The organism is Xanthomonas sp. LMG 12459 (genome assembly GCF_009192905.1).
GTDB lineage: Bacteria > Pseudomonadota > Gammaproteobacteria > Xanthomonadales > Xanthomonadaceae > Xanthomonas_A > Xanthomonas_A sontii.
On the sequence record NZ_NSGT01000016.1, the window covers coordinates 1 to 56,168 of the forward strand.

Annotated in this window: 54 protein-coding genes and 1 tRNA gene (1 of these 55 running past the window's edge); 36 read left to right on the plus strand and 19 right to left on the minus strand. The window is 66.0% G+C overall.

Going from position 1 to position 56,168, the window contains the following annotated elements; all coding sequences use genetic code 11:
- Nucleotides 1-196: 196 nt before the first annotated feature.
- Together CEK65_RS03565 and CEK65_RS03570 are read left to right on the plus strand one after the other, a co-directional pair.
- Nucleotides 197-823, plus strand: coding sequence for a DUF47 family protein (locus tag CEK65_RS03565; protein ID WP_017911076.1), 627 nt, complete (start codon nt 197-199; stop codon nt 821-823).
- 85 nt (nt 824-908) lie between these two features.
- Complete coding sequence (locus tag CEK65_RS03570) at nt 909-2,030, plus strand: inorganic phosphate transporter (protein ID WP_043090722.1); 1,122 nt, start codon at nt 909-911, stop codon at nt 2,028-2,030.
- Nucleotides 2,031-2,287: 257 nt separating this feature from the next.
- Here CEK65_RS03570 and CEK65_RS03575 read toward each other — a convergent pair whose 3' ends face one another.
- On the minus strand, nt 2,288-3,790 hold the full coding sequence (locus tag CEK65_RS03575; protein WP_043090723.1) for a S10 family peptidase: 1,503 nt from the start codon (nt 3,788-3,790) through the stop codon (nt 2,288-2,290).
- Nucleotides 3,791-3,947: 157 nt separating this feature from the next.
- Here CEK65_RS03575 and CEK65_RS03580 point away from each other — a divergent pair, with 157 nt between their 5' ends.
- Nucleotides 3,948-4,766: a CDP-diacylglycerol diphosphatase gene (locus CEK65_RS03580; RefSeq protein WP_226980462.1), complete on the plus strand. Its 819-nt coding sequence runs from the start codon at nt 3,948-3,950 to the stop codon at nt 4,764-4,766.
- Nucleotides 4,767-5,050: 284 nt separating this feature from the next.
- Here the strand turns inward: CEK65_RS03580 and parE are convergent, their stop codons facing one another.
- Nucleotides 5,051-6,940 carry a DNA topoisomerase IV subunit B gene (gene parE, locus CEK65_RS03585; RefSeq protein WP_017911072.1) on the minus strand — a complete coding sequence of 630 codons (1,890 nt, stop codon included), beginning with the start codon at nt 6,938-6,940 and terminating at the stop codon, nt 5,051-5,053.
- A 165-nt stretch (nt 6,941-7,105) separates the two neighbouring features.
- On the opposite strand from parE, the gene CEK65_RS03590 reads away from it, so the two are divergent.
- The 10 genes from CEK65_RS03590 to truD all read left to right on the plus strand — a co-directional run bounded on the left by CEK65_RS03590 (nt 7,106) and on the right by truD (nt 14,769).
- On the plus strand, nt 7,106-7,360 hold the full coding sequence (locus tag CEK65_RS03590; protein ID WP_010343426.1) for a hypothetical protein: 255 nt from the start codon (nt 7,106-7,108) through the stop codon (nt 7,358-7,360).
- 137 nt (nt 7,361-7,497) lie between these two features.
- A complete protein-coding gene (locus CEK65_RS03595) occupies nt 7,498-9,162 on the plus strand; it encodes a CTP synthase (protein WP_017912623.1) in 1,665 nt (554 codons plus the stop codon).
- A complete protein-coding gene (locus CEK65_RS03600; protein WP_017912624.1) occupies nt 9,159-9,446 on the plus strand; it encodes a hypothetical protein in 288 nt (95 codons plus the stop codon). The genes CEK65_RS03595 and CEK65_RS03600 overlap by 4 nt, the downstream gene beginning before the upstream one ends.
- Complete coding sequence (gene kdsA / locus CEK65_RS03605; protein ID WP_152180798.1) at nt 9,443-10,273, plus strand: 3-deoxy-8-phosphooctulonate synthase; 831 nt, start codon at nt 9,443-9,445, stop codon at nt 10,271-10,273. The genes CEK65_RS03600 and kdsA overlap by 4 nt, the downstream gene beginning before the upstream one ends.
- A gap of 85 nt (nt 10,274-10,358) precedes the next feature.
- The gene (locus CEK65_RS03610) at nt 10,359-10,703 is read left to right on the plus strand and encodes a hypothetical protein (RefSeq protein WP_026143441.1); all 345 of its coding nucleotides are present in this window, start codon (nt 10,359-10,361) and stop codon (nt 10,701-10,703) included.
- 87 nt (nt 10,704-10,790) lie between these two features.
- Complete coding sequence (eno, locus tag CEK65_RS03615) at nt 10,791-12,083, plus strand: phosphopyruvate hydratase (RefSeq protein WP_017915389.1); 1,293 nt, start codon at nt 10,791-10,793, stop codon at nt 12,081-12,083.
- Nucleotides 12,084-12,086: 3 nt separating this feature from the next.
- Nucleotides 12,087-12,449, plus strand: a complete 363-nt coding sequence (gene ftsB / locus CEK65_RS03620; protein WP_043095785.1) for a cell division protein FtsB — start codon at nt 12,087-12,089, stop codon at nt 12,447-12,449.
- Nucleotides 12,446-13,150 (plus strand): 2-C-methyl-D-erythritol 4-phosphate cytidylyltransferase, encoded by a 705-nt coding sequence (gene ispD / locus CEK65_RS03625; protein WP_193314685.1) that lies wholly within the window; start codon nt 12,446-12,448, stop codon nt 13,148-13,150. Before ftsB ends, ispD begins: the two co-directional genes overlap by 4 nt.
- An 81-nt stretch (nt 13,151-13,231) precedes the next feature.
- The gene (gene ispF / locus CEK65_RS03630) at nt 13,232-13,723 is read left to right on the plus strand and encodes a 2-C-methyl-D-erythritol 2,4-cyclodiphosphate synthase (RefSeq protein WP_017911063.1); all 492 of its coding nucleotides are present in this window, start codon (nt 13,232-13,234) and stop codon (nt 13,721-13,723) included.
- Complete coding sequence (gene truD, locus CEK65_RS03635; RefSeq protein ID WP_152180800.1) at nt 13,720-14,769, plus strand: tRNA pseudouridine(13) synthase TruD; 1,050 nt, start codon at nt 13,720-13,722, stop codon at nt 14,767-14,769. Before ispF ends, truD begins: the two co-directional genes overlap by 4 nt.
- A gap of 40 nt (nt 14,770-14,809) precedes the next feature.
- Here the strand turns inward: truD and CEK65_RS03640 are convergent, their stop codons facing one another.
- The 5 genes from CEK65_RS03640 to CEK65_RS03660 form a co-directional block, all read right to left on the minus strand.
- Nucleotides 14,810-17,122 (minus strand): TonB-dependent receptor, encoded by a 2,313-nt coding sequence (locus CEK65_RS03640; protein ID WP_152180801.1) that lies wholly within the window; start codon nt 17,120-17,122, stop codon nt 14,810-14,812.
- 176 nt (nt 17,123-17,298) lie between these two features.
- Nucleotides 17,299-18,267 (minus strand): FecR domain-containing protein, encoded by a 969-nt coding sequence (locus CEK65_RS03645; protein ID WP_152180802.1) that lies wholly within the window; start codon nt 18,265-18,267, stop codon nt 17,299-17,301.
- Nucleotides 18,267-18,815, minus strand: a complete 549-nt coding sequence (locus CEK65_RS03650; RefSeq protein ID WP_152180803.1) for an RNA polymerase sigma factor — start codon at nt 18,813-18,815, stop codon at nt 18,267-18,269. Before CEK65_RS03650 ends, CEK65_RS03645 begins: the two co-directional genes overlap by 1 nt.
- A 48-nt stretch (nt 18,816-18,863) precedes the next feature.
- On the minus strand, nt 18,864-19,931 hold the full coding sequence (locus CEK65_RS03655) for a DUF535 family protein (protein WP_152180804.1): 1,068 nt from the start codon (nt 19,929-19,931) through the stop codon (nt 18,864-18,866).
- A 316-nt stretch (nt 19,932-20,247) separates the two neighbouring features.
- Entirely contained in the window at nt 20,248-20,781 is a 534-nt protein-coding gene (locus CEK65_RS03660) for a Smr/MutS family protein (protein WP_017911056.1), read from the minus strand.
- A 204-nt stretch (nt 20,782-20,985) separates the two neighbouring features.
- Between CEK65_RS03660 and surE the strand changes: the two genes are divergently transcribed.
- The 4 genes from surE to CEK65_RS03680 are packed head-to-tail and all read left to right on the plus strand — an operon-like array spanning nt 20,986 to nt 23,867.
- A complete protein-coding gene (gene surE / locus CEK65_RS03665) occupies nt 20,986-21,765 on the plus strand; it encodes a 5'/3'-nucleotidase SurE (RefSeq protein ID WP_043091456.1) in 780 nt (259 codons plus the stop codon).
- Nucleotides 21,762-22,439, plus strand: coding sequence for a protein-L-isoaspartate(D-aspartate) O-methyltransferase (locus CEK65_RS03670; RefSeq protein ID WP_026143980.1), 678 nt, complete (start codon nt 21,762-21,764; stop codon nt 22,437-22,439). The genes surE and CEK65_RS03670 overlap by 4 nt, the downstream gene beginning before the upstream one ends.
- Before the next feature lie 19 nt (nt 22,440-22,458).
- Nucleotides 22,459-23,073, plus strand: coding sequence for a YqaA family protein (locus tag CEK65_RS03675; RefSeq protein ID WP_152180805.1), 615 nt, complete (start codon nt 22,459-22,461; stop codon nt 23,071-23,073).
- Complete coding sequence (locus CEK65_RS03680) at nt 23,070-23,867, plus strand: peptidoglycan DD-metalloendopeptidase family protein (RefSeq protein WP_152180806.1); 798 nt, start codon at nt 23,070-23,072, stop codon at nt 23,865-23,867. The genes CEK65_RS03675 and CEK65_RS03680 overlap by 4 nt, the downstream gene beginning before the upstream one ends.
- A 324-nt stretch (nt 23,868-24,191) precedes the next feature.
- On the opposite strand, the gene CEK65_RS03685 is transcribed toward CEK65_RS03680, so the two are convergent.
- Entirely contained in the window at nt 24,192-24,566 is a 375-nt protein-coding gene (locus CEK65_RS03685) for an Mth938-like domain-containing protein (RefSeq protein ID WP_017910617.1), read from the minus strand.
- Between the two features lie 19 nt (nt 24,567-24,585).
- The gene (yhbY, locus tag CEK65_RS03690) at nt 24,586-24,891 is read right to left on the minus strand and encodes a ribosome assembly RNA-binding protein YhbY (RefSeq protein ID WP_010341321.1); all 306 of its coding nucleotides are present in this window, start codon (nt 24,889-24,891) and stop codon (nt 24,586-24,588) included.
- Nucleotides 24,892-24,957: 66 nt separating this feature from the next.
- On the opposite strand from yhbY, the gene rlmE reads away from it, so the two are divergent.
- The 15 genes from rlmE (at nt 24,958) to CEK65_RS03765 (ending at nt 41,470) form a co-directional block, all read left to right on the plus strand.
- Entirely contained in the window at nt 24,958-25,590 is a 633-nt protein-coding gene (rlmE, locus tag CEK65_RS03695) for a 23S rRNA (uridine(2552)-2'-O)-methyltransferase RlmE (protein ID WP_017910618.1), read from the plus strand.
- Between the two features lie 71 nt (nt 25,591-25,661).
- On the plus strand, nt 25,662-27,599 hold the full coding sequence (ftsH, locus tag CEK65_RS03700; RefSeq protein WP_193314682.1) for an ATP-dependent zinc metalloprotease FtsH: 1,938 nt from the start codon (nt 25,662-25,664) through the stop codon (nt 27,597-27,599).
- 278 nt (nt 27,600-27,877) lie between these two features.
- On the plus strand, nt 27,878-28,783 hold the full coding sequence (gene folP / locus CEK65_RS03705) for a dihydropteroate synthase (protein ID WP_152180808.1): 906 nt from the start codon (nt 27,878-27,880) through the stop codon (nt 28,781-28,783).
- Nucleotides 28,783-29,733 (plus strand): tRNA (adenosine(37)-N6)-dimethylallyltransferase MiaA, encoded by a 951-nt coding sequence (gene miaA, locus CEK65_RS03710; RefSeq protein ID WP_152180809.1) that lies wholly within the window; start codon nt 28,783-28,785, stop codon nt 29,731-29,733. Before folP ends, miaA begins: the two co-directional genes overlap by 1 nt.
- Nucleotides 29,734-29,852: 119 nt before the next feature.
- The gene (gene hfq / locus CEK65_RS03715) at nt 29,853-30,128 is read left to right on the plus strand and encodes an RNA chaperone Hfq (protein WP_010341316.1); all 276 of its coding nucleotides are present in this window, start codon (nt 29,853-29,855) and stop codon (nt 30,126-30,128) included.
- A gap of 26 nt (nt 30,129-30,154) precedes the next feature.
- A complete protein-coding gene (gene hflX, locus CEK65_RS03720) occupies nt 30,155-31,480 on the plus strand; it encodes a ribosome rescue GTPase HflX (RefSeq protein WP_152180810.1) in 1,326 nt (441 codons plus the stop codon).
- Nucleotides 31,481-31,646: 166 nt separating this feature from the next.
- A complete protein-coding gene (locus CEK65_RS03725) occupies nt 31,647-32,141 on the plus strand; it encodes a CinA family protein (RefSeq protein ID WP_152180811.1) in 495 nt (164 codons plus the stop codon).
- 34 nt (nt 32,142-32,175) lie between these two features.
- Nucleotides 32,176-33,852 (plus strand): 2-polyprenylphenol 6-hydroxylase, encoded by a 1,677-nt coding sequence (ubiB, locus tag CEK65_RS03730; protein WP_152180812.1) that lies wholly within the window; start codon nt 32,176-32,178, stop codon nt 33,850-33,852.
- A 332-nt stretch (nt 33,853-34,184) separates the two neighbouring features.
- A complete protein-coding gene (gene lexA, locus CEK65_RS03735) occupies nt 34,185-34,820 on the plus strand; it encodes a transcriptional repressor LexA (protein WP_017910626.1) in 636 nt (211 codons plus the stop codon).
- Between the two features lie 196 nt (nt 34,821-35,016).
- Entirely contained in the window at nt 35,017-36,054 is a 1,038-nt protein-coding gene (gene recA / locus CEK65_RS03740) for a recombinase RecA (RefSeq protein WP_017910627.1), read from the plus strand.
- A 116-nt stretch (nt 36,055-36,170) separates the two neighbouring features.
- The gene (recX, locus tag CEK65_RS03745) at nt 36,171-36,665 is read left to right on the plus strand and encodes a recombination regulator RecX (RefSeq protein WP_017914259.1); all 495 of its coding nucleotides are present in this window, start codon (nt 36,171-36,173) and stop codon (nt 36,663-36,665) included.
- Between the two features lie 106 nt (nt 36,666-36,771).
- The gene (alaS, locus tag CEK65_RS03750; protein WP_152180813.1) at nt 36,772-39,423 is read left to right on the plus strand and encodes an alanine--tRNA ligase; all 2,652 of its coding nucleotides are present in this window, start codon (nt 36,772-36,774) and stop codon (nt 39,421-39,423) included.
- Between the two features lie 136 nt (nt 39,424-39,559).
- Nucleotides 39,560-39,772: a carbon storage regulator CsrA gene (gene csrA / locus CEK65_RS03755; RefSeq protein WP_010341308.1), complete on the plus strand. Its 213-nt coding sequence runs from the start codon at nt 39,560-39,562 to the stop codon at nt 39,770-39,772.
- 81 nt (nt 39,773-39,853) lie between these two features.
- Nucleotides 39,854-39,946: transfer RNA gene (locus CEK65_RS03760), tRNA-Ser, on the plus strand.
- Nucleotides 39,947-40,015: 69 nt separating this feature from the next.
- A complete protein-coding gene (locus tag CEK65_RS03765) occupies nt 40,016-41,470 on the plus strand; it encodes a site-specific integrase (RefSeq protein ID WP_226980463.1) in 1,455 nt (484 codons plus the stop codon).
- A 385-nt stretch (nt 41,471-41,855) separates the two neighbouring features.
- Here the strand turns inward: CEK65_RS03765 and CEK65_RS03770 are convergent, their stop codons facing one another.
- Both CEK65_RS03770 and CEK65_RS03775 read right to left on the minus strand, forming a co-directional pair.
- Nucleotides 41,856-43,346: a hypothetical protein gene (locus tag CEK65_RS03770; protein ID WP_226980464.1), complete on the minus strand. Its 1,491-nt coding sequence runs from the start codon at nt 43,344-43,346 to the stop codon at nt 41,856-41,858.
- A 106-nt stretch (nt 43,347-43,452) separates the two neighbouring features.
- Entirely contained in the window at nt 43,453-45,138 is a 1,686-nt protein-coding gene (locus CEK65_RS03775) for a retron Ec67 family RNA-directed DNA polymerase/endonuclease (RefSeq protein WP_152180814.1), read from the minus strand.
- 338 nt (nt 45,139-45,476) lie between these two features.
- On the opposite strand from CEK65_RS03775, the gene CEK65_RS03785 reads away from it, so the two are divergent.
- Complete coding sequence (locus CEK65_RS03785) at nt 45,477-45,881, plus strand: H-NS family nucleoid-associated regulatory protein (RefSeq protein WP_152180816.1); 405 nt, start codon at nt 45,477-45,479, stop codon at nt 45,879-45,881.
- Between the two features lie 26 nt (nt 45,882-45,907).
- Here CEK65_RS03785 and CEK65_RS03790 read toward each other — a convergent pair whose 3' ends face one another.
- Nucleotides 45,908-48,682: a UvrD-helicase domain-containing protein gene (locus tag CEK65_RS03790; RefSeq protein WP_152180817.1), complete on the minus strand. Its 2,775-nt coding sequence runs from the start codon at nt 48,680-48,682 to the stop codon at nt 45,908-45,910.
- 537 nt (nt 48,683-49,219) lie between these two features.
- Between CEK65_RS03790 and CEK65_RS21125 the strand changes: the two genes are divergently transcribed.
- Nucleotides 49,220-49,555 (plus strand): hypothetical protein, encoded by a 336-nt coding sequence (locus CEK65_RS21125; protein WP_226980465.1) that lies wholly within the window; start codon nt 49,220-49,222, stop codon nt 49,553-49,555.
- Nucleotides 49,556-49,670: 115 nt separating this feature from the next.
- Here CEK65_RS21125 and CEK65_RS03800 read toward each other — a convergent pair whose 3' ends face one another.
- The 4 genes from CEK65_RS03800 to CEK65_RS03815 form a co-directional block, all read right to left on the minus strand.
- Entirely contained in the window at nt 49,671-50,411 is a 741-nt protein-coding gene (locus CEK65_RS03800; protein WP_152180818.1) for a DNA/RNA non-specific endonuclease, read from the minus strand.
- A 356-nt stretch (nt 50,412-50,767) separates the two neighbouring features.
- Complete coding sequence (locus CEK65_RS03805) at nt 50,768-51,142, minus strand: hypothetical protein (RefSeq protein ID WP_193314683.1); 375 nt, start codon at nt 51,140-51,142, stop codon at nt 50,768-50,770.
- Complete coding sequence (locus tag CEK65_RS03810) at nt 51,139-51,453, minus strand: hypothetical protein (RefSeq protein WP_152180819.1); 315 nt, start codon at nt 51,451-51,453, stop codon at nt 51,139-51,141. The genes CEK65_RS03805 and CEK65_RS03810 overlap by 4 nt, the downstream gene beginning before the upstream one ends.
- Nucleotides 51,454-51,507: 54 nt before the next feature.
- Nucleotides 51,508-52,275: a hypothetical protein gene (locus CEK65_RS03815; protein WP_152180820.1), complete on the minus strand. Its 768-nt coding sequence runs from the start codon at nt 52,273-52,275 to the stop codon at nt 51,508-51,510.
- Nucleotides 52,276-52,375: 100 nt separating this feature from the next.
- On the opposite strand from CEK65_RS03815, the gene CEK65_RS03820 reads away from it, so the two are divergent.
- On the plus strand, nt 52,376-52,717 hold the full coding sequence (locus CEK65_RS03820; RefSeq protein WP_152180821.1) for a helix-turn-helix transcriptional regulator: 342 nt from the start codon (nt 52,376-52,378) through the stop codon (nt 52,715-52,717).
- Nucleotides 52,718-52,750: 33 nt separating this feature from the next.
- Here CEK65_RS03820 and CEK65_RS03825 read toward each other — a convergent pair whose 3' ends face one another.
- Both CEK65_RS03825 and CEK65_RS03830 read right to left on the minus strand, forming a co-directional pair.
- On the minus strand, nt 52,751-53,161 hold the full coding sequence (locus CEK65_RS03825) for a hypothetical protein (protein WP_152180822.1): 411 nt from the start codon (nt 53,159-53,161) through the stop codon (nt 52,751-52,753).
- Nucleotides 53,162-53,812: 651 nt separating this feature from the next.
- A complete protein-coding gene (locus CEK65_RS03830; protein ID WP_152180823.1) occupies nt 53,813-55,204 on the minus strand; it encodes a tyrosine-type recombinase/integrase in 1,392 nt (463 codons plus the stop codon).
- A gap of 426 nt (nt 55,205-55,630) precedes the next feature.
- Here CEK65_RS03830 and CEK65_RS03835 point away from each other — a divergent pair, with 426 nt between their 5' ends.
- Nucleotides 55,631-56,092, plus strand: a complete 462-nt coding sequence (locus CEK65_RS03835; protein WP_193314684.1) for a hypothetical protein — start codon at nt 55,631-55,633, stop codon at nt 56,090-56,092.
- A 21-nt stretch (nt 56,093-56,113) separates the two neighbouring features.
- Here the strand turns inward: CEK65_RS03835 and CEK65_RS03840 are convergent, their stop codons facing one another.
- Nucleotides 56,114-56,168, minus strand: the final stretch of a protein-coding gene (locus CEK65_RS03840) for a hypothetical protein (RefSeq protein WP_152180824.1). It continues 359 nt past the right edge of the window; only the last 55 of its 414 coding nucleotides appear in the window; its start codon lies off the right edge, out of view — the gene reads right to left on this strand; it ends in the stop codon at nt 56,114-56,116.

Genomic DNA, 56,168 nt, shown 5'->3' on the forward strand with positions numbered 1-56,168 from the left:
GGTGTGGGGTGGTCGTCCATAGGGTGCGCCCGCGAAGGGCGCGGCGGCGATGGTAACAAACCCGGGCGGGGGCCGCGTCCACGCCGCGCCGACGTCGCCAGGGCCGGCCCGGGGCCGCGACTACCCGCAGGTGTCAGCAAACAGTCATAATTCCGCCCCAGTGCCGTCCTCCCCGCGACGGCGGGAAGCGCGTTGCATGTTTTCGTTGCAGACCATCTTCGGTTCCGGCAAGCAGTTCTACACCCTGCTCGACGAGGCGGCACAGGCCGCCTACGACAGCACCAAGGCCCTGCACGCGATGATGCGCGAGTCCGACCGGCAGCCGGCGCTGGACGGCTTCAAGCTGGCGCGCCTGCGCGAGCGCGCCGCGTCCGACAAGATCGGCCAGGCGCTGGTGGACAGCTTCATGACCCCGATCGAGCGCGAGGACATCGAGGCCCTGGGCTCGGCCCTGTACAAGATCCCCAAGCAGGTGGAGAAGTTCGCCGATCGCTATTCGCTGGCGATCCAGCACCTGGAGCACATCGATTTCGCGCCGCGCTCGGCGATGCTGGAGCAGGCTGCGGCGGTGGTCGTGGAGATGGTCCACGACCTGCGCCACATGAACCTGGACCGGATGAGTGCGCTCAACGACAAGCTGCGCTCGCTGGAGAACGAGGCCGACCGGCTGATGCTGGAGCTGTACCGCGACATCTACTCCGGGCGCCTGGACAACCTGCAGATGTTCCTGCTCAAGGAGTTCTTCGAAATCCTGGAGAAGGCCATCGACCGTTGCCGCGAGGCCGGCGTGGTGGTCTACCAGATCGTGCTGAAGAACTCCTGATGGACGCGCTGCGGAGTTGCTGCCTGCGCGGCCATGGCGCCCTGCGCGCGCCGGCCGCCGCCGCCGCGTGCGTGGAGGCGCGCCGATGCTGACCCTGGTCCTGATCGTGATCCTGGCGGCGCTGGTGTTCGAGTTCATCAACGGCTTCCACGACACCGCCAACTCGATCGCCACGGTGGTCGCCACCAAGGTGCTCAGCCCCGGCTGGGCGGTGATGCTGGCCGCGGCGATGAACCTGGTCGGCGCGCTGACCGGCACCGCCGTGGCGATGACCATCGCTTCCGGCCTGCTCAACACCGACGTGATCGCGGTGACCCCGCAGGTGGTGCTGTGCGCGCTGCTCGGCGGCATCGTCTGGAACTTGATCACCTGGTGGAAGGGCCTGCCGTCCTCGTCCTCGCATGCGTTGATCGGCGGCCTGTGCGGCGCCGGCCTGGCCGCCGCGCACAACGACTGGGGCGCGCTGATCTGGTCGCAGAACCTCGGCGACTGGGCCAAGAACAAGGGCCTGCTGTGGAAGGTGTTCGTGCCGATGGTCACCTCGCCGATCGCCGGCTTCCTGCTCGGCATCGCGGTGATGCTGTTGCTGTGGGCGGCGATCGCCGGCCTGGCCAAGCTGGGCGGCCCGCTCGGGCGGCTGGCGCGGCCGCGCTGGGTCAATGCCTTCTTCGGCAAGGCGCAGATCGCCTCGGCCGCGTACATGGGCTACGCGCACGGCCACAACGACGCGCAGAAGACCATGGGCATCATCGCCATGACCCTGATCGGCGCGCAGAGCACCGGCGCCCTGGACGACCTGCCGTCGTGGCTGGCGTTCCTGCATCCCGACGCCAGCCAGGGGCAGGGCATCGCCACCTGGATCGTACTGACCTGCGCGGTGGTGATGGCCGCCGGCACCGCCTCCGGCGGCTGGAAGATCATCAAGACCCTGGGCCACAAGATGGTCAAGCTGCATCCGATCCACGGCTTCGCCGCGGAGACCAGCTCGGCCACGATCCTGACCCTGGCCGCGCATTTCGGCATGCCGGTGTCCACCACCCACAGCATCTCCACCGCGATCATGGGCGTGGGCTTCGCCAAGAACCCGCGCTCGCTGCGCTTCGGCGTCATCGAACGCATCGTCTGGGCCTGGATCCTGACGATCCCGGCCGCTGCCGGCGTGGCGTATCTGATTTTCCGCGGATTCGCCTTGGCTGGGTGGGTGTGAGGGAGCCGGGAATCGGGAGTGGGGAAACGGGAATCGTAAAAGCATAGATTTCCCGCGAACGGTGACGATGTCGCCCTCCGAAAGGAATCTGGATACGTCTTACGTCCTCTTGTCGCAACGAGTGTTGCCTGCGTGGCGACGTCGCGTAGCCAAGTAACTCCATCGCGATAGCACTCCCGAACCACGCAGGTCGGGGTATTGTCTCGACGAGTGGGGAACCGCTTTTACGATTCCCCATTCCCAATTCCCCATTCCCATCAATTCGCCCGATACATCGCCATCACATCCTGCCGCAGTGCCCGCTGGCTGTCGGCGCGGTTGTAGAACATGTGGCCGCCGGGGTAGTTCTTGACCTGCACGCGGGTGGGGTCGTTGCCCATCACCGGCATCTGGTCCACGGTCAGCACCGAGCCCATGAACGGGCACGACAGGTCGTTCCAGCCGTGCACGATCAGCACGCGCAGCTTCGGGTCGATCGCCACCGACTGGCGCAACTGCGTCACCGAACCCTTGCGCAGTTCGTCGTCCCAGTCCCACAGCCGGTTCACGTCGTAGTTCAGCGCCTCGTAGCGGGCGTCGACCTTCCAGCCGACCACGCGGGTCACGAAATCGACCATCGCGGTGGTGGTGGGGGCGATGATGCTGTCCAGCAGCGGGTCGTTGGCGCGCTGCTCGGGGGCGTTGGGGAATGGGTCGAAGGCGGTGACGTTGGAGTCGTAGCGGCTGCCCAGTTCGCCCTTGTCGCGGAACACCTCGCGCAGGTAGGCCTGGGTCTCCAGGCGGCCGCCGGCGCGGCGCACGAAGGCCGGGTCCAGGCCGGTCATCGCGGTCACCTGCTGGATCATGCGGGTGGTGCCGGCCGGGTCGGAGCGGCCGCGCAGCAGCGCGGTGACGTAGTCGCCGCGGGTGTAGTCGATCACCTGGCGCATCGCTTCCGGGGTCAGCTTGCCCTCGCGTTCCAGGCGTGCGGCGGTGATCGACGGCAGGGTCAGCATCCACGGCAGCGGCGAGACGTCGCCGTTGTCGTCCAGGGTCGGGTTCAGATACGGCGAGACCAGGACCACGCCGTTCATCGCCACGCCGAGCTTGGTCTGCAGGTAGTGGGTGATGCGCGGGCCGCGGAAGCCGCCGTAGCTCTCGCCGACCAGGTACTTGCGCGACTGCAGGCGCTGGTTCTTCAGCAGCCAGTCGTAGATGGTGCGCGAGAGGTATTCGATGTCGGCCTGCGGGTTGTAGAACTGCTTCTTGGCCTGCTCGTCGGGGATACGCGAGCGGCTGAAGCCGGTACCGACCGGGTCGATGAACACCAGGTCGGTGAAGTCCAGCCAGGTGCCGGGGTTGTCGCGCAGCTGCGCCGGCGCCGAGGCGCTGTCGCCCTCGCTGCCGAACGCCACCACCTTCGGCCCGATCGCGCCCAGGTTGAGGTACACCGAGGCCGCGCCGGGGCCGCCGTTGAGCGCGAAGGTGACCGGACGGTCCTTGCCGTCCATGGTGTAGGCGGTATAGACCACGTCGGCGACGACCTTGCCCTGCTTGTCCTTCACCGGCAGCGTGCCGACCTTGACCGTGTAGCGCAGGGTGCGGCCGTCGAGCTGGGTGGATTGGCTGGTCTGCGCGTCGGCCGGCAGCGGCGCCGGTTCGGCGGCGGCGGGCTTGTCGCCCTTGTCGGCATTGCCCGCATCGGCATCGGCGGCCAGCGCCGCGGTCATCGGCATCGCCGCCAGCAGCACGGCCAGCAGCACGGAAGGGAAGGTCGGCACGGGCGGTCGCTCGCAGGAAGGGAGCCGGCATGCTAGGCCGCGGCGTCGGCACGGCGGATGTGCACAAAGCCATGGTCCGCAGTCCCGCGGCCGCGCCATGCCGGTTCATCGGCGCTGGCTACAATCGCCGGTCCGTCCCGTGTCCGGTCCGCTGCGCATGCTTGTCCTTCGTTTCCGCCTGCCGCTAAGCCTGTTCCTGGCGGCGTTGCTGGCCGGCTGCGCCAGCGTGCCATTGCCGCCGCCCGTGGCCGAGTCGCCGGCGGCGCACGATCCGCATGCCCACGATCGCCAGCGCCTGTGGCGGCTGCTGAGCACGCGCTGCCTGCCGCAGGCGCGCGCCGGCGCCGATCCGGCCCCTTGCAGCGAAGTGCATGCCGAGCCCGGCCAACGCTATGCCTTGATGAAGGACTTGCGCGGCGACTACCAGTACCTGCTGATTCCGACGGTGCCGGTGAGCGGGATCGAAGATCCGCGCGCCCGCGCCGCCGGCGCGCCGAACTGGCTGGGCCTGGCCTGGCAGGCGCGCACCCGGGTCGAGCGGTTGCTGAACCGGCCGCTGCCGCGCGAACTGACCAGCCTGACGATCAACCCGCCCTCGGCGCGGTCGCAGGACCAGTTGCATGTCCATATCGATTGCCTGGCGCCGCAGGTGCGCGACCAGTTGCAGGCGATGCAGGCGTCGATCGGCCCTACCTGGGCGCCGTTGCCGCAGCCGCTGCACGGTCACGCCTATCGGGCCATGCGCGTGGAGGGCGAAGAACTGGATGCGAATCCGCTGACGCTGCTGGCGCGCAGCCTGCCGCCGCAGCAGAGCATGGTGCACCAGACCCTGGCGGTGGTCGGCGCGGAGTTCGATGGTCGCCCGGGCTTCGTGCTGCTGGCCGCCACGGCGCTTCCCGGCGATGGGGTCGGTGCGGAGGAACTGCAGGATCACGACTGCACCGGCGTAGTACCGGCGGCGCCTGCGCGTGGCTGAGGGCCCAGGCGGCATCAATGCCGCGCAGGCAACTGACGGCATCCGCCGGTCGTGCGGCGCGCAGGCAGGGATGTTGTGGGAGGGACTTCAGTCCCGACGGCATGATGCCCGGGCATCTGCCTGCTTCGCGCGTCGCGACGGAAGTCGCTTCCACACGATGCTTTCGGGAGCAGTCACAACCCGCTAGTGCAAACCCGACACGGCTCTCGCCGAGCCGGCCGGGGAAGCGGCATCTGCACGACCGCGCACGCGCTGACTGAAAGCGCCAGCGCGCGCACCCAGCCTCAGACCTCCAGCGACGCCAGGTCGCCCTTGGTCTCCAGCCACTGCTTGCGGTCGCCGGCGCGCTTCTTGGCCAGCAGCATGTCCATCAGCGAGCGGGTCTGGTCGCCGTCGTCCACGGTCAGCTGCACCAGGCGCCGGGTGTCCGGGTGGATGGTGGATTCGCGCAACTGCTGGGGATTCATCTCGCCCAGGCCCTTGAAGCGGGTGACGCTGACCTGGCCCTTGATCTTCTCGCGTTCGATCTTGTCCAGCAGCGAGCGCTTCTCTTCCTCGTCCAGCGCATAGAACACCTGCTTGCCCACGTCCACGCGGAACAGCGGCGGCATCGCCACGAACACGTGGCCGGCGCGCACCAGGGCGGGGAAGTGGCGCAGGAACAGCGCGGTCAGCAGGGTCGCGATGTGCAGGCCGTCGGAGTCGGCGTCGGCCAGGATCACCACCTTGCCGTAGCGCAGGCCGTCGATCTCTTCCTTGCCCGGGTCGCAGCCGATCGCGATCGCCAGGTTGTGCACTTCCTCCGAGGCCAGCACGCTGCCGGAGGCCACTTCCCAGGTGTTGAGGATCTTGCCGCGCAGCGGCAGGATCGCCTGGAAATCCTTGTCGCGGGCCTGCTTGGCGCTGCCGCCCGCCGAGTCGCCCTCGACCAGGAACAGTTCGGTGCGCGAGAGGTCCTGGCTGATGCAGTCGGCCAGCTTGCCCGGCAGCGCCGGGCCCTGGGTGACCTTCTTGCGCACGATCTGCTTCTCGGTCTTCAGCCGCGCGCTGGCGCGGTCGATGGCGATCTGCGCGATGCGCGTGCCGGTCTCCACGTTCTGGTTCAGCCACAGACTGAAGGCATCGTGCGCGGCGCCTTCGATGAAGCCGGCGGCCTGGCGCGAGGACAGGCGTTCCTTGGTCTGGCCGCTGAACTGCGGGTCGGTCATCTTCAGCGACAGCACGAACGCCACGCGGTCCCACACGTCTTCCGGCGCCAGCTTCACGCCGCGCGGCAGCAGGTTGCGGAAATCGCAGAACTCGCGCAGCGCGTCGGTGAGGCCGCTGCGCAGGCCGTTGACGTGGGTGCCGTGCTGCGCGGTGGGGATCAGGTTGACGTAGCTTTCCTGCACCAGCTCGCCTTCCACCACCCAGGCCACCGCCCAGTCGACGATCTCGCGGTCCTTCTTCAGGCTGCCGACGAACAGCTCCGCCGGCAGCAGCTCGCGTTCGGCCAGTTCGCCGCGCAGGTAGTCGCGCAGGCCGTCCTCGAAGTACCAGGTGTCCTGCTCGCCGGTGGCCTCGTCGTGCAGCTTGACGGTCAGGCCGGGGCACAGCACCGCCTTGGCGCGCAGCAGGTGGCGCAGTGCGCGCACCGCGAACTTCGGCGTGTCGAAATATTTCGGGTCCGGCCAGAAACGCAGGCGCGTGCCGGTGTTCTTCTTGCCGACGCTGCCGACGATCTCCAGCTTGGAGGCGGCGTGGCCGTCGGCGAAGGCCATGCGGTACTCGTTGCCTTCGCGCTTGATGAACAGTTCCACCCGATTGGACAGCGCATTGACCACGCTGACGCCGACGCCGTGCAGGCCGCCGCTGAAGGTGTAGTTGCGGTCGCTGAACTTGCCGCCGGCATGCAGCCGGGTGAGGATCAGTTCGACGCCGGAGATCTTCTCTTCCGGGTGGATGTCCACCGGCATGCCGCGGCCGTCGTCGGACACCTCGCAGCTGCCGTCCTTGTACAGCGTCACCTCGATGTGTCGGGCATGGCCGGCCAGCGCCTCGTCCACGGCGTTGTCGATGACTTCCTGTGCCAGATGGTTCGGCCGTGCGGTGTCGGTGTACATGCCGGGCCGGCGCTTGACCGGGTCCAGGCCAGAGAGAACTTCGATGTCGGCGGCGTTGTAGCGGGTATTCATGCGTCTCAGCAGGTGGCGCGAAGCAGATCCAGAAGTGTGCGGTCTGCGGCGGTTTTTTGCACGTCGCCGGTGTTCAGGGCAGGTGCGGCGGCGTCGCGCTACGCTTGCCCTGGAAAAACCGCGACGTCGCCCACATCTTCGTCGCACGTCCCAAAGGAGTCCGCCATGAACGTTCGCAAGCTGTTGACCCTGGCCGCCCTGGTCGCCGCCGCGGTGGCCGTGCCGGTCGCGATGGCCCAGGCGCAGAGCGCCGATCCGGCCGCCTCCGGTGCCGCCGCCTACGAGGCGCAGGTCGCCAAGGAAAAGGCCGAGGCCGACGCCAAGGCCAAGCGCCGCGCCGCCGCGGCCGCCGAGCACAAGGCCGGCAAGGATGCGGCCGCGCCGAAGAAGGAAGAGGAAGAGGAAGCGCGCAAGCCCTGAGCCTGCGCACGGTTTCCTGCACACGACGCCCCGGTCGCCCGGGGCGTCGCTTTTTTGTGGGGCGGCTGTTGCGCAAAAGCGCTTGGGCAAATCCGCTTCACCCGTTAAACTATGGCTTTCCGGGAGGCCTTTGAGCCATGACCCCCCTGATCTTCGTTACCGGCGGCGTAGTGTCCTCGCTTGGCAAGGGCATCGCGGCCGCTTCGCTTGCGTCCATTCTCGAAGCACGTGGCCTGTCGGTCACGATGATGAAGCTGGACCCCTACATCAACGTCGACCCGGGCACGATGAGCCCGTTCCAGCACGGCGAGGTGTACGTCACCGACGACGGCGCCGAGACCGACCTGGACCTGGGGCACTACGAGCGCTTCGTGCGCACGCGCCTGTCGCGCAAGAATTCGGTCACCACCGGGCGCATCTACGAGAACGTGATCCGCAAGGAGCGCCGCGGCGACTACCTCGGCGCCACCGTGCAGGTGATTCCGCACATCACCGACGAGATCCGTCGCTGCGTGGATGAAGCCACCGCCGGCTACGACGTGGCCCTGGTCGAGATCGGCGGCACCGTCGGCGACATCGAGTCGCTGCCGTTCCTGGAGGCGATCCGCCAGGTGCGCACCGAGCGCGGCGCCGAGAAGGCCATGTTCATGCACCTCACCCTGGTGCCGTACATCGCCGCAGCCGGCGAACTGAAGACCAAGCCGACCCAGCATTCGGTCAAGGAACTGCGCTCGATCGGCATCCAGCCGGACGTGCTGCTGTGCCGCTCGGAGCAGGCGATCCCGGATTCGGAACGGCGCAAGATCGCGCTGTTCACCAACGTCTCCGAGCGCGCGGTGATCAGCGCCGCCGACATCGACGTGCTCTATGGCATGCCGCTGGAGTTGCACCGGCAGGGCCTGGACGAGATCGTCATCGACCAGTTCAAGCTGCGCGACAAGGTCGGCGCGGCCAACCTGTCGGAGTGGGAAGCCGTGGTCGACGCGATCAAGCATCCGCTCGACGAGGTCACCATCGCCGTGGTCGGCAAGTACGTGGACCATCAGGACGCATACAAGTCGGTGGGCGAGGCGCTCAAGCACGGCGGTCTGCGCCAGCGCACCAAGGTCAACCTGAAGTGGCTGGAAGCGCAGGACCTGGAAGGCAGCGACATGGCGGCCCTGGCCGACGTGGACGGCATCCTGGTGCCGGGCGGCTTCGGCGACCGCGGTTTCGAAGGCAAGGTGCTGACCTCGCGCTACGCCCGCCAGCACGGCGTGCCGTACTTCGGCATCTGCTACGGCATGCAGGCTGCGGTGGTCGACTATGCGCGGCATGTCGCCGGGCTGGACGCGGCCAACAGCACCGAGAACGACCGGCAGTCGCCGTACCCGGTGATCGGCCTGATCACCGAATGGCGCACCGCCACTGGCGATGTCGAGAAGCGCGACGAGAAGTCCGACCTCGGCGGCACCATGCGCCTGGGTCTGCAGGAGCAGCGGCTCAAGCCGGGCACGCTGGCGCGCGAGCTGTACGGCAAGGATGTGGTGGCAGAGCGCCATCGCCACCGCTACGAGTTCAACAACCGCTACCGCACCCAGCTCGAGGACGCCGGCCTGGTGATTGCCGCCAAGTCGATGGACGACACCCTGGTGGAGATGGTGGAGTTGCCGCGCGAGACGCATCCGTGGTTCCTGGCCTGCCAGGCGCACCCGGAATTCCTGTCCACGCCGCGCGACGGCCACCCGTTGTTCATCGGCTTCGTGCGCGCTGCGCGCGAGCGCAAGGCCGGCGGCAAGCTGCTCAAGGAAGCCAGGGCGTGACTGCGACCGGGCGCAGCAGCGAGAGCAGGGTCGCGCGCTGGTTCTTTGCGGCGGCGGTGCTGGTGTTTCCTGCGGCCTTGCTGGTCTATTTCTCCTGGCGCAGCAGCACCGGCTTGGCCGATAGCTATGGGATGGGGCTGATGTATTGCCTGATCGCGGCGGTGGGGCTAGCTGCGCCGCTGGCGCTGATCGGCGCACTCATCTGGGCTGCCGGCAGGTTCGGCGGCGGCTCCGTCCCTGCGCCCCTCCCGCGCCCCTCTGAACCTCCGGAAGGTAATCAATGAAGCTCTGTGGATTCGACGTCGGCCTGGACCGGCCGCTGTTCCTGATCGCCGGCCCGTGCGTGATCGAGTCGATGCAGCTGCAGCTCGACGTGGCCGGCAGGCTCAAGGAGATCACCGGCCGGCTGGGCATCAACTTCATCTTCAAGTCCAGCTTCGACAAGGCCAACCGCACCTCCGGCACCAGCTTCCGTGGCCCCGGCCTGGAGGAAGGGCTGAAGGTGCTGGAGGCAGTGAAGACCCAGATCGGCGTGCCGGTGCTGACCGACGTGCACGAGTACACGCCGATGCACGAGGTGGCGGCGGTGGTGGACGTGCTGCAGACGCCGGCGTTCCTGGTGCGGCAGACCGATTTCATCAAGAACGTGTGCGCCGCCGGCAAGCCGGTCAACATCAAGAAGGGCCAGTTCCTGTCGCCGTGGGACATGAAGCCGGTGGTGGAGAAGGCCAAGTCCACCGGCAACGAGCAGATCATGGTCTGCGAGCGCGGCGCCAGCTTCGGCTACAACAACCTGGTCAGCGACATGCGCTCGCTGAGCGTGATGCGCGAGACCGGCTGCCCGGTGGTGTTCGATGCCACCCATTCGGTGCAGTTGCCGGGCGGGCAGGGCGGCAGTTCCGGCGGCCAGCGCGAGTTCGTGCCGGTGCTGGCGCGCGCGGCGGTGGCCGTGGGCGTGGCCGGCGTGTTCGCCGAGACCCATCCGGACCCGTCCAAGGCGCTGTCCGACGGCCCCAATGCGTGGCCGCTGCATCAGATGGAAGCGCTGCTGGAAACGCTGATGGAACTGGACGCGGTGACCAAGAAACACGGGTTCTCGCGCTTCGCGTGAGGCGCGCGCCGCCGCCGCTGCGGCTGTGCCGATCCTGGCCGGGTGCGGGCTGCCGGGTGTGCGTCGCCTTCTCGGAGCCGCGGCGATGACCGCACCCGAGCGGGCCGGCGCCTGGCCTTGGGGGCTGTGTGCCTTGTTGTTGTCGTTGCTGGCGTGGGCGGCGCTGGTCGTGGCGCTGTTCGCCTTCTCCAGTGGGATTGGCACGCCCAGCCACGGCGATCATTTCCTGGCCATGCTGTTCTGGATGGTGATCGCCCTGCTGGTAGTGGCAGTGGCTGCGGTGGGCGCGACGATCGCCGCCGCGCTGAGTTGGACGCAGCGCCGCGGCCGCCTCCTGGCCGGCATCGCCGGCGGCCTGCTGCTGGCGATGCTGGTCTTGATCCTGCTCTTCCTCAGCGGAATCCCGCTGGGCCTGATGGGCGCCGGCTGAGGCGGGATTTGGCAAGGAACCGGCGGCCGGGGATAATCAGCCGGCATTCGTTTCCGCCCCCTCTTCCTACAGGTAACCGGCCCGCCCATGAGTACGATCCGCAGCATCCACGCCCGTGAAATCCTCGACAGCCGCGGCAATCCCACGCTGGAAGCCGATGTCATCCTGGAGGACGGTTCGTTCGGTCGTGCCGCGGTGCCTTCGGGCGCGTCTACCGGCACCAAGGAAGCGGTCGAGCTGCGCGACGGCGACAAGACCCGCTACCTGGGCAAGGGCGTGCGCAAGGCGGTGGAGAACGTCAACACCACCATCGCCGGCGCGCTGAAGGGCTTCGACGCCGCCGACCAGCAGGGCCTGGACCGCCGCCTGATCGACCTGGACGGCACCGAGAACAAGGGCCGCCTGGGTGCCAACGCGCTGCTCGGCGTCTCGCTGGCCAACGCCCATGCCATTGCCGCCTCGCGCAAGCAGCCGCTGTGGCAGTCGCTGGCCGCGGGCAACACCGCCAACCTGGCGCTGCCGGTGCCGATGATGAACATCATCAACGGCGGCGCGCATGCCGACAACAACGTCGATTTCCAGGAATTCATGGTGCTGCCGGTCGGCGCCGCCTCGTTCTCCGAGGCGCTGCGCGCCGGCACCGAGATCTTCCACGCGCTGAAGTCGGTGTTGAAGGGCCACGGCCTGTCCACCGCGGTCGGCGACGAGGGCGGCTTCGCCCCGGACTTCCGCAGCAACGTGGAAGCGCTGGACACCATCCTGGAAGCGATCGGCAAGGCCGGCTACACCGCTGGCGAGGACGTGCTGCTGGGCCTGGACGTGGCCTCCAGCGAGTTCTACGACAACGGCAAGTACCACCTGGTGGGCGAGGGCAAGCGCCTGACCAGCGAGCAGTTCGTCGACTTCCTCGCCGACTGGGCCGCGCAGTATCCGATCGTCAGCATCGAGGACGGCCTGGCCGAGGACGACTGGGCCGGCTGGAAGCTGCTCACCGACCGCGTCGGCAGCAAGGTGCAACTGGTCGGCGACGACCTGTTCGTGACCAACCCGAAGATCTTCAAGCAGGGCATCGAGTCCGGCACCGCCAACGCGATCCTGATCAAGGTCAACCAGATCGGCACCCTGACCGAGACCCTGGAAGCCATCGCCATGGCCGACAAGGCCGGCTATGCGGCGATCGTCTCGCACCGTTCCGGCGAGACCGAGGACACCACCATCGCCGACATCGCCGTGGCCACCACCGCCACCCAGATCAAGACCGGGTCGCTGTGCCGCAGCGATCGCGTGGCCAAGTACAACCAGCTGCTGCGCATCGAGGAAGCGCTCGGCAGCGCCGCGCGCTACGCCGGGCGCGACGCGTTCGTCTCGCTCAAGCGATAAGCCGTGCGCAACTGGCGCTGGCTGCTGCTGGTGCTGGCGGGACTGCTGGCGTGGCTGCAGTACCGTTTCTGGCTCGGCCCGGGCAATTCCGGCGAAGTGCTGGTGCTCGAAAGTCAGGTCGAGCACCAGAAGCGCGACAACGAAGGACTGCAGCAACGCAACGCCGCGCTGGCCGCCGAGGTCAAGGACCTCAAGGACGGCGAGGCGGCGATCGAGGAGCGCGCGCGTAGCGAACTGGGCATGATCAAACCGGGCGAAAAGTTCTACCGCGTGGTCGAGAACGCGCCGGTGTCGACCGCGCCGGCCGGTACGGCAGCCGGCGCGCAGCCGGCGCCTGTGACGCCGGCGCCGGGCGAGCAGCCCTGATGGCCACCGTCTGGGCCGTGGTCCCGGCGGCTGGCCGCGGCACCCGTTTCGGCGGCGCCACGCCCAAGCAGTACCTGCAGGCGGGCGGGCGCCCGTTGCTGGCGCATGCCTTGGAAGCGCTGCTGGCGCATCCGGCGGTGGCCGGGGCGATGGTGGCGCTGGGCGTGGACGATGCACAGTGGCCGGGTTGGACCGAACTGGCTGGCAAGCCGGTCCTGACCTGCCTGGGCGCCGGCAGCCGTGCCGGCTCGGTGCTGGCCGCGTTGCATGCCTTGCCGGAGTCGGTGAAGGCGGACGACTTCGTGCTGGTGCACGATGCGGCGCGGCCGAACCTGGCGCTGGCCGACCTGGACCGGCTGCTGGAGGCGGGGCGCGGCGATCCGGTCGGCGCGATCCTGGCCGCGCCGGTGCGCGACACGCTCAAGCGCGCCGGCGACGACGGCGGCATCGACGGCACCGAACCGCGCGAGCGCCTGTGGCGCGCGCTGACCCCGCAACTGTTCCGGCGCATGCAACTGAGCCGGGCCCTGGAGCAGGCCGCCGCGGCCGGCGTCGAGGTCACCGACGACGCGATGGCGATGGAGTTGCTGGGGCTGCGGCCGCTGTTGATCGAGGGCGCCGAAGACAATTTCAAGGTCACCACACCGGCCGACCTGGCGCGTTTCGAGTTCGAACTGTTCCAGCGCGCGCGGCAGTCGTGATGCGCCTGGCGTCGGATGCGGCCGCCGTGGCGCGGCGCGTGCTCCGTCCTTTTTCATTTTTCGTGGGATGTCTCCATGCCAATGTCTGAACTTCCCCGCATCCGCATCGGCCAGGGCTACGACGTCCACGCCTTCGGCGAGGGCGACCACATCATGCTCGGCGGCGTGCGCGTGGCGCACGAGCGCGGCGTGCTTGCCCACAGCGACGGCGACGTGGTGATCCACGCCCTGTGCGACGCCTTGCTCGGCGCGCTGGCGCTGGGCGACATCGGCCAGCATTTTCCCCCGTCCGATCCGCGCTGGAAGGGCGCCGACAGTGCGCAGTTTCTCGATCACTGCGTCGGCCTGCTGCACGCGCGCGGCTGGCGCCTCGGCAATGCCGACATCACCGTGATCTGCGAACGGCCCAAGGTCGGCCCGCATGCGCAGGCAATGCGCGAGCGCCTGGCGGCGCTGCTGCAGGTCGAACTGGACTGCGTGAGCGTCAAGGCCACCACCAGCGAGAAGCTCGGCTTCACCGGCCGTGGCGAAGGCATTGCGGCGCAGGCCGTGGCCCTGCTGGTGGCGCTGTGAGCGAGTTGCCGCGTGCGTTCGGCGCCGCGCCGTTGCAGGCGCGCATGCGCAGCACCGCCGAGGATTTCCAGGTCGACGAACTGCCCGCGTTCGCGCCCAGCGGCGAGGGCGAGCACCTGCTGCTGACCGTGCGCAAGCGCGGCATGAACACCGCTTTCGCCGCGCGCCGCCTGGCGCAGTGGGCGGGGGTGGCGGAACTGGCGATCGGCTACGCCGGCATGAAGGACCGCCATGCGGTCACCACCCAGCGCTTCTCGGTGCATCTGCCCAAGCGCGTGGCGCCGGCGCTGGACAGCCTGCAGGACGCGGATCTGCAGGTGCTGGAAGCGCACTGGCACAACCGCAAGTTGCCGCGTGGCGCGCTGGCCGGCAACGGCTTCGTGCTGGTGTTGCGCGAGGTGCGCGGCGAGCGCAGCGCGATCGAGGCGCGGCTGGCGCAGATCGCCGCGCGCGGCATTCCCAACTGGTTCGGCGAGCAACGGTTCGGCCGCGATGGCGGCAACGTCGGCGCCGCGCTGGCGATGTTCGGCGGCCGCCGCGTGCGCCGCGAGCAGCGCTCGCTGCTGCTGTCGGCGGCCCGTTCGGAGCTGTTCAACCGGGTGCTGGCCGCCCGCGTGGCTGCCGGCAACTGGGACAGCGCGCTGGACGGCGAAGTGTGGATGCTCGACGGCAGCCGCAGCGTGTTCGGTCCGGAGCCGTGGTCGGAGGCGCTGGCCGAACGCTTGCAGCGCTTCGACATCCATCCGTCCGCGCCGCTGTGGGGCGCCGGCGAGCTGCGCAGCGCCGAGGCGGCGCGTGCGCTGGAACTGGCGGTGCTGGACGAGGCGGTCGCGCAGCGTCTGCGCGACGGCCTGGAGCGCGAGGGCCTGAAGCAGGAGCGGCGAGCGACCCGCCTGCGCGTGGCCGACCTGCAATGGCGCTGGCTGGACGGGCAGGACGACGCGCTGGAACTGCGCTTCGCATTGCCGCCGGGCAGCTACGCCACGGCACTGCTGCACGAACTCGGCCAGGTCGAAGAGGCGCCGCAGGCCTCCACCGAGGCCTGAGCGCGGCCGACGCCTGCCGCGTCGGTCGCGACAACGCGCGCTAGAACCGATAGGTGCCGGTCAGCAACAGGCTGCGGCCGTCCGGCAGCGGCACGAAGGTCTCGTCGAACTCGTCGGCGTACAGTCGCCGATCGAAGACGTTGCGCATGCCCACGGTCACGCCCCAGGTCTCGGTGCGATAGGACACGTTCGCGTCCACGCTGGCCTGCCCGGGAATCTTGAAATAGCCGCCGGCGAGGCGGCGGCCGACGGTGTGATCGCGCGCCAGGATGCCGCCGGCCATGCCCCAGCCGCTCCAGCGGCTGTCCTGGAACTGGTAGCTGCTCCACAGGGTGAAGCGGGTGCGCGGCACGCCGAGGGTCGGCGTACCGTCGCGCCGGCCGATGCGGGCCAGCGCCAGGCTGCTGCTCAGTTCCAGGCCGGGGGCGAGGGCGCCGACGAAGTCGAGATCCAGCCCGTGGTTGCTCTGGCTGTCGATCGGTCTGGCGAAGTACGACGGATGCGCCAGCACCAGGTCGAAGCTGCGGTCAACGGTGATCTGGTAATAGGCGGCGCTGAGCCGCGCCCGGTGCTCGAACAGATCGATCTTCGCCCCCACCTCCACTTGCCGCGACAACGCGGGCGGCAACGGCCGGCCGTTCTTGCCGAGCACGGCGCTCGGCGCAAAGCCGTTCATGGTGCTGGCGTACAGCGACGCCTCCGGGGTCAGCTTGTAGACCACGCCGACGTTGGGCACCCAGCGGCGCCGGCGCAACTGGCGCAGTTTGCCCTTGGCGTCGTAGCTGGAAATCTCGTACGCCGAGCGGCGCAGCGCCAGCAGCACGTCCCAGCGTTCGCCCATGCTGATCTGGTCCTGCAGCAGGATGCCGCTCCGGCTCGACCACGGGCTGCCGGGGTAATGCAGAATCCCGCGCCGCGAATGCGGCCAGTGCACCGGACCCAGCCGCTCGTCGCCGAACACGTCGTAGCGGTTGCGGTGCATGCGGATGAAGTAATCGCTGCTGCCCAGCCGCGCGCGCGTGTAATCCAGGCCCAGGGTCACAGTCTGCCGCAGCGGTCCGTCGCCGAAGCTGCCGACCAGGTCGTTCTGGATGGTGTAGTACGCCGTCGTATTGCGGTACGCCTCGGCATAGGCGCGCACGGCGCCCTTCGGCGAAGGCGACAGCATGCCCCAGTTGCGCGCGTCGATCGCCTGGGTCACGTACTGGCCGCGGCTGCGCAGTTGCCAGCGGTCGCTGAGCCGCTGATCGAACAGGTAATAGGCGCGCTGGGTGCGGTAGGCGGTGTGGTCCTGTGCGTTGCCCAGCCGCAAGCTCCTGGGCGTCATCGCCGACACCCGGTTGCGCAGCAGCAGGGCATGGTCGGCGGCCGGCTGACGATCGGTCACGCGCTGCACGCCGAGCACCAGGCGGTTGTCCTCGCCCTGCCAGGCGATGGACGGCGCCAGGTAGGCGGCATTGCGCGGGCCGTAGCCTTGCGCCGTGGAATCGGCATGCTGGCCGGAGACGACGAGCCGATAGCTCAGCGGCGTGGCGCCGATCGGTCCGGTCGTATCGAGCCCGGCCTGCACGTCGCCGCGCTCGCCGAGGACGTAGCTCAGTTCGCGCTTCGGTGTGCGCAGCGGTTGCTTGGTGACGACGTTGATCAGTCCGCTCATGTCGCCGCCGTTGCTGTCGCCGAGGATCGATTCCGGGCCCTTGAGCACTTCGACCCGCTCCACGCCGATCATCGGCGGGTAGCCGCCGAGGCCGACGAAGCTGTTCGGCATCCCGTCGGTCATGCCGTTGCCGGTGTAGATGCCGCGGATCTTGAACAGCGGCGCGCGCAACGGATTTTCGATCTGCTGCACGCTGGCCACGTTGCGCAGGGCGTCGGCGACGGTACGCACCTGTTGCGAGGCCAGCAGATGCGGAGCGACCACGTTCACCGACTGCGGCACGGCGATGGAATCGGCGGCGTAACGCAGCGCGTCGCTGGCATAGGCTGGTACGTCGCCCATGGCGTGATCGGTCAGCGCCGCGGCGTCGACCTGTTCCAGCAGCTTGGCTGGCGCGCCGGCGCGGTGCGCATCTGCGGCATCCGCAGGATCGACCGGCGCCGTGGCGGCGGGGGTGACCGCCACCGTGTTCGCATCGAGCATGCGGTACGCGAGCCCACTCGATTGCAGCAGGCGCTGCAGCGCCGCGTTCGGGGTGAACATGCCTTGCAGCCCGTCGCTGCGCATCCCGGCCAGGGTCGGGCTGGCGGTCAGCACCTGCACGTTGGCCTGCTTGCCGTACGCGATCAGCGCCGTGGACAGCGCCTGCGGCGGGATCGAGAACCCGATCTGCCGTGCGTCGGGCGCGAGTGGCACGGCGAGGGCAGGGGGGCAGGGTGCGAGCTGCAATGCCAGGCTGCCGCAGATGATCAGTCGCCTCAGCCCACGCACTGCCCGTCGCCCCCCAGCGGAAGCGCGAATTATGCCACGCGCGGCGACGTCGACGCGGGGGGCGCCCGCCGCCCCTAAGCCCGGGCGGCGCGCGGTATCGCCTAACGGCGGCTCAGCACGATCTCGTCCTTGCCCTGGCGCACCCGCAGCGGGAACACCTGCGGCAAGGCCTCGATCCACTGCGCGGTCGCTTGGGTGTCGACGGTACCGGTGAAGCTCAGCCGCGCAAGCTCGGGGTCGGCCAGGCGCAGCGGCCGGTCGCTGTAGCGGTTGACCCGCGCGATCACCGTGTCCAGCGGCGTATCGACGAACTCCAGCCGGTGATCGCGCCAGGCGGTGGCCTGCGCCACGTCGATCTGGCTGACCTGCAGCGCGGGCTTGGCCGGATCGTAGGACACGCGCTGTCCGGCCACCGCTTCCAGCCCGCCGCTGCCGTCGGCCGGCACCTGGCCGGCGCCGTAGATGCGGACCCGGCCTTCGGTGACCGCGACTTCGACGCGTTCGCCGTCGCGGCTGACGTCGAAGGCGGTGCCCACGTCCAGGATCGACACGCCGCCGGCGTCGACCACGAACGGGCGCCCGGCGTGATGCGCCACGTCGAAGAAGGCCTCGCCGGCGATCAGCTCCACGTGGCGCTGCGCGGCGCTGAAGCGGGTGCTCAACTTCGATGCGCCGCCGAGCGCGATTTTCGAGCCGTCCGCCAGCACGATGTCCTGGTGGCGGCTGGTCGCGCTGCTGTAGACCTGGGTGAGCGGCGGCGGGTGCAGCTGCCGCCAGGCCAGAGCGCCGCCGAGCGCCAGCACGCCCACGCAGGCCGCGACCTGCAGCGGCCGCCAGCGCGAACGCGGCGGCGCGAACCTGCGCACCACCTCGTCCCGCGTTGCCGCATCGAGCGTCGCCAGGTCGCCGCCGAGCGCATTGATGCGTTCGAATGCCTGCAGATGCCGCGGGTCGGCCTCCGTCCAGTCCAGCCAGCGCGCCACGGTGTCCTCGTTGCTGTCGGGTTCGCGCAGCAGGGCCCACCAGCGCGCGGCGTCGTCGAGGATGTGTTGGTCGATGCCGCTGTCCATTACGGGATCTCCGCTTCGTCGAAGCGTTTGCGGCAATGCGCGAGCGCGTTGGCCACATGGTAGCGGACCATCCGTTCGCTCACGTTCATCGCCTTGGCGATCATGCCGAAGTCCTTGCCTTCGATCACGTGCAGCACGAAGGCGCGGCTGGTCTTGGCGGGAAGTTCTTGCAGCGCCCGGGTCAGCGCGCGCAGTTGCTCGCTGGCCGTGGCGTGCCGCTCGGGAACCGGCGGTAGCGGCAGGTCGTGTTCCGGCAGCTCCACTGCGGCGTTTTCGCGGACCTTGCGCATGCGCAGCCGGTCCACCGCCAGGTTCGAGGCGACATGGAACAGGTAGGCGCGCGGCGATGCCAGCGCGTCGGGACGCTCAAGCGTCACGATGCGCATGTACGCCTCCTGCGCCACGTCCTGCGCGTCCGCTATCGAGCCGAGCTTGCAGTGCAGGAACGCGAGCAGGGCGCGGTGATGTTCCTTGAACAGCGCGTCGACCTGGTGCGCAGGCGCCTGCTCCGGCGACGGCGCGCCCTCGGTGTGCTCGGCCCGGCTCACGACTGCTGATGCTCCTGGAGGGAAGCGGCCGCGGCAGTATAGCCAGGCTCACTGGCCGCCACGCGACGCAGCACCGCAAGCGGCCGGCAGCGCCGCGGCCAGCAAGCCTTCCGCATGCGTCCGCAACGCCTCGCGGCGGCGAAACGCCGCGCGGTGCTGGCTGGGTACGTCCGCCACGCTCTTGCGTGCCGGGGTCAGCGGCAGCGCGAACCAGCCATCGATGATGGGTGTACCGCCCTGCTCGATCCAGAACGCGTCGTAGTCGGACAGGAACACGTCTCGCTTGCGCTGCAGCGGATGCGCGCCATTGCAGACGGCGCGGATCGCGTGCGCGCCGAGGCGCTCGGCGAAGGTGCAGGCCAGGGACAGCATCAGTTGCTTGGGCCGCAGCCCGTGCATCTGCTTGGTCAGCGCGCGCACCACGTCGCGGGCGTCGGCACCCTTGGGGCCCTGCAGGCAACCGATCAGTACCGTCGGATGGGCGTCGTCGCCGGTCACGGTCAGCACCAGGCGATACAGTTCGCGTCCCGCCGCGTCGCTGAGCTGCAACCAGAGCTCGCCTTCGCAGCTCATCGGCGCCGGCGGCAGCAGCGACAGCGTCAGCAGGCTGCCATCGTGCAGCGGCAGCGTCCCCAGGTCCGCCTGGCCTTGTCGGTAGATGGCGTCGAACAACGCGGCCGGCAGGCGCTCGAGCATCAGGCGATAGTGCTGCCGGAGGTGACGCAGCCGCGCCTTGCTACTCCAGCGGGTGTTCACGAAACGGTGCAGGTGGCGCTCGAGCAGGCGCGGATCGCGCTCGGCGTAGCCGCGCATCCGCGGGTCGCGGCACAGTTCGTCGAGGAAACGCAGATGCGCGGCAGGCAAGCGCAGCGAACGCAGCAGGTACTTGGCCGCCTTGATCCCGCGCTGCAGGCGGTTGCCGTGCCAGTCGGTACGCCCCTGGAACGAGCCCAGGAACAGCGGCCACCACCGTGACGGTGCGGCATCGGCGCTCGGTCGGGGCGGCAGCGCAGGCCGGGCCAGGCGGGTCGGCGCCGACTCGAACGCTGCGGCGCTCGCGGAAACGTCCACCAGATCAGTGGGTTGCAGGAAGAATTCGGTGGTCGCTTCGGTCACGTTCGGCTCGCAGAGGGACGGTGCTCTCTGACAAGACGTTTCAAGGGGCGAAAATTGAAATGGGTCCGTACGCGCGGTGCTCGGCCGCGTCCGCGGCGTCCCGGCCTGGCCGGATCTGCGTCGGGCAGGCGACGGGGGGCGTGCGACGGGCGTTCCCGTTCACGCCGGTCGCGGTGACGCCGCTCTTGCACGCGAATGACAGATCAGTGGGCGATGCCGGATTCGGCGGCGCCCCGATCCGGCGCCCTCCACCTCGGCCAGTGCACAGGTTCCCGATCGGGCCAGCGAGCCGCGGTGCCCGCGGCTGCGGCGCCGCTCAGCGCCGCGCCAGCAGCACCAGCATCGCGCCGGTGCCGCCTTGCGCGGTCGGCGCCGAATGGAAGGCCAGCACGTCGTTGCGCTGGCGCAGCAGGCGGTCCACCAGGTTCTTCAGCAGCGGCACGCCGCCCGATTGCAGGCCCTTGCCGTGCACGATCCGCACGCAGCCGAACTCGTGCGCGTGCGCCTCGGCCAGGAACTGGCGCAGCAGCGTCTCGGCCTGCGCCGCAGTGGCACCGTGCAGGTCCAGTTCGTCCTGGGCCGAGAACTGGCCTTTGCGCAGGCGCTGGAACACCCGCGCCGGCAGATGCTCGCGGCGGTAGCTGGCCACGTCGCCGGCTTCCAGTGGCGTGCTCTGCCGCAGCAATTGCTGGAACTCGCCCTGCGCCTCGGCGTCGTCGCGTTCGGCCATGCGCGCGCGCGGCTTGGGGCGCGGCTTGGCATTGGCCGGCGGCGTCGCGTTGAGCGGGGCCACCTTGCCGATGGCCGCGCGGAACAGCGCGGCGGGATCTTCGTCGTCGGAATGCGCCATGCGCACAGCTTAGAGCGTGCGGCGCGGTTTGAGGTGAGCGCGGCGTTGCCGGCAGCGTCTGGCGTGTGGACCACTGCGCTGCGGTCGAACGGCGCCACGCCGCTCCAGTGCGCGGCGCGATGGCCGTCACCGCGGTCGTCGTCGCGCTGTCAGCGACCTGGCAGGGCGCATCCGGTATCATGCCCCCGGTTTTCGAGGAGCACCATGCGCGTATTAGTGAGCAACGACGACGGCGTCGACGCCCCCGGCATCCGCATGCTGGCCGAGCAGTTGCGCGGCGCCGGCCACGAGGTGACGGTGGTCGCACCCGACCGCGACCGGTCCGGCGCCAGCAATTCGCTGACCCTGGATCTGCCGATCCGGCTCAAGCGCATCGACCACTACACCTGCAGCGTCGCCGGCACGCCCACCGACTGCGTGCATCTGGCGCTCACCGGCATGCTGGAGTTCGACCCGGACATCGTGGTCTCCGGCATCAACAATTCCGCCAATCTCGGCGACGACGTGATCTATTCCGGTACCGTCTCGGCGGCGATGGAAGGCCGCTTCCTCGGCCTGCCCGCGGTGGCGGTGTCGCTGGTCAGCCACAACCACGACCCCAGGCATTTCCAGACCGCCGCACGCGCCGCGGTGGAGATCGTGGCCCAGCTCAAGGCCGATCCGCTGCCGGCCGACACCATCCTCAACGTCAACGTGCCCGACCTGCCGTGGCAGGAGATCAAGGGCTTCGAGGTCACCCGGCTCGGCAACCGCCACCGCTCCGAGCCGTGCCTGCCGCAGACCGACCCGCGCGGCGGCACCGTGTACTGGATCGGCCCGGCCGGGCGCGAGCAGGATGCCGGTCCCGGTACCGACTTCCACGCGGTACGCACCGGCTTCATCTCGATCACCCCGATCCAGGTCGATCTGACCCGCTATCAGGCATTGGAAAAGGTCGCCAGCTGGGTCGGCGGCCTGACCGCCGCGCTGGGCCGCCCGGCATGACCCCGCGGTTGCGCCTGCAGCCGGAAGCGATCGGCATCGGCATGACCTCGCAGCGCGTGCGCGACCGCCTGGTCGAGCGCCTGCGCGAGGCCGGCATCCGCGACGAGAGCGTGCTCAACGCGGTGCGCACCGTGCCGCGGCATCTGTTCATCGACGAGGCGCTGGCCTCGCGCGCCTACGAGGACACCGCGCTGCCGATCGGCCACGGCCAGACCATCTCGCAACCGTGGGTGGTGGCGCGCATGACCGAGACGGTGCTGGAAGCGGCGCCGAAGAAGGTGCTGGAAGTCGGTACCGGCTCCGGCTACCAGGCGGCCATCCTGGCCGCGCTGGGTCTGGAAGTGCACACCGTCGAGCGCATCGGCGATCTGCTGCGGCAGGCGCGCAAGCGCTTCCGCCAGCTCGGCATGAACGTGCGCAGCAAGCACGACGACGGCCGCATCGGCTGGCCGGAGCATGGCCCGTTCGACGCAATCGTGGTCACGGCGGCGGCGCCGGCGCTGGTCGATGCGCTGATCGAACAGCTGGCCCCGGGCGGCTGCCTGGTGGCGCCGGTCGGCGGCCCGTCCGCGCAATCGCTGATCCGCCTGCGCCGCGCCGCCGACGGCCAGATCGAACAAGACGTCCTGGCGCCGGTGACCTTCGTCCCGTTGCTGTCGGGCATGCTGGATTGACTTCCCGGAGCCGCACTGGATGAAGATTTTCGGGCCGTTGTACGAACGCGCCATCGGCTGGTCGCGGCATCGCCGCGCGCCGGCCCTGCTGACCGGTCTCAGTTTCGCCGAGGCCATCGTGTTCCCGGTGCCGCCGGAAGTGATGCTGGCGCCGATGTCGCTGGCGCAGCCGCGGCGCGCGCTGTGGTTCGCCACGCTGAGCCTGATCGGCTCCCTGGCTGGCGCGCTGATCGGCTACCTGCTCGGGCATTTCGCCTTTGCCGCGGTGCAGCCGCTGATCGAATGGCTCGGTTGGACGCAGAAGATCGACGCCCAGGTCAGCCATCTGCGCGAGGTCATCGCCGAGTCGCCGTGGCGCGCGTTCTGGCTGTTGGTGCTGGCCGGTTTCACCCCGATCCCGCTGAAGATATTCACCTGGGCCTCAGGCATCGTCGGGGTGCCGCTGCTACCGTTCCTGGCGAGCATGCTGGTGGGGCGCGGCAAACGCGTGTACCTGGTGGCCGGGGCGATCCGCCTCGGCGGGCCGCGTGCGGAAGCCGCGTTGCGCCGCTGGATCGAGCCGCTCGGCTGGGTCGCCTCGGCGATCCTGGCGCTGCTGGTGGTGTGGGTCATATGGAGAGCGAAGGTCGGATGAGCGTGGATCGGGTGGTGCGGAACGGCCTGCGTTGCGGCCTGGGGGTGCTGGTGGCGGTGGCGCTCGGCGCCTGCAGCAGTGCCACGGTGGTGCGCACGCCGGGCGGCGCGCCGGTGCGCGGCACCGCTGCTGCCTCGGCGCCTCGCGTGTCCGTGCCCAAGCCCGGAGTCAGCGCCACCGTTCGGCGCGGCGACACGCTGTATGCGATCGCCCGCGCCAACAACATCACCCCGCAGGACCTGGCCGGCTGGAACGGCCTGCAGCCGCCGTACACCATCTATCCGGGGCAGTCGCTGAAGCTGTATCCGCCGGGTGGGGCAGTCGCCGCGCGGCCCGGTAGCGGCCCGGTGACGCCGCCGGCCTCCGGTGCCGGCGCCGCCGCGCGGCCGCCGTCCGTTCCGGCGCCGGCGCCGGTCAGCAGCGGTTTCCCCTGGCGCTGGCCGGCCGATGGCGTGGTGGTCAGCCGCTTCGTCGGCGGCGAGGCGACCAAGCAGGGCATCGACATCGGCGGCAGCAACGGCGAGGCCGTGCGCGCCGCGGCGGACGGCGTGGTGGTCTACTCCGGCGCCGGCCTGGTCGGCTACGGCGAACTGATCATCGTCAAGCACAACGAACAGTGGCTGTCGGCCTACGGCCACAACCGCAAGCGCCTGGTCAACGAAGGCCAGAACGTCAAGGCCGGCCAGCAGATCGCCGAAATGGGCCACAGCGGCGCGGCGCGCGACATGCTGCACTTCGAGATTCGCTACAACGGCAAGCCGGTCGACCCACTGCTGTATCTGCCGCCGAAGTAACCGGTTGCGTCCTTACGCGGGCGGATCCCCGGCCCGGCGTAACGCGCCGGGCGTTCGCCAACGGCGCGGCCAGTGGGCCGCAAGCGCCGCCGGCTCATACGGGGGGCCACCGTGCATGCATTCTTTTGTGGGAGGGGCTTCAGCCCCGACGCGCTGTGCTCGCATCGCGCGGCAGACGCCGCGCGGCGATCTGCAAGAGACGAAAGAAACGACAGGCGTCCTCTCTGCCTCGATCGCATGTTGTCCGCGGCGCGGCCAGGCCGTGGTTGAGGCCGCTCAGGTCAACGATCAGGAGGTCGCAGTGCCCGGCCCGCGACGCCTGGCTCAGCCTTCGAGCAGGAACCCCACCGCCACGCGCCGGCCTTCGGCGGCCAGCACGTTGTAGGTGCGCGCCGCAGCGGCATTGTTCATCACCTCGATGCCGATGCCGCGGGTCAGGAACAGCGCCATCACCGCCGCGGCGGGAAACACCTGGCGTTCGCCGGTGCCGAGGATCACCAGGGCCGGGTTGAGCTCCAGCAATGGCTGCAGATGCTGCGGCTGCAGATCGCCGGCCGGCGGGGCCTGCCAGTCCTCGACCAGGGTGTCCGGCGCGAGGACAAAGCTGCGGGTCAACAGCCGGTCGTTCACCTTGGCCTGGCGGCCGTCGGCCATGCGCAGGGCATAGGCGTAGTCGGGCAGGTCCTGGGTCAGTTGCATGGGGTCACCGAGGGCGCGCTCAGGCGCGCGGCAGCACGATCTGCCGGTCTTCCTTGGCCGGGCGATACAGGATCGCGGTATGGCCGATGCGCTGCACCAGCACGCTGTGCGACTGCTCCACCAGGCTGCCGATGGCGGCGTCGCGGGCCTCGCGGTCGTCGCCGCCGACCTTCACCTTGACCAGTTCGTGGCGCTCCAGCACCTCGTCCAGTTCGGCCAGGAAGGCCGGGGTGACGCCCTTGCTGCCGATCTGCAGCAGGGGTTTGAGGTCGTGGGCCAGGCCGCGCAGGAAGCGGTTCTGGGCCGAGGTCAGGCTGATCGACATGCAGGTGGGAGCAGGGTTGGCAAGGGCGATCAGGGTATCATGGCCGCCCCTCCCGACCGTGCGTCCATGGCCACCCGCAGCAAAAGCAGCCAACGCTGGCTCCGCGAACATTTCGCCGACCCCTTCGTGAAGAAGGCCCAGGCCGAAGGCATGCGCTCGCGCGCGGCTTACAAGCTCGAGGAACTGCTGCAGCGCGACAGGCTGCTCAAGCCGGACATGGTGGTGGTCGATCTCGGCGCCGCGCCGGGCGGCTGGTCGCAGCAGGTGCGCAAGTCGATGGGCGACCGCGGTCGCGTGCTGGCCCTGGACATTCTGGAGATGCCGCCGCTGGCCGGCGTGGAGTTCCTTCACGGTGACTTCAGGGAGGACGCGGTGCTATCGCAATTCGAGGCCATGCTGGGCGATACCCCGGTGGACCTTGTGCTGTCGGATATGGCCCCCAATAAGAGCGGAATGGATGCGGTCGACCAGCCGCGGATGATGCATCTGGCGGAATTGGCGATGGCGTTCGCCGACAGCCACCTGAAGCCGAACGGCGCGTTCCTGATCAAGCTGTTCCAGGGCGTGGGGTTCGACGACTACATCCGCGACATGCGCCGCCGCTATGAGAAGGTGACCATCCGCAAGCCGGCCGCGTCGCGCAAGCGCTCGCCGGAGGTCTACGCCCTCGGACAGGGCAAGCGCGCCCAGATCAAGTAAGCTGAACGCAAGGCTGAATCCGCAATGCCACGCATCGAGACAGAGTTGAAGGGACACCGGAGCCAATGAGGATGAACGACTTGACCAAGAATCTGCTGTTGTGGGTAGTCGTTGCCGTCGTGCTGATGGTGGTGTTCCAGAGCTTCTCGCCGCGGCTCGCCGGCGGCGCGGGCACCGACAACGTGACCTACTCCCAGTTCCTGAAGGACGTGGACGCCGGGCGGGTGAAGTCGGTCGATTTCACCGATGCCACCAACCTGTCGGTCAACGCGATCCGCTTCAAGCGCGCCGACGGCAGCGAAGGCTCGGTGTACGGCCCGAGCGACGGCAAGCTGATCGACGTGCTGTACAGCAAGAACGTGGACATCACCCGGCAGAAGCCCGACAACGGTCCGGGCTTCTGGTCGCTGGTGCTGAACTTCCTGCCGGTCATCCTGATCATCGGCTTCTGGCTGTTCATCATGCGCCAGATGCAGGGTGGCGGCGGTGGCGCCAAGGGCGCGATGTCCTTCGGCAAGTCGCGCGCCAAGCTGCAGGGCGAGGACCAGATCAAGATCACCTTCGCCGACGTCGCCGGCTGCGACGAGGCCAAGGAAGAGGTCGGCGAACTGGTCGACTTCCTGCGCGATCCGACCAAGTTCACCAAGCTCGGCGGCAAGATCCCGCGCGGCGTGCTGATGGTCGGACCGCCGGGCACCGGCAAGACCCTGCTGGCCAAGGCCATCGCCGGCGAGGCCAAGGTGCCGTTCTTCAGCATCTCCGGTTCGGACTTCGTGGAAATGTTCGTCGGCGTCGGCGCCAGCCGCGTGCGCGACATGTTCGAGCAGGCCAAGAAGCATGCGCCGTGCATCATCTTCATCGACGAAATCGATGCGGTCGGCCGCCATCGCGGCGCCGGCCTGGGCGGCGGTCACGACGAGCGCGAGCAGACCCTCAACCAGTTGCTGGTGGAGATGGACGGCTTCGAGGGCGGCGAGGGCGTGATCGTGATCGCCGCGACCAACCGTCCGGACGTGCTGGATCCGGCGCTGCTGCGCCCGGGCCGCTTCGATCGCCAGGTGGTGGTGGGCCTGCCGGACGTGCGCGGCCGCGAGCAGATCCTCAAGGTGCACATGCGCAAGCTGCCGCTGGCCGACGACATCGAGCCGATGGTGATCGCGCGCGGCACGCCGGGCTTCTCCGGCGCCGACCTGGCCAATCTGTGCAACGAGGCCGCCCTGTTCGCCGCGCGCGAGTCGGTCAAGGAAGTGCGCATGGACCACTTCGACCGTGCCCGCGACAAGATCCTGATGGGTGCCGAGCGTCGTTCGATGGCCATGAGCGAGGACGAGAAGACGCTCACCGCCTACCACGAGGCCGGCCACGCCATCGTCGGCCGCCTGGTGCCCGAGCACGACCCGGTCTACAAGGTCACGATCATCCCGCGCGGCCGCGCGCTGGGCGTGACCATGTATCTGCCGGAAGGCGACAAGTACTCGATGAACCGTGTGGCGATCGAGTCGCAGTTGTGCTCGCTGTACGGCGGCCGCGTGGCGGAGGAACTGATCTTCGGTACCGACAAGGTCACCACCGGCGCGTCCAACGACATCGAGCGCGCGACCAAGATGGCGCGCAACATGGTGACCAAGTGGGGCCTGTCCGACGAGCTGGGGCCGATCGCCTACGGCGAGGAGGACGACGAAGTGTTCCTGGGCCGTTCGGTGACCCAGCACAAGAGCGTCTCCGACGACACCGCGCGGCGCATCGACGAAGTGGTGCGGTCGATCCTCGACAAGGCGTATGCGAAGACCACGCAGATCCTCACCGAGAATCTGGACAAGCTGCACACCATGTCGCAGCTGCTGCTGCAGTACGAGACCATCGACGCGCCGCAGATCGAGGCGATCATGGAAGGCCGCGATCCGCCGCCGCCGATGGGCTGGAACAAGTCCGGCAAGGACGGCGGCAACAACGACAAGGGCAATTCGCGTCCGCTGCCGCCGATCGCCGGGCCTGCCGAGCAGATGTAAGCGCAGGAGCGCCCTTCAAGCGCCGAAAAGCCAGGGAGCGATCCCTGGCTTTTTTGTTGGCGGCGATGCGGGGTCGGTCGCATCGGCTTACGCCGACTCGCCGCCTGGGTGCGCGTGGGCGACAATGGCACTGCGCTGGCCGCAGGTTGCCGCGTCGATGCGGTGTGCGGCGGAAACGTCGCGCACGCCGCTGCCGCCATGCGGGTGTCGCGGATGCCGCATGGCGCTGCGCAGCGCCATTCCGCCGCCCGCCACGGCCACTACCAGGAGACTCACCGATGTTCGACACCTCGCCCAGCCTGCAGTGCGGCGCCCACCGGCTGCTGCTCGATCGCCCGCGGGTGATGGGCATCGTCAATGTCACCCCGGATTCGTTCTCCGACGGGGGCGCCCACGCCAGCGTGGACGCGGCGGTGGCGCACGGCCTGCGCCTGGCCGGAGAGGGCGCCGACGTGCTGGACATCGGCGGCGAGTCGACCCGTCCGGGCGCGACGCCGGTGCCGGTGGAAGAAGAACTGCGGCGGGTGATTCCGGTGATCGAGCGGCTGGCCGCGCAGACCGCGCTGCCGTTGAGCGTGGACACCTTCAAGCCGGAGGTGATGCGCGCCGCGGTCGCGGCGGGCGCCGGCATGATCAACGACGTGCAGGCCCTGCGCCAGCCCGGCGCGCTGGACGCTGCCGCGGAACTGGGGGTGCCGGTGGTGCTGATGCACATGCCCGCCGACGCCTATGCCGCCGGCAGCGCGCCCGGCTACGACGACGTGGTCGGCGAGGTGCACCGGTTCCTGGCCGAGCGCATCTTCGCCGCGGAGATGGCCGGCATCGACAAGCGACGCATCCTGGTCGACCCGGGCTTTGGCTTCGGCAAGAGCACCGCCGACAACCTGCAGTTGCTGGCCCAGTTGGCGCGGCTGGTCGAGCTGGGCGTGCCGGTGCTGGCCGGCTTGTCGCGCAAGCGCAGCATCGGCGAGCTGACCGGGCGCGAGGCGCCGGAGCAGCGGGTGTCCGGCTCGGTCGCCGCGCATCTGCTGGCTGCACAGCGCGGTGCCGCGCTGCTGCGTGTGCACGACGTCGCTGCCACCGTCGACGCGCTGAAGGTCTGGCAGGCGCTGCAGGCCGTGCCGTTGCCGCGCGCCGCCACAGCGTCGGCCGCGGCGACGATCCGCTGGCCGGACGAGGACTGATGGCGGCCGACCGGCGCCCGCGCGCAATCGCGCTGATGGGCCCGACCGCCTCGGGCAAGACCGCCGCGGCGATCGCCCTGGCCGAACACTGCGGCGGCGAAATCGTCAGCGTCGATTCGGCGCTGGTCTACCGTGGCCTGGACATCGGCGCGGCCAAGCCCGATGCGGCCGAGCGCGCGCGGGTGCCGCATCATCTGTTGGACCTGCGCGATCCCTGGCAGACGTATTCGGCGGCCGAATTCGCCGCCGACGCGCGCGCCGCGCTGGAGGCGATCGTGGCCCGTGGCCGCCTGCCGATCCTGGCCGGCGGCACCGGCCTGTACTTCCAGGCGCTGCTGGAAGGGTTGGCGCCGATGCCGGCGGCCGACCCGCAACTGCGCGCGGCGCTGACCGCGCAGGCGCATGCCCAGGGTTGGGCGGCATTGCACGCGGAACTGCAGCGGATCGATCCGTTGGCCGCGCAGCGCATCCGCCCCGGCGACGCGCAGCGCATCCAGCGTGCGCTGGAGGTGTACCGGCTCAGCGGCCGGCCGATCAGTGCCTGGCAGGCGGATCCGGGTCCGCCGCGGCTGCCGCTGCGGGTGCTGAAGCTGGTACTGGCGCCGACCGAGCGCAGCGTGCTGTACGGGCGCATCGAGGCCCGCTTCGACGCGATGCTGGGGCAGGGCTTCCTCGACGAAGTGCGCGCCTTGCGTGCGCTGCCCGGGATGCAGGCGGTGGCGCAGCCGCTGGCGCTGCCGGCGGTGCGCGCGGTCGGCTACCGCCAGGCCTGGGAGTACCTGGACGGCGTCGGCGATGCGGCGGACTTCCGCGTCCGCGCCATCGCCGCCACCCGGCAGTTGGCCAAGCGCCAGCTCACCTGGCTGCGCGGCGAGCAGGATGCCCGCTGGTTCGACCCGGCGCGCGACGCCGGGCGCCTGCAGGCGGCCCTGGACGCCTTCCTCGGCTGATCGGGCGCGCCGCCGCGCTGTGCTGGCGCCCGCGGTTGTGTAACATCGACGTTCCGGACCACGGCAGGGGAGCTGCAGTGCCGTCCCGGACAATAAAAACAATAATTTGGGAGTGAAGCATGTCCAAGGGGCAATCCTTGCAGGATCCTTTCCTCAACGCGTTGCGTCGCGAACGGGTCCCTGTCTCGGTGTATCTGGTCAACGGCATCAAGCTGCAGGGCACGATCGAGTCGTTCGATCAGTTCGTGGTCCTGCTGCGCAATACCGTCAGCCAGATGGTCTACAAACACGCCATTTCCACCGTGGTGCCGGCGCGCAACGTGCGCGTGGGACCGGGCGGCGGCTATGTGCAGCAGAACGAAGGTGGCAGTGCGGGTGATGATGAAGTCGAGTAGTACCGTAACGAAGTGCGGAGCCGCGGGTGTTTGATCGGTCCCGCCGCGGCGAACATGCACTGCTGATCCAGCCCTACGCGGGCGGTCCGTTGGAAGACGATGTGCTGGAGGAGTTCGCCGACCTGGCGCGCTCGGCCGGTGCCAGCATCGCCGCCACCGTGACTGCGCGCATCGACAAGCCGAGTCCGGCGACGCTGATCGGCAGCGGCAAGCTGGAAGAGGTCAAGGCCGCCGCCGACGCCAGCGGTGCCGACCTGGTTCTGGTCAACCACGCGCTCAGCCCCGGCCAGGAGCGCAACCTGGAGAAATACCTGGAGCGGCGCGTGATCGACCGCACCGGGCTGATCCTGGACATCTTCGCCCAGCGCGCGCGCAGCCACGAAGGCAAGCTGCAGGTCGAACTGGCCCAGTTGCGGCACATGGCCACCCGGCTGGTGCGCGGCTGGACCCACCTGGAGCGCCAGCGCGGCGGTTCGATCGGCCTGCGCGGCCCCGGCGAAACCCAGCTGGAAACCGATCGCCGCCTGCTGCAGAAGCGGGTGGAGCAGTTGCAGAAGCGGCTGGAGAAGGTCGAGGTGCAGCACACCCAGATGCGCCGTGCGCGGGTGCGCAGCGAGCTGCCGCGGATCGCGGTGGTGGGCTACACCAACGCCGGCAAGTCGACCCTGTTCAACGCGCTGACCGGCGCCGAAGCCTACGCCGCCGACCAGTTGTTCGCGACCCTGGACCCGACCGTGCGGCGCATCGCGCTGCCCGGCGGCAACGCGATGCTGGCCGATACCGTCGGCTTCGTGCGCAACCTGCCGCATGAGCTGGTGGCGGCGTTCCGCTCGACCCTGTCCGAGGCGCGCGAGGCCGATCTGCTGCTGCACGTGGTCGACGCCGCCGATCCGCTGCGCGAGGAGCGCATCGCCCAGGTCGACGAGGTGCTGCACGCGGTCGGCGCCGGCGAACTGCCGCAGTTGCTGGTGTTCAACAAGATCGACCGCATCGAGGGCGCCGAAGTGCGTCACGATGCGCAGGACGGCGTGCCGGACACCGCGCGGCGCGAGCGGGTGTGGATCTCCGCGCGCGACGGGCGCGGCCTGGACCTGCTGCAGCACGTGCTCGGCCAGCGCCTGGGCCTGCGCCACGTGCAGGGCAGCCTGCGCCTGCCGCCGAGCGCCGGACGCCTGCGCTCGCAATTGCACCAGTTGCAGGTGATCCTCAGCGAGCAGGCCGACGAGGACGGCTGGCTGCTGCAGGTGGACATCCCGATCACCGAGGCCGAGCGCCTGGCCGCCGCGGCCGACGGCGCGCCGATCCGCGCGCTGCTGCCGCCGCGCGAGCAGGAGGAGTGGCAGCAGCGCTGAGTGCCGCGTCGACGCCGGCGTCGGCACGCTCGACGCCGATGGGCGGGCCGGCGTGGTCGCGGCCCATGCGCCGCGTTGGCTGACGGCCGGCCATCCGCCGGCACGCGCAGGCGCGACAGCCACGGCGAATTGGGCTACAAAGCGCACTGGTTTCCCGAGCTGTGCCATGACGCTTCCCGCCGATTCGGATCTGCTGCAACAGGCCACCGCGCTCAGCGATCGCTTGCGCACCGCGCGCGAGCGCCTGGTCACCGCCGAAAGCTGCAGCGGCGGCTGGATCGCCAAGGTGATGACCGACGTCGCCGGGTCTTCGGCCTGGTTCGACTGCGGCATCGTCGCCTACAGCTACGAGGCCAAGCAGGCCTTGCTGGGCGTGCGTCCGCAGACGCTGGAGCATCATGGCGCGGTCAGCCGGGAGACGGTGATCGAGATGGTGTCCGGGGCGCTGGTCAATTCCGGCGCCAGCGTCGCGGTCGCGGTGACCGGCATCGCCGGTCCGGGCGGCGGCTCGGCGGACAAGCCGGTCGGCAGCGTCTGGCTGGGCTGGAAGCGTCGCGGCGGCTACGCCAGCGCGCAGTTGTTCCATTTCCCGGGCGACCGTGACGCGGTGCGCCGGCAGACCGTGGCGGCGGCCCTGCGCGGCCTGGACGCGTTGCTGTGATCGTGGCCGCGCGCCTTCCCCGAGGATGAGCGCAATGTGGGAGGCGTTGAGCACCGTCCGCGACCTGGGACGCCTGCAGGAAATCGCCTCGGTGCTGATCCGCTACGGGTTCGGCGACGTGGTCCGGCGCATCGGCATGGCCGACGTGCTGGAGCGCGCCGGGCGCCTGCTGCACTGGCACAACGCCGAGGAGATGCTGCGCATGTCGGCCCCGCAGCGGGTGCGGCGCGCCCTGCAGGATCTCGGCCCGACCTTCGTCAAGCTGGGCCAGGTGCTGGCCACGCGCGTGGACCTGCTGCCGCCGGAGTGGATCGACGAACTGGGCGAACTGCAGAACGCCGCGCCGGCGCTGGACTATCCGCAGATCCTGCCGCAGCTGATCGAGGCGCTCGGCGAAGAGCCGACGGCGATCTTCGCCGAGGTCGAGGAAACCCCGCTGGCCGCCGCTTCGCTGGCGCAGACCCATCGCGCCCGGCTGCACGACGGCACCGCCGTGGTGATCAAGGTGCGCCGCCCCGGCATCCGCGAGGTGATCGAGGCCGACCTGCGATTGCTGGCGCGGCTGGCGGAGATCGTCGAAGCGCGCGCGCCGGACCTGAAGCGCTATCACCCGGCCGCGGTGGTGCACCAGTTCACCCTGTCGCTGCGCCGCGAGCTGGATTTCGCCGGCGAATGCCGCAATGCCGAGCGCATCGCCGCCAACTTCCAGGGACACGACGAGATCGTGATCCCGCGGGTGCACTGGCAGTGGACCTGCGAGACCTTGAACGTGCAGGACTTCGTCGACGGCATCGGCGGCCGCGACCTGGCCGCGGTCGACGCCGCCGGCCTGGACCGTCGCCAATTGGCGCGTACCGGGGCCGACATCGTGCTGAAGATGGTGCTGGAGGACGGCTGTTTCCACGCCGATCCGCATCCGGGCAACATCTTCTACCTGCCCGGTGAGCGCATCGCGGTGATCGACTTCGGCATGGTCGGGCGCATTTCCGAGCAGCGCCGTTACCAGGTGGTGCAATTGCTGCACGGGTTGGTCACTCAGGACGCCGAGGCGGTCGCCGACATCCTGCTGGAGTGGACCGACGGCGAGGTCGAGGTCGACGAGGCGCGCCTGCACCTGGAGATCGCCGCCTTCGTCGACCAGTACCGCGGCGTGCCGCTGAAGGACCTGCGGGTCGGCGCGATGCTCGGCGACGTCACCGCGCTGCTGCGCCAGCACGCGCTGGCCTTGCCGGCCGACCTGGCGCTGATGATCAAGACCTTCCTGACCCTGGAAGGGGTCGGGCGCCAGCTCGATCCGGATTTCGACATGGCCGGCGCCGCCGCGCCGTACCTGGAGCGGGTGATGCTGCAGCGGTTCGCGCCGCGGGCGATGGCCAGGCGCGGCCGCCGCACCGTGCTGGGCGCGCTGGAACTGCTCGGCGACCTGCCGCGCGACACGCGCCGGCTGCTGCAGGCGGCGCGGCGCGGGCGCCTGCAGTTGAACGTGGAGACCGGCTCGCTGAAGGGCTTCGGCGACCAGGTCAACCGCGCCGCCAACCGCCTGACCATGGGCATCGTCACCGCCGCGCTGATCATCGGCTCGTCGATCGTGATGAACAGCGTCGGCGGCATCTCCAGCCGCTGGCTGCTGGCGATCGGCGTCTGCGGCTTCGTCGGCGCGGCACTGTCGGGGGTGTGGATCCTGTTCTCGATCTGGCGCAGCGGGCGCTGAGCGCGGCGCATGCTCTCGAGCACGGTTCGCCGGAAGCTGAGGCGGCTGGTCCGCAGGCATCGCCCCGCTTCACAGGAGTGTCGGCACGCACGCGATCCCTTGTGGGAGGGGCTTCCGCCCCGACGCGATGCGCTCGGATCCCCCGGTACACATCGCACTGACGCTATGCGGGGTCCCAAAAGGCCGCCAGGATCAGAAGCCGTGCGCCTGCCGACGACGGCATTGCGGGCGGTCGCGCGGAGCATCCATCACTGGCGGCAGCGAAGCGCGCCGGCACTCCAGGTCCACACGCCAGTTGCTCGCCAGCTGATTTAGTAGTATTACTACTAACCATGGACCTGACCGAAACCCAGCAGGCGATCCTCGACCTGATCGCCGAGCGCATCGAACACGACGGCGTGCCGCCGTCGCAGACCGAGATAGCCCGTGCCTTCGGCTTCAAAGGCGTGCGCGCGGCCCAGTACCACCTGGAAGCGCTCGAACAGGCCGGCGCGATCCGCCGGGTGCCCGGGCAGGCGCGCGGCATCCGCCTGCTGGGTGGGGCAGCCGCCCCGGCCCCCGCGCCGCAGGTGGACAGCGCCGACGTGCTGCGCCTGCCAGTACTCGGACGTGTCGCCGCCGGCCTGCCGATCGGCGCGGACATCGGCTCCGACGACTTCGTGGTGCTGGATCGGGTGTTCTTTTCGCCGGCACCCGATTACCTGCTGAAGGTGCAGGGCGACTCCATGCGCGACGAGGGCATCTTCGACGGCGACCTGATCGGCGTGCACCGCACCCGCGATGCCCGCTCCGGGCAGATCGTGGTGGCGCGCATCGACGAGGAGATCACGGTCAAGCTGCTCAAGATCGGCAAGGACCGCATCCGCCTGCTCCCGCGCAACCCGGACTACGCACCGATCGAGGTGCTGCCGGACCAGGAGTTCGCCATCGAAGGCCTGTACTGCGGCCTGCTGCGCCCCAACCGCTGATGCCGCGCGTGGAGCAGGGCATCCACTACAGCGCCGGCCGGACTTTTCCGACCCCGGATATCGCCATTCGCCGCTGCCGTCGTCCGGTCCGGACGAATTATTTTCATCTCGCCACGCACTGTCTCAGTCCGTGCGATACCAGGCCCTTACATTGACCTCACTCCGCAAATCCTCATCACCTTCCAAGGACACCACAATGGACGAGAACAAGAAGCGCGCGCTTGCTGCCGCCCTGAGCCAGATCGAGAAGCAGTTCGGCAAGGGCTCGGTGATGCGGATGGGCGATCGCGTCATCGAAGCGGTGGAAGTGATTCCGACCGGCTCGCTGATGCTGGACATCGCACTGGGCATCGGCGGCCTGCCGAAGGGCCGCGTGGTCGAGATCTACGGTCCGGAATCCTCGGGCAAGACCACCCTGACCCTGCAGGCCATCGCGCAGTGCCAGAAGAACGGCGGCACCGCCGCGTTCATCGACGCCGAGCACGCGCTGGACCCGATCTACGCCGCCAAGCTGGGCGTCAACGTCGACGAGCTGCTGCTGTCGCAGCCGGACACCGGCGAGCAGGCGCTGGAAATCGCCGACATGCTGGTGCGCTCGGGCTCGGTGGACATCGTGGTGGTCGACTCGGTCGCCGCGCTGACCCCCAAGGCCGAAATCGAAGGCGAGATGGGCGACCAGTTGCCGGGCCTGCAGGCGCGCCTGATGAGCCAGGCGCTGCGCAAGCTCACCGGCAACATCAAGCGCTCCAACACCCTGGTGGTGTTCATCAACCAGTTGCGCATGAAGATCGGCGTGATGATGCCTGGCCAGAGCCCGGAAACCACCACCGGCGGCAACGCGCTGAAGTTCTATGCCTCCGTGCGCCTGGACATCCGCCGCATCGGCGCGATCAAGAAGGGCGACGAGATCATCGGCAACCAGACCAAGATCAAGGTCGTCAAGAACAAGCTGGCGCCGCCGTTCAAGCAGGTCGTCACCGAAATCCTCTACGGCGAGGGCATCAGCCGCGAGGGCGAACTGATCGACATGGGCGTGGAAGCCAAGTTGGTCGAGAAGGCCGGTGCCTGGTACAGCTACGGCAGCGAGCGCATCGGCCAGGGCAAGGACAACGCCCGCGGTTACCTGCGCGACAACCCGCAGGTCGCGGCCAAGCTGGAAAGCGAGCTGCGCGAGAAGTTCCAGCCCACGGAAATCGCCCCGAGCGAGGCCGAGGCGGAAGACGACGACGCGTAATGGTTTTCTGCCGGGGGAGCGGTGGAGTCAGTGCCGCTCGTCTCCCTCGGCAGTCTTGAGCAAGCCAGGAGGGCGCGCGCCAGGGACGGCGCATTTTGAATGGGGTGGCATCGCCCATGAGCGACGAACAGGCACAAGAAGCACCACGTCGGCGTCGCCGGCAACCGGAACAGACGCCGCTGCAGAAGGCGCTGGGTCTGCTGGTGCGGCGCGAGCATTCGCGCAAGGAGCTGACCCGCAAGCTGCGTGCGCGTGGCGTGGAAGCCGACGCCGCCGCGGAGGCAGTGGAACGCCTGAGCGGCGAGGGCTGGCAGGACGACGGGCGCTTTGCCGAGCTGCTGGTGCGCAGCCGCGCCGGGGCAGGGTATGGCCCGCTGCATATCCGTGCCGAGCTTGGGACCCACGGCCTGGACAGTGAGGCCATCGCCACCGCGATGGGGGCCTTCGAGGGCGACTGGACCGAAAACGCGCGCGATCTGGTCCGGCGCCGCTTCGGTACTGCCGGGGCGATGGACCTGCCGCAGCAGCGCAAGGCCGCCGATCTGCTGGCGCGGCGCGGTTTCGATGGGGACAGCATCCGCGCCGCGGTGCGCGACGCTGCGGAGGACTGAGCGGGCCGGGCCTGCTACCCTTGGCGAGTTGTCTTGTCCGGTTTCCGTGGCGCCCTCATCTACGAGGGAGCGCCAGGACGCCCGTCCGCTCGTCTATAGCCAGCCCATGAACGCACCCGCCAAATTCTCCACCTCCCAGATCCGCAGCGACTTCCTCGACTTCTTCAAGGGCAAGGGCCATACCATCGTGCCGTCCGCACCGCTGGTGCCAGGCAACGATCCGACGCTGCTGTTCACCAATTCCGGCATGGTGCAGTTCAAGGACGTGTTCCTGGGCGCCGAGAAGCGCAGCTACGTGCGCGCGGCGGACGTGCAGCGCTGCCTGCGCGCCGGCGGCAAGCACAACGACCTGGATTCGGTCGGCTACACCGCGCGCCATCACACCTTCTTCGAGATGCTCGGCAACTGGTCGTTCGGCGACTATTTCAAGAAGGACGCCATCGCCTGGGCCTGGGAGCTGCTGACCCAGGTCTGGAAGCTGCCGGCCGAGCGCCTGCTGGTCACCGTCTACCACACCGACGACGAGGCTTACGGCCTGTGGCGCGACATGATCGGCGTGCCCGCCGAGCGCATCGTGCGCATCGGCGACAACAAGGGCGCGCCCTACGCCTCGGACAACTTCTGGCAGATGGCCGATACCGGCCCCTGCGGCCCATGCACCGAGATCTTCTACGACCACGGCGCGCACATCGCCGGCGGTCCGCCGGGGTCGCCCGACGAGGATGGCGACCGCTTCATCGAGATCTGGAACCTGGTGTTCATGCAGTTCGACCGCCAGCCCGACGGCACCCTGGTGCCGCTGCCGGCCCCCTGCGTGGACACCGGCATGGGCCTGGAGCGCTTGGCCGCGATCCTGCAGCACGTGCACACCAACTACGAGATCGACCTGTTCCAGACGCTGATCCGCAAGGCCTCCGAGCTGACCGGCACCGCCGACCTGGAGAACAAGTCGCTGCGCGTGATCGCCGACCACATCCGCGCCTGCGCGTTCCTGATCGTCGACGGCGTGCTGCCGTCCAACGAAGGCCGCGGCTACGTGCTGCGCCGGATCATTCGCCGCGCCCTGCGCCATGGCTGGATGCTCGGCGTGCGCCAGCCGTTCTTCAGCAAGCTGGTGCCGACCCTGGTGGAACTGATGGGCGAGGCCTATCCGGAGCTGGCCGCCGCCCAGGACACCGTGCTGCGCGCCCTGCAGGCCGAGGAAGAGCGCTTCGCCGAAACCCTCGATGCCGGCATGAAGATCTTCGAGGACGTCGCCGCCAAGGCGCAGGGCGGGATGATCGCCGGCGAGGACGCCTTCCGCCTGTACGACACCTACGGCTTCCCGCTGGACCTGACCCAGGACATCGCCCGCGAGCGCGATCTGCGCGTGGACGAGCAGGGCTTCGAGACGGCGATGGACGAGCAGCGCCGGCGCGCGCGCGAAGCCGGCAAGTTCGGCGGCGGTGTGCAGCTGCCGGCGGATCTGGTGGCGACGCTGGCCCCGACCGTGTTCCTGGGGTACGACAGCCTGCAGGCCGACGGCCTGCGCGTGGTCGCCCTGCTCAAGGACGGTCGTCCGGTCCAGTCGGCCCAGGCCGGCGATGCGGTGATCGTGCTGACCGACAAGACGCCGTTCTATGCCGAATCCGGCGGCCAGGTCGGCGATCTCGGCACACTGACTGCCGCCGGCACCCAGGTGACGGTCACCGACACGCAGAAGTTCGCCGGCCAGTTCCATGGCCACGTCGGCACCCTGGAAGAAGGCAGCCTGAAGCTCGGCGACGTGCTCGCCGGTGAGGTCGATGCCGAGCGCCGCGGCGCCACCATCCTCAATCACTCGGCGACGCACCTGCTGCATGCGGCCCTGCGCGAAGTGCTGGGAACGCATGTCCAGCAGAAGGGCTCGCTGGTGGCGCCGGATCGGCTGCGCTTCGACTTCTCGCACTTCCAGCCGATCGGGGCCGAGGAACTGGCGCTGATCGAGCGCAAGGTCAACCAGCAGGTCCGCGCCAACAACGCCGCCGAAGTGCACCAGATGGGCATGCAGGAAGCGCTGGACTTCGGCGCGATGGCGCTGTTCGGCGAAAAGTATGGCGAGCGCGTGCGCGTGCTGAAGATGGGCGACTACTCCACCGAACTGTGCGGTGGCACGCACGTCGGCCGGACCGGCGACATCGGCCTGTTCAAGATCACCAGCGAAGGCGGCGTCTCTGCCGGCGTCCGCCGCATCGAGGCGGTGACCGGGCAGGGCGCGCTGGACTACGTGGCGGCCGAGGAGGCCCGGCTGCGCGAGGCGGCCGACCTGGTCGGCGGCAACAGCCATGACGTGGTCGACAAGATCCGTCAGCTCGGCGACCGCTACAAGCGCCTGGAGCGGGAGCTGGAGGCGCTGAAGGCCAAGCTGGCGTCCGGCGCCACCGCCGACCTGGCCGGCTCGGCGATCGACGTGGCCGGTGTGAAGGTCCTCGCCGTGCGACTGGAAGGCTTCGATGCCAAGGCCCTGCGCGAGGCGATGGACCGTTTGAAGCAGCAGCTGGGCGATAGCGTGATCGTCCTGGCCGGCGCCAGCGAGGGCAAGGTCGCCCTGGTCGCTGGCGTGAACGGCAGCCCAATGGGACGGGTCAAGGCCGGGGAACTGTTGAGCCATATCGCCGGTCAGATTTCGGGCAAGGGCGGCGGCCGCCCGGACCTCGCCCAGGGTGGTGGCGAGGACGGGCCCGCCCTTGCCCCTGCACTCGCCGGCGTCCCCGCCTGGGTCAAGCAACATCTCCCCTGAACATCCGAACGCCGCGCCTTGCTGGCAGGGCGCGGCTTCCCGTAACATCACTCCTCTTTTCACTTTCATTATGGGGCGTGCCGCAGCGCGGGCGCCGTACCGGTGAGACCCACCGGTTCCCTGGAGAATTCTAAAAATGTTGATCCTGACTCGCCGGGTAGGCGAAACCTTGATGATCGGCGATTCGGTCACCGTGACGGTGCTTGGGGTCAAGGGCAATCAAGTGCGTATCGGCATCACCGCGCCGAAGGACGTTGCGGTGCATCGCGAAGAGATCTACCAGCGCATCCAGCGCGGCGACGAGCCGAACTCCCACGGCGGCGGTCACGGCGATCAATCTGCCGATTGATGCGTCGAAAGGGTTTACCTGAGACCCCACAACCCGGTATTCTTCGCGCCCGGTCGCGGAATATCCGCAGCGCAGAAATCCGGAGTGATGCCCGAGTGGCTGAAGGGGCTCCCCTGCTAAGGGAGTATAGGGTCAAAAGCTCTATCGAGGGTTCGAATCCCTCTCACTCCGCCAGTGTCAAGGAAACGCCCGCAAATCAACGATTTGTGGGCGTTTTTCTTTTTCCCGACCTTGGACACTCGCTTGGACACTTCCATGCGAGTAGCGCACTACCTCACGCGCGGCGAGACCGGCCGCTACTACGTTCGTTTGCGCGTTCCTGCTGACCTGCAGGCACGCTTCGGGCGCAAGGTCATCAAGCGCAGTGCCGGCACGACGTGCGATCGCGCCGCGCTTGGCTACGCGCTCCTGTTGCAGCAACGCTATGCTCAAGCCTTCGCAGCCATCAGGAACGGCAGCATGGGGAAGGAGCTGGAAGAGCTCTTGAATAGCCTGGAGGGCAAGTCGTCGCTTGAGCTGATCCTCAAGGACGTGAAGCTGCCGGGCGGCGCTTCGTTCGGCCAGGTGGAGATCAACGACCAGAACGACTTGTCGTTGTTCCAGAAGCTCGCGGCGCAGCACGCGGTGCCGGTGCCGTCGTCGACACCGTTCCCGCCGCGCCGAGTCGTCAAGCCCATCAGCGAACCGCGTCCGGTGGGGCTGACCCTCGCGGCTGCGCGCGACAAGTATTTGGTCAGCATCCAGGGCAAGAACACCGCCAAGACCATCGTCCAGAAGACCCGTGCGTTGAAAGACCTGGAAGCCTTCGTGGCGAGCCAGCGCAAGGGCAAGCAGTCGGTGATGTTGAAGGAGCTGACGCGGACCGACTTCTCAGAGTGGTTCTTGCACGAGACCGCACAGAAGCGCGTCATCACCTACATCACCAACCGGTTCTCGGCCTGCGCGGATTTCATCAAGTGGGCGCAGACGGCAGGGCACTACCCACAAGGCGACAACCCGGCGTCGGGGCATGCTTCTGTGCCCAAGCAGTTGAAGAAGCAGCGGGCGAAGAGCCACGGCTCGCAGGCATTCACCCCCGACCAGGTCAAGCGCATCTTCGACCCGGAGAACTTCAAGCAGTTGAAGGGCGACGCGGCACGGTGGCTCCCGCTCATCCTGCTCTACACCGGCGCACGCTCCAACGAAGTGGCGAGGTTGGAGCTGGAGGATTGCCGGGAGGAAGACGGCATCCCCATCTTCCACTTCACGTGGATGGGCGAGGACAAGAGCCTCAAAACCGACGCCAGCGATCGGAAGACCCCCGTGCATCCGGACCTCATCAAGCTGGGCTTGTGGGAGCGCGTGGCGCGGCTGAAGGCCGCCGGCGAGACGAAGCTCTTCCCGGAGCTCAGCTTCGACGCCAAGAACGGTCCAGCCGGCCGGACCCAGCACGCGTTCTCACGCTATCTGGTCAAGCTGGGCATCAAGGCGCGCGGCGGCGGCAGGGTGGGGCACCACAGCTTCCGGGATACCGTCATCGGCGCGCTGAAGGCGGCCGGGGTCCACCGGGAGATGCGGGAGGAATACACGGGGCACGAGCTGTCCGACCGGCAGGAGCACGCCCATGCGTATGAGACGGAGTTCAGTCCGAGGGCGTTGGCTGAGGCATGCCATCCGGCAATGGCTTGGACTACCGCTGTCGCACTACAGAAGATCTGACCGAGATGGTCGTTAAGAGCGATGGAGAGAGTGGATCGGATCGGCCCGAACCTAATCTCTTGACCGTGCGGTAGATAGAGAGCACTCCATAAGTGGGCTCTCGGGCTCTCGGTCGACGGGGTAAAATTCCAAGGCTCCGATTGGTGAAACCAGCTTTCTCTTAGCAACGCGGGCATCGGCAGGAACCCAGCCGCGCTCCGACTTGCGCGTCGGGTCACGCGCGGCTAAAAAAGGCGTTCGAAGGTTTGAGCATGGCAAATGCTCCTAGTTCGATTATGTGGCGTTGCTTCCATTACGGATTGTGAGCGTGGATGGAAGCTAGTTTGGCGCAGTCTTTCACAACTCATATCGGCGCGCTGGATGGTCTTCCACAAGGGTAGGGCCGCTACTTATTGGATGCCGCCGGGAATCGAGTCCTAAGCCGTCCCATCAGATCCTTGCATTCGCCCTCAAACATCGCCGTCGCCTGCCCCTTGCTGGACAGATTCGCTTCGCTCAAAAACTGTGGGAAAAGATAGCCGTTAAAGCGCTGAGAGGCTTTGTCCGTGAAGATGCGCAATCCATGCGCACTGATGGAGTCGACCAATTTTGGTAACGCTGCGCAGCCGACAATGGCAAATGGGTAACGTTGGGGGATGCTGGCATCCATTCCGCGCTCGCCAAGCTCCTGCCCCACGAGGTTGGTAAGGGCGTCTACTGCCTTCTGGCCAAACAGAATCCAGTCTTCAAGGGTAACAATGAGGGAGTAGACAGGCCCGTCAGGCAGTTTGATCCCCGTGTGGCCTGAAGTTGCGTCAAGGATGTTTCGGTAATTTTGGACTACCGCTCGCGCCAGCCGCTTTAGGCCGAGCTCCAAATCCCCAGGGTTAGCCGCTAGCTGTGCAGCAATGGGCATCCTCATCGTCTTGCATTCCACAAAGACGGTGGCGGCCGTATCTTGGAGAATCCAATCGCTCCCGTGTCGCTGGCAACCCGCCACGGTGTAGGGGGCAGAGCGCTCAGCGGTTGCTGTGCCTGTGAGATGACCAAAGCAGTCGCCCACCAAATCCTCGAACGCATCTCCGTAGGCTTGGGCAAAACCGTTCGCGTTCGCGATGTCATAAAAGAGGCCTGCGAGGAGCCGCTTTCCTAGAAGGGAAGGGCGAGGACAGGACAGCTTAGTCGGGGCGTCAGAGCGCAGTAGGATTAGCGGTTTAACCGCTACTGGATTTGGGGTGTAGTCCCATGACGAGTCATGCCGGGCATCCAGGAGGCAGCGGTTACGCAGTAGCTTGGGAGTGGCACTTATCGCAGCGATCCTTGCTTTCACTGCTCCGACATCCAAGCCGAGAGCGGCCAGCTGTGACAGCAGCGGGACCTCATAGTTGCGCATGAAGAGCGCTTGGGTGGCTCCGGCTAGGAGAAAATAATCTTCAGACGTTAGACCTAATGCGTTGTAAACGACATCGGAGAGGCGACCGCGCTTGTAGAGAGACCAGTAGCGGCCAAAGTAAGCGGGTCCGAAGCGATCAAAGTGAGGCAGCTGTTGATGGCCGATACGGTGCATCGTGGTCCAAATGTCCAAGTCGCACTTTGCTTTGAAATCGCTGTAGGCGCGAATGGCATTGTGGAGGTGCCCAAGATCTTCCCATCTCTGAAAAGACCGGTGCGCCCCTTTTGAAGGGCCTGCATGAAGCAACACTTCTCTTAGGTAGAGGTCCAGGTAAAACTCGTGGACGTGCGGCTTTATCTGATCAGGAAGGCCTTGCCGAGAGTGTGCATACTCCACCGGTAGATTGTATCCGTAACCGATATGTAAACTGTATGCCCATATATGGATGATGGAATCTCGCAGCCCAAAGGAGGCGGCAATCTTGGCAAGCTTATCGTAGGTCACGCTTCGCCTCCTCTGCAATGATAGAAACTACTGCCTCCCGCTCAGGTGCCAGCCGTGAGCGACTAAACAACGATCGCCGCAAGTTTGTCGGGGATTCGATGTGTACTTAAGGGGAATGGCTCTGAATAATCTCGCAAATCGGATCTAGCAGGGCCGCGAAACCAGAGAAGTCGATTTCCTTGTAGTATGGCTTCACGATCTTCTCTGCGAACCATGCTTTGCCATACTCGTCGTCATTTAACTTTTTGTTGGATAGGCTGAGCTTTTTCCCTGAAAGCTTCTTGGCTCTCGTTGCTTCGCTGAAGTAGTGCTCAATACAGTGTTTTTCGGAGCCTTTTTTAGAGGTTAGAAGGATGTATAGGTTGTCGTAAACACGTATATATTGATCGCCATCTTGCATGTCCAGCTTATAGTGTTTTTTTATTGCTGAAATGATGCCGTTGGAGCCTCGGTCATTGTCGAAAATTACAATGACTGGATTCGTTCCCTTTGGTGCCTTAATTCGGCGGTAGTTTTCCCGGTAGGAGATGATGAAATTGGTCAAGGGGCTGTCGCCGCCGGTTAGGCTAAAAATTCGCTCTCTTGTCCTCGTATGGGGGAGGAGTTTAACGAGAAGGTCCCTTGATCCTGGTGCCATGAGAAGAGGATAAGATGCTCTGAGTCGCCTGATCGCGGAGCTTATGTATATATTATCGGTTTTTCCTTCGAAAAGTATGGTTGGCTTGTCGTTGTCTGCGAATGTTGTGAAAAATAGAAAGCGATGCAGCAGTCGTTCTGTGGCGCTAAGCTCTAGTGGAGTAAGATGGTCCGAGCGCCGGTAGCGCTCCACTTGCAACAAAAAATTCAGCATTCCCTCAAGTTGAGGTCGACTCCCCTCGACTAGAGTCATATTGGTGTTATCGACGCCCAAGACGGGATTTTCTCTGTAATACGTGCCGGTTGAGCATAAGTTGTTGACCATCGCTCGAACCGCTCTACGGTAGTCAGTATTCACATTGACGTGCTTGTTAACGACAATACCTGTAACATCTTGGCGTGAGCGGGCGTGAAGAAGCCGAGTTTTTGCGTGATTGATTTTAAAGCCGCTGGCGCCAACTGCGGTTTCTAATTCCTTAGAGATCTGCCATTTGAATGGGGTTCCTATTTGGTGGGCGATTGCGCCGGGGAACTGAGGATGCGAGGTGGACATTGTGATGTCGTCCGCATAGCGCGAATACGAACACCCGTGGGCGCGGGCTATCTTGGACAATCTAATGTCCATGATATTTCCAATCAGGTTGGATATAACCGGTGAGGTGGGCGCCCCTTGAGGGAGCTTATCTTCGTGGCATGCTATTTGAGCGATCAGGGTCGCAACATCAGGGTGCAGCTGAAAGTTTCGATTTGTGATCAGGAAGCCACGAACTCGGCCAAAGTTGATCGTTCCAAAAAAATCGGCAAGGTCGAAGTTGAGCACATAACGGCGGCGCTTATGAACCTCCGCGTTGGTGAGGATAGATCGCCCTGATTTAAATCCGTGAGAAACGGTATGTTTGACGCCCAAAGCATCTTCGATTTCCTTCTCACACGCCTGCAGTAGTCTGGAAAGCTTCTCTTGCGCGAGCTTCAGCTGTGGAGACGGCGCGTGAATTGTTCGCTTGCCGCCCGATCGTTTAGGGATATTGAAGACGCTATATTTCATCGCTGGCGAGAGTCCCCAGGCAATGAAGCTTAGCGTCTTTGTTTGAAATCCTAATAACTGCGCAGCTTCCGCTATCGTCGTGCAGGCTCTAAGCTTTGCCAGCTCGCTCATCTGACTTCCTTGTGAGAAAGAGGGGTTGCAGGAACTCCTTCGCACGCGTCGCGAGCGCGTAGCTGCCCTCGCGCCATTCGGCAAATCCACCTTGCAATTTTTTCTGAAGCCGCGAAACTACGGCAACCAAATCTTCCTGCAACCCCATCCCTAACATAGCCCAAATCGAGCGCAAATGCGAGAGCCCTCATCGATAGAGTGGCCCCGGTGCGGTAATCCCCCAATGCTGAAACCATTGATGGGTTGCTCAGCGTAAAGACAGGTATGGCTTTGTAGCGGGAACAGGAATCAGCCTAGAGATGCGGTATTGTTTGCTCTTCCTTGAGGGTTGCTACGCAATGAGTCAGAAAACTTTGGAATCGATCACCTCCGCCAAGGCCAAGCTCGAAGAAGAGCTCCGCAAGCTCGAAGAGCAAGAAGCAAGCCTCCGCCAAGAACAGGCTGCCTCCGCTGTAACCGAAATCATCGGCCTGCTGTCCCAATACGGTGAGCACTTCACCCCGAAGCAGAAGGCCGAACTGGCGGTGGCCATCGGGGCCAGCAGCCCGGGCCGTGGCCGCAAGGCTGCCCCTGCCCAGGCCAAGAAGGAAGTCGCCCCCAAGTATTGGTTGCCCCACACCCAGGAGACCTGGAGCGGTCGGGGCCGTCCCCCGCGCGCCTTCACGGCTTGGGAGGGCACGGCGGCTTACAAGCAATGGAAGGCCGGTCACCCGGACGAGAAGTTCCCGAAGTATCCGGGCTGACGCGTTCTTGCCGCAGGTGACCAGCCTTATCTACTCAGCTGCTTTGCACCTGAGTTCCGTTTGGGTTTGTTGTGGCAAAGCGGATAGCTAGAGCAAGACTTGAATGGGCCATGTCGCCCTTTCCTGTCTACGAATACTCCAACCTTGCACACGGGGCAGCGTTCTTCTTTAACGGCTGTCCCTGCCAAGGTTGTCACCTGGACCGCCCCCTCCTTGACCAACTCATCTAAGAAAGCGGACTGCTTCCCGCGCACGCTGAACATCGCCACGGTGCGTCGAGCACGGGTCAGGGCGACGTAGAACAATCGTCGTTCTTCGCCCAACGGATAGGGGTCTTCCGCAGGCATGACCAGCGACAGCAGAGGGTCATCTGATCGCAAATTCGGAAAGCCGCGATGCACCATCCCCGGAAGGATGACATAGTCAGCTTCGGCCCCTTTAGATTTATGAGCCGTTAGGAACTTTACCTCCATGGTCTCGCCAAAAGCAGCTTCCCAGTCTGGTGGCAGTGCGCTTTTGTCTTTCTTATAACGGCCTAGGACGAAGACCGATACCTTGCCTTCCCTGCCAAGTGGGAGCTCCCCCGCAAGGAGCTTTGCGTGGAGCGCAGATAGGTAATCTCGGATGCCATCTTGAACCAGGTCGCGGTGAGCTACCTGAAACGCCTGGAGCACGGGTCCTTGGGCTGGCGTGTCGGAGCGAACTCGCTTTGGGATCTGAGCAGAATTCTTGACGACGAAACGGCTGGATACGTCGCAAAGCTCCTGAGGGCAGCGAAAGGTTTCCTCTAGCTTGAGAACCTGGCCGTGGCCAAAAAATTCACGGAACCCGGTCATAACAGACACGTCGGCACCAGCAAACCGGTTGATGGACTGCCAATCGTCACCGACTGCGAACAGATACTTGCCCGGCTGGCTGACCAATGCGCGGCAGAGACGGGCACGAGCCCGAGACGCATCCTGAAACTCGTCGGCCATGACTAAATCATAGGGTGACTGAAACCGACCTTGCTCCAAGAGACTGGCCGCCATGTTCAGCATGTCCTCAAAGTCAATCGCCTTCTCGTCGGCTAGTGCCGCATCCCAAGCTTCGAACACTGGTCCGGCTATCTCTAAGAAACGCCGATGGCGCTCCTTGAAGTGGTCCTCGGGCATACGACGAAGCCGTTCGCTCAAGTCTCTCATCGTCAGGCAGTTGCTCTTCGCATGCGCGATGAATGTGCGCATGAGGGCGGCCAAGTCGTCGTCAGGCATGGGCTTGGCGCCATCGCTTGGAAGAGGACGGTCTGGGTTCGGGTCCAGTTCTATTCCCGACTCGGTCAGCTTTGCAGCAAGTAAGCCGAGCGCCTGGCCGCTGCGGAGACCGTATGAGGTGGTCTCAAACAATGCGGTGCCGCGCTGCTCATGCTGCTGGCGCTTCCAATCCAGGCTTTGCATGTAACCACGGAAATGTTCCGGAGCTTGGCCTTGTGCGTCCAGGGCTAAGTGTTCGTGATAAAGGGCGGCGTCCGGGTAGTAGAAGTCTGGGTGATATTGGCGATGGGTCGCCGTAGCCGTGTCGAACTCATACGGCCGCTCGTATTCGTAGGTCACGCCGTTGTAGAAGAGCCAATCTGCGATGACGCATTCTTCCATGCTCTGGACGCGGTCCCCCTTCAAGGTGCGTAGGTAGGGCTTGCCATCAGTGCCATAGCCATCGGCCATCATCTCCGCACCGAGTGGGGGTAGGTCGCGGCCAAACACCAAGCGGAACATGTCCCATTGGAGGCGGAATTCTGATGATCGATCTTTTAGGTCCTCTACCAGCTCAGTCAGTTTGCTTAGACCCTTCGCAGGGTCTCTTGCCCACTTCGGAACGCTTAGCTTTCGTCCAGTCGCTTCGCCGATGATGGCTAGGCCCAGGGCGTGGAAAGTCTTAGCCTCCACTTCTGTATCGAGCATTCCTAAGCGTTTAAAAGACAGGGCTGCTCTTTCCTTTAGTTCGGTAGCTGCATCTTTATTGAAGGCCAGCATCACCATGCGCTGGGGTTCGATGAACCCCCGTGTGATGGCGTAAGCGGCCTTGGCTACCATGGTCGACGTCTTGCCGGACCCCGCGGACGCCACGACTTGAACGCGGTTGTCGAAGCAAATTACGGCCTGAGCCTGCTCCTTGTTCAGGGCCTTACGCTCAACCCGGTCCAGCAGATCTTTGGCCAGCGTGAGTTCTCGGGTCGCCATCGATTCGTTGGCATCCTTCCAAAGGGCAGGCCAATCCATCTTCCACTGGCGGAGATCATCTATGGCTTCTAGGTGGGAAGGGGAGCGCAGGTCGTCGTGCACGTCCTCATCCAGGTAAAGCTGCTCCAGTTTGGATGACTCAAGTGGCAAGTCAGGGCGCTGTGCCAGCATCGACTGTTGTTGTTCGTGGGTGATCCATCGGCGGCCTGCGTCGCTCTCGCTGATCAATGCCTGCGCGGAGCGAAGCCAAGAGCCGATGAGGTCAACGATCGCATCAAACAACGCTTTTCGTTCGCGCTTGTGCCTTTCGAAGAGCAATGCCTTGATAGTGGTTGAAAGATCCACGCCCTGGGCATTGGGGAGGCCGTCAAGTGCTAGCCAAGGCCCGCCATCAAGGTCTACTTCAACTCGCGACCAAAGCACGCCGGGAACGACCTGTATGCGACGCGCCTCATCAAGGAAAGCTCGGTAGCGGTTGCCGTTGATGCTGATCTCGGCATGCTCGCCATCCAGTTGAAACCACCAATGAGATGAGCGAGTCAGGAGCCGGCCCAAAGCAGAGGGGCGCCAATCATGTGCCATCCGAGCTATTCCTGCCTGCAAAGTGCGTGGTCCAGCAGCAAAGCACTGCTGGCCAATGCCGAGTCATCATTTTAGTCTGGAAGGCCACGTCGTAGACACCTTGGTTTCCAGGTAAGGCGGTCACGTTGAGTGATCAACCTGAGGTGCCGTTCGAAATCTGGGGTGTCGCAGCATATGTTCCGCATAGGGGTTTTCTTACACTGCGATGAGCGTCTAGCTGATCGAGCTGCCAAGGCATGGATGGCAACATGTCCTCATCGTCCAGGCCACTTCACCCACCATGGCTGGGGGACGGAGGCCAGAACCTCCACCTAAGCGCCGACGATCAAAGGCCCCGCATGCGGGGTCTTTGCTTTTCGCCCGGCTGGGCTGGGGGCCTGAGATCGGCCAAGCGGGTAGGGGCCGCGGCTCGAGCTCGACTTCACGGATGCATTTGTCCAATCCCGTAGACGGTTTTTCTCAGCCTCTGGGCTGCGCTTGCGGCCCCTTCGGCCCAGCAGTAGCGTCAACCAGGCCGCATACATCAAGGATCGACCGATGAAATCCTTCTCCGGAATAGTGATCGGGGTGGCCATGATGGCCGCCGGGTTGTCCCCGCTCGCCAAGGCCGCTGAGCAGCCGGCATTGAACCCGGCCGACGTCATCGAAGGCATGGGAGCGCGTGTGCCGCCCGGCAAACAAAACGTCAGCCTGTCGCCGCTGTTCAAGGCCTATGTGTTCGAGAAGGCCGGCCTCAAGTTCGTTCAAATCAACTCGCTGCAGGACGAGGTCATCACGGTCATCGTCGTCACGCCTGGCGCCGAGTCCCGGCTGCCGATCGGCTCTGCCGCGGGGCAACCGCTGCCCGTGCTCGAGGGCGACGCGACCAGTTGAGCGGATGCTCCCGGAGAGCGGGACTCTCCTCGTAGTCATCCCTCGCCTAAAAAGAGAAAGCCCCAGGTGGTGACCCAGGGCTTTCGAGGAAACGCGTCGCTACGCCGGTGCGTGCTCAGCTCAGGTCGCAGTTGCTCGGCAGCTTCCACGTCGTCGCCGGCAGCATGTTCTTGACCGCAGACGATGCGGTGATGCCGACGTTGCTGGCGCCGATGAGCTCTTCCAAGTCGGCGATCGACACGATGTAGTCGTCCAGGCTGCCCAGGCCGGTCTGGTTCGGAATGATCCAGCTGATGGCCTTCTCAGCGCCGGTGCTCGGGTCCGTGGTGATGATCGTCTTCCAGAAGTATTCCGGCGTGCGGATGCCGTGGCTCGAGAGGAAGTAGTCGTTCGACGTGTCGCCGAAGACCACGCCGCCGTAGACCTTCACCGGCCGGATATCGCGGTAGCACTCGGCGACATTTTCCGCGCTCACCCAGATGCCCTGATTGAAGCCCGACACCTGCGGCACGATGTTGGACATCAGGTTGGCGCGCACGATATAGGTCGAGTTGTAGTCCATGTGGTTGGACGTGACCAGGTGGCCGCGATCGTAGCCCGAGCGCACGCTGGCGTAGGACTTCGTCGAGGTCTGACCGCCACAGCCGCTCGGTAGGGTGGTGTCGAGCTTGAAATCGGACGGACGCGCCGCGGAGCCGGTGTCCGCGTTGAGCGAGTATTCGTAGCGCGTGGCGGTGTGCTCGGTGCAGTCGTAGGTCAGGATGAAGCCGCCCTTGTTGAGCGTGACGACCTGGGCCTGCGCTGCTGCGCTGGCGGTGGTGAACAGGAAGACGGCGAGGAAGATCCGGAATCGCATAGTGCACTTCTCCATGTGTTTGGGCAGGCCGCACGAACCCCGCACGCACGGACAAGGGCCGTGCCTGTTGAGAGACGCGCGAGTTGACAGAGGTGGAGCAGACAGCCGAAACCGGCTCGATGCCGGTGTGGTGGGAGAGACGACAACCGCGCCCCTTTGCCACGGAGTGGCACGCGGTTGCGACATGTATCTAACAGCGCGCTGAGCGGGTCAACCGCGGATTGGCCAAGGTGTGACCTGCTCGGAAGACTGCGTCGCTGTAAAACGGCCTCCACAGCCATGAAATACGGGCGAGGTATGGAGCAAAAAGTAAAGCCCGGATTGCCGGGCTTTTTGATGCGGATGCTCTATCGGAATCAACTGGTCAGCTGCACCCACAGCACCAGCAACACCATCGGCAGCCCGCTCAGCAGCGAAAAGATCCAGAAGGCTCCCATCAGAGCCAGCGGCGTCATGACCCACCACTGCCCAGCAGTGAACCCCTGGTCGCGCTGCCGAGCTGCGTAGGCGGCACCCGGGTAGAGCCGCTCTGCTTTACGCAGACCGCGCTGGGCCATCAAAGGCCCGACGAGGAAGCCGAGCGGGCCCAGGAAGAGCAGGGTCAGCGAGAACCACCAGAAGAACCTGGCGTGCGGCGTCAAAACCTTCCGGGGAGCGGCGCGCAAGGCGCCGTCCCCACGAAAGCCGCCCACGGCACCGACGGGCGTTCCGGTCATTGGATCAGTGCTCATCGTGCGTAAGCCCTCCAGACGCCGTCGGCCTTGGCATAGCGCAGGTTCTTGTTGACGGGGACGGGGACCTGCCGACCGGCAATCTCAAGGACGACCTGGCCGCGGGTATCGCAGCGGTAGCCATCGGCGTCTTCTGCCTTGGTGCAACCCGTCAACTCGAAGTCGCGAATGTCGCCCACTCGGCCGGCACCGCTCTGCTCAAGCAGGGCGACCAAGGCTTGCTTGGCGTTGTCGTTCGACGGCTTGCCGCTGCAGGCGGTCAGGCTCAGGGCCGTGGTCAACGCGACCAGGCCGATCCATGCGTTTTTCATGTCGTTCCTTTGCTGAGGGATGGTGATGGGGGAGGGGGACGAGGCGGGGGCTTGCTACTTGTCTCGGTTGCCGTCGGGCTTGAAGCCAGCAATCCAAAGCCGGGTGTCTTTGAAGGGCGTCAGCAACCCCGATGCTCCCGGATGCAGATCTGCGGTCTGGAGGAACCCCGAGACCCACGCCACGCGCAGCGACACGTCCATGGCGCGGTCAGCAACCCCAGGACGACTCACGTTGACGGCGAACGGTTGCGCGGGCGGGTTGGGGCCGGTGGAGCGCTGAGCGCCGGTGTTCGGCTTGCTGGGCGGCACCCGGATACCGTTGAGCGTGTCCCTCCCTTTCCACAGCGCCGCGGTATTGAGCTCGGCCTTCTCGCCCAAGTCGTCGGTCTCGGTCAGAGGGGCGTCGGCGCAGGCGCGGAAAGTCTCCGTGCTCGAGGTCGCGGGGTCGGACCAGATACGCGCTTCCAAGGTCCAGCAGGGCAGAGAGACGCCCCATTCGGTGAACGTCAGCGCGACCCGAGGCCAGTCCAAGCGTCCGGCCTGCGCCGCCTGGTGGTTGTCGCCCTTGAAGAGCCCGGGCAGTTTCCCGGCGCCGCTGAGGGGCGCGTAGAGGGTGCCGGAGCGACCCGCCTGCGCGGTGGGCTTGCTCCCGGGGTTCGGCTGGAGGCCGACCATCTGCTTGCCAGCGTCGCCCAGGCTTTTGCCCAACTGGCGGAAGAAGCCGGGCTTGGGGTCGGAGCCGTCCTGGGCGTGGGCAGCGATAGGAACAGTCAGCATCAATGCCAGAGATGCTGCGAATGCCCGCCTTTCCTGAAGTGCCATAGACCCTCTCGCAGTGTGAATGTATCTGCCATATTGGCAGATAAGTGCGTTAGGATGCTAGTCGGTGCAGACTTGGAGGTCAGCCCGAAGTCAGATCTCCATGCCCGCATCCCTGCCTCCGAATTCCGTCTTTGGCCGTCGCCTGCGCACGGCTCGGCGCGTGGCGGGCTTGTCGCAGGTCGAACTGGGAGCGCTGCTGGGGATGAACGAGAAAGCTGCCTCGTCACGTCTATCCCGCTACGAGCGGGGGGAGCGGGAGCCCGACCACGAAACACTGGCGGCGCTGAGCGATGCGCTGGGCGTGCCGCCGGCGTATTTCCACGCCAGTTCAGACGTCTTGGCCGAGGTCATCCTGTTAGTAGCCCGCTTGCCTGCCGAGAGGCAGCAGGGGGTGCTAGACCTCATCAAAGACCACCTGAGGAGTTGTCGCGATAGCCCCTAAGCGGCATGAAACTTGGGGTCGATTTTCCTTGTTTTACCTGGAAAATCTGTAGCCCTTACAAATTATTGTTACTGTTCGGGTGTCTTTAAATTTAATCGAAGTTTCGCCATTCTCTGAAAATGGAATAAATACTGGGGAAAAGCGTGACGCGACAGCGTCGACGACCATGTCGGCCATGTCAGATTGGATGGTGCATATTAGCTCTCTTAACTTGTCCGTATCTGGTTCTAGTGTCAAAAAGACACCGTTCGCAATTCCAGGAGGGGCTACTCCCGAAAAATCTAGTTTGTGAATTTGTCCTGCGACTAGGCTCTGAGCTATAACGAAGCGCTCGTCAGGGTCATACATCACGTTGGTGACGTTAGTGCTATGCTTTAGTTCATCCCAAACATTCATCATCTTTAAAAATTCAGGAAGATAGTTATCGAAGATGAGTTGGGCCACCTTTAGGCCATCCCAGACATGAATAAGCCGGTTTTCCCCTCTTAATAGTGTGGATAGTGCTTCTGCCGCCGGTGACGTAACTTCGCCCGTCGTGGCAGCAATCCAGCGTGTAATGCGATTTGACTGATTGATGGCTGGGTCTAAGATTCTTTTTGCAAAAGCTTGGCTGCCCTGATTTGCCAGTATAGTGGCCTGAGATTGATCTATTTTTCCTTTCTTAACTTGGATGCCAGTGTAAAGTCGGAATTGGTCGGGGCCCGATAGTTCATAAAACTCAATATCATTTCCAAATTCATTTGCTCCGCCCGTAAATCTTATTTCTCGAAGACAGTGATTGTGATTGGCGCTATAGCGCTCTAGGCAAGGAATAAGGATCTCTTTTGTTATTTTGTTTTCATTCCACTGACACTGTTCGAGGATGTGGCGAACTATGGGGACTTAGATCATCTGGCGGATTCCTGGGGTGGATTAAAAATCGATTGGGTAAGATGTTGAATAAGTGAGTGTTAATGCCTGAATTTCGCAAAGAGTAGGTGGATGGAAGGTGAGACAGGGCGAAGAGCACGATACGATGGGTGAGGCGCGTGCCAATGTAACCCATCAATTCGCACTTCTCTTATAAATTGGAGGGTAAAGCTCTCTCGACTCCTCTCATGGATAGAACTTTTGCTTGTCCCGCAACCGCTCCTTGAACTGTCCCGCCTGATACTTCGGCAGCTCGACCGCCGGCCGATACAACTCCAATGCCCGTGCTTGCTTCACGCGGATCCGATCTGGCCGCTTGTGGAGGTAGTAGTCCTGCAGGACCGGCACCTTCTTGCTCAGCGAATGCCCGGTGATGAGGGCGACCTCTTCCTGGGGCACGTCGCGGTGGTAGAGCTCAGTGGCGATCGTGTGGCGGAACGCATGGAAGCCGACCCCTTTCGGGAAGCCGAGATCCTTCAAGTAGCTGCTGAATTGGTTGAGCAGCCCCTGGCTGTAGCGCGCGTTCGTCTCCCCCGTCTTCTTGTTCACGCCGGCGGACAGGTGGGGGAATAGCCGGGGATGGCCGCACGCCTTCATATCTTCCAGGAAGTCGAGGAAGCCCGAATCCAGAACCGGTTGGGCCAGGGGAATGACCCGCACTGCGGAGTCGCCCTTGAGGCTCTGGCGGCTCCGCGTGCCAACCTTGCCGGCCAAGTCCTCGTCGATCGTCTTGCGGATGGAAATGCACCACATCTCGCGCTCTTGAATGATGTCCGCCACTTTGAGCTGGGCAACCTCGCCGACTCGAGCGCCGGTGTAGAGCCCCAAGATCGGCCCCCACCAACGATGAGGCCATTTCTTGGCCCAGGGAATGAAGTTGCTTGGGTCGAAGATGCGCTTCAGTTCCTCGTCGCTGAAGAGGCGGTCGGGCTTGCTGCTGTCCTGGAGCAAGTCCTTCTTTATTTCGCGGAAGGGCTCCATCGGTGAGACGGGAATGGCCTGGGCTTTGACCAGCGTGCCGAAGAACGCGACTAGGAAGCGGCGGTGCAGTTCCAGCGTCGCGGGCGCCGGCGGCTCGACCTTGATGGCCTGGCCTCGCACGATCAGGTCTTCGACGGACAAGGACTTGAGCTCTGCATCCGAAGCCGCGCCTGGAGGAGCCCAGCGGATGAGATCCCACAGGCGGTAGATGTGCTTGTGGTCGATGCGAGAGATCCGAATGTCGCCGCAGACGCGTTGCAGAAGGCCCAGCGTGCGGGCGGTGGCCTCGATGGTGCGCGGCCGCAGGTTGCGGCGGGTCATGTCGCGCAGGTAGTCGGCGATCTCTTCCGACAGCTGCCGGCCGGGCGTGGCTATGGGCAGAGGTTCTGGATATCGGGTGCCGTCCTTCCGGACTCGGATACGCTGCGTTTTCTCACAGGCGGCTTGGAGAAGCTCTTCCAGGCCTATGAGGGCCTCGCGTCCTCGAAGGCGCACGTTGTTGAACGTGACGCGGCCGACCCGGACGCTGCCAAACGTCAATTCGCCGAAGGGGTGGTCCTTGTATTTCTGTAGTTCATTGGTGAGGTCGTTTGCCATTGCTGTGCTTCCATCGGTAGATGGAAGCTTGATACGTCGCCCTCAAAATTCGTCAATCCAAAATCGGAATTTTTCTGCGCCGCTAATCAACACCTCAGGTGTCGCCAGGCCAGGTTGGAATTAGGTCATAATTGATCGCTCAGCTTAGCGCTTTAAATTACTTGTGCTCCTTATCTGGCAAGGGTTTCAGGCGGGCGAGGCTGGCTCTTTGCTGAGACTTTACTGTAGTGTTTAAAATTAATTGGTTAGCTAAAAACTAAAATAGGGCCGTTTTAAAATGAATGCCAGTTAAATGTTAGCTGATATTTGTTAGCTTGATTTATTTTTTAAGCTAACTAGTCGCGTTGTGATATCACTTTTAGTTAGCTTTATTGGGCTTACGATGACGTTATTCGTCATTCAATAACAGGGCAGGGAGTTGCGACAGTGGATCACTTCGAAGGCGTGGTGCTCGACTACCTCCGAGCGGACCGAGCGCTGTTCGTCAACAGCCAGTGCTGCATCCAGCTCAACGAGGGGGCCAACCCGGACACCAGTGGCCCACATTGGTATTGCGACGCGGTGGCCGTGAGCTTCAAGGAGCAGGCTGGCTATCTCTGCGAGATCACCTACGCAGCCCGGGCACCTTCGCTCTTGGCTCGGTTGAAATCGTGGAACGAACATTGGCCTGGAGTTAGGGCGGCGCTGGCTCGCGATAGCGGCGTGCCGCTGGACTGGATAGTCAGGCCCTGGCTCTTTGTCCCTGAAGCTCAAGCCGAGCGGCTGCGTGCCAGCCTGGCAGGGTTCGGCAACCTCCCAAGTCCCCGCATCACGTTTCTAGAAGATGTGGTGCCTTGGCGCTATCGCTCTTGGGATCGAGGCGCTTACCAAGACACTGCCGCGCAATAAGGAGCCAGGCATCTCCTGGGCCTAACGGCCGCCCTGAAACTTGAAGGTGAGGCGAGCGGCGGACGGGGCGGTGTCC

Coding starts and splice junctions, on each gene's coding strand:
- CEK65_RS03565 (WP_017911076.1), top strand. CDS start 197: ATGTTTTCGTTGCAGACCATCTTCGGTTCCGGCAAGCAGTTCTACACC.
- CEK65_RS03570 (WP_043090722.1), top strand. CDS start 909: ATGCTGACCCTGGTCCTGATCGTGATCCTGGCGGCGCTGGTGTTCGAG.
- CEK65_RS03580 (WP_226980462.1), top strand. CDS start 3,948: ATGCTTGTCCTTCGTTTCCGCCTGCCGCTAAGCCTGTTCCTGGCGGCG.
- parE (WP_017911072.1), bottom strand. CDS start 6,940: ATGAATACCCGCTACAACGCCGCCGACATCGAAGTTCTCTCTGGCCTG.
- CEK65_RS03590 (WP_010343426.1), top strand. CDS start 7,106: ATGAACGTTCGCAAGCTGTTGACCCTGGCCGCCCTGGTCGCCGCCGCG.
- CEK65_RS03595 (WP_017912623.1), top strand. CDS start 7,498: ATGACCCCCCTGATCTTCGTTACCGGCGGCGTAGTGTCCTCGCTTGGC.
- kdsA (WP_152180798.1), top strand. CDS start 9,443: ATGAAGCTCTGTGGATTCGACGTCGGCCTGGACCGGCCGCTGTTCCTG.
- CEK65_RS03610 (WP_026143441.1), top strand. CDS start 10,359: ATGACCGCACCCGAGCGGGCCGGCGCCTGGCCTTGGGGGCTGTGTGCC.
- eno (WP_017915389.1), top strand. CDS start 10,791: ATGAGTACGATCCGCAGCATCCACGCCCGTGAAATCCTCGACAGCCGC.
- ispF (WP_017911063.1), top strand. CDS start 13,232: ATGTCTGAACTTCCCCGCATCCGCATCGGCCAGGGCTACGACGTCCAC.
- CEK65_RS03645 (WP_152180802.1), bottom strand. CDS start 18,267: ATGGACAGCGGCATCGACCAACACATCCTCGACGACGCCGCGCGCTGG.
- CEK65_RS03660 (WP_017911056.1), bottom strand. CDS start 20,781: ATGGCGCATTCCGACGACGAAGATCCCGCCGCGCTGTTCCGCGCGGCC.
- surE (WP_043091456.1), top strand. CDS start 20,986: ATGCGCGTATTAGTGAGCAACGACGACGGCGTCGACGCCCCCGGCATC.
- CEK65_RS03670 (WP_026143980.1), top strand. CDS start 21,762: ATGACCCCGCGGTTGCGCCTGCAGCCGGAAGCGATCGGCATCGGCATG.
- CEK65_RS03675 (WP_152180805.1), top strand. CDS start 22,459: ATGAAGATTTTCGGGCCGTTGTACGAACGCGCCATCGGCTGGTCGCGG.
- CEK65_RS03680 (WP_152180806.1), top strand. CDS start 23,070: ATGAGCGTGGATCGGGTGGTGCGGAACGGCCTGCGTTGCGGCCTGGGG.
- CEK65_RS03685 (WP_017910617.1), bottom strand. CDS start 24,566: ATGCAACTGACCCAGGACCTGCCCGACTACGCCTATGCCCTGCGCATG.
- yhbY (WP_010341321.1), bottom strand. CDS start 24,891: ATGTCGATCAGCCTGACCTCGGCCCAGAACCGCTTCCTGCGCGGCCTG.
- rlmE (WP_017910618.1), top strand. CDS start 24,958: ATGGCCACCCGCAGCAAAAGCAGCCAACGCTGGCTCCGCGAACATTTC.
- ftsH (WP_193314682.1), top strand. CDS start 25,662: ATGAACGACTTGACCAAGAATCTGCTGTTGTGGGTAGTCGTTGCCGTC.
- folP (WP_152180808.1), top strand. CDS start 27,878: ATGTTCGACACCTCGCCCAGCCTGCAGTGCGGCGCCCACCGGCTGCTG.
- miaA (WP_152180809.1), top strand. CDS start 28,783: ATGGCGGCCGACCGGCGCCCGCGCGCAATCGCGCTGATGGGCCCGACC.
- hfq (WP_010341316.1), top strand. CDS start 29,853: ATGTCCAAGGGGCAATCCTTGCAGGATCCTTTCCTCAACGCGTTGCGT.
- CEK65_RS03725 (WP_152180811.1), top strand. CDS start 31,647: ATGACGCTTCCCGCCGATTCGGATCTGCTGCAACAGGCCACCGCGCTC.
- ubiB (WP_152180812.1), top strand. CDS start 32,176: ATGTGGGAGGCGTTGAGCACCGTCCGCGACCTGGGACGCCTGCAGGAA.
- lexA (WP_017910626.1), top strand. CDS start 34,185: ATGGACCTGACCGAAACCCAGCAGGCGATCCTCGACCTGATCGCCGAG.
- recA (WP_017910627.1), top strand. CDS start 35,017: ATGGACGAGAACAAGAAGCGCGCGCTTGCTGCCGCCCTGAGCCAGATC.
- recX (WP_017914259.1), top strand. CDS start 36,171: ATGAGCGACGAACAGGCACAAGAAGCACCACGTCGGCGTCGCCGGCAA.
- alaS (WP_152180813.1), top strand. CDS start 36,772: ATGAACGCACCCGCCAAATTCTCCACCTCCCAGATCCGCAGCGACTTC.
- csrA (WP_010341308.1), top strand. CDS start 39,560: ATGTTGATCCTGACTCGCCGGGTAGGCGAAACCTTGATGATCGGCGAT.
- CEK65_RS03775 (WP_152180814.1), bottom strand. CDS start 45,138: ATGAGCGAGCTGGCAAAGCTTAGAGCCTGCACGACGATAGCGGAAGCT.
- CEK65_RS03785 (WP_152180816.1), top strand. CDS start 45,477: ATGAGTCAGAAAACTTTGGAATCGATCACCTCCGCCAAGGCCAAGCTC.
- CEK65_RS03790 (WP_152180817.1), bottom strand. CDS start 48,682: ATGGCACATGATTGGCGCCCCTCTGCTTTGGGCCGGCTCCTGACTCGC.
- CEK65_RS21125 (WP_226980465.1), top strand. CDS start 49,220: ATGAAATCCTTCTCCGGAATAGTGATCGGGGTGGCCATGATGGCCGCC.
- CEK65_RS03800 (WP_152180818.1), bottom strand. CDS start 50,411: ATGCGATTCCGGATCTTCCTCGCCGTCTTCCTGTTCACCACCGCCAGC.
- CEK65_RS03805 (WP_193314683.1), bottom strand. CDS start 51,142: ATGAGCACTGATCCAATGACCGGAACGCCCGTCGGTGCCGTGGGCGGC.
- CEK65_RS03810 (WP_152180819.1), bottom strand. CDS start 51,453: ATGAAAAACGCATGGATCGGCCTGGTCGCGTTGACCACGGCCCTGAGC.
- CEK65_RS03815 (WP_152180820.1), bottom strand. CDS start 52,275: ATGGCACTTCAGGAAAGGCGGGCATTCGCAGCATCTCTGGCATTGATG.
- CEK65_RS03820 (WP_152180821.1), top strand. CDS start 52,376: ATGCCCGCATCCCTGCCTCCGAATTCCGTCTTTGGCCGTCGCCTGCGC.
- CEK65_RS03830 (WP_152180823.1), bottom strand. CDS start 55,204: ATGGCAAACGACCTCACCAATGAACTACAGAAATACAAGGACCACCCC.